The 57,671-nt window shown below is 34.7% G+C and carries 55 protein-coding genes; 29 read left to right on the top strand and 26 right to left on the bottom strand.

What is annotated here, in order from left to right; translation table 11 throughout:
- Positions 1-19: 19 nt before the first annotated feature.
- A complete protein-coding gene (gene rho / locus AO58_RS0113075; RefSeq protein ID WP_024982133.1) occupies positions 20-1,861 on the top strand; it encodes a transcription termination factor Rho in 1,842 nt (613 codons plus the stop codon).
- A gap of 64 nt (positions 1,862-1,925) precedes the next feature.
- Here the strand turns inward: rho and AO58_RS0113070 are convergent, their stop codons facing one another.
- Positions 1,926-2,474, bottom strand: a complete 549-nt coding sequence (locus tag AO58_RS0113070) for a DUF1599 domain-containing protein (protein WP_024982132.1) — start codon at positions 2,472-2,474, stop codon at positions 1,926-1,928.
- Positions 2,475-2,561: 87 nt separating this feature from the next.
- Between AO58_RS0113070 and folP the strand changes: the two genes are divergently transcribed.
- Both folP and AO58_RS0113060 read left to right on the top strand, forming a co-directional pair.
- Entirely contained in the window at positions 2,562-3,389 is an 828-nt protein-coding gene (folP, locus tag AO58_RS0113065) for a dihydropteroate synthase (RefSeq protein WP_024982131.1), read from the top strand.
- A gap of 6 nt (positions 3,390-3,395) precedes the next feature.
- Positions 3,396-4,031: a hypothetical protein gene (locus AO58_RS0113060; RefSeq protein WP_024982130.1), complete on the top strand. Its 636-nt coding sequence runs from the start codon at positions 3,396-3,398 to the stop codon at positions 4,029-4,031.
- A gap of 142 nt (positions 4,032-4,173) precedes the next feature.
- Here the strand turns inward: AO58_RS0113060 and AO58_RS0113055 are convergent, their stop codons facing one another.
- From AO58_RS0113055 to AO58_RS0113035, 5 genes are all read right to left on the bottom strand, one after another.
- Positions 4,174-4,884 (bottom strand): YebC/PmpR family DNA-binding transcriptional regulator, encoded by a 711-nt coding sequence (locus AO58_RS0113055; RefSeq protein ID WP_024982129.1) that lies wholly within the window; start codon positions 4,882-4,884, stop codon positions 4,174-4,176.
- A 94-nt stretch (positions 4,885-4,978) separates the two neighbouring features.
- Complete coding sequence (locus tag AO58_RS0113050; RefSeq protein WP_024982128.1) at positions 4,979-7,006, bottom strand: S41 family peptidase; 2,028 nt, start codon at positions 7,004-7,006, stop codon at positions 4,979-4,981.
- Positions 7,007-7,012: 6 nt separating this feature from the next.
- The gene (gcvT, locus tag AO58_RS0113045) at positions 7,013-8,095 is read right to left on the bottom strand and encodes a glycine cleavage system aminomethyltransferase GcvT (RefSeq protein ID WP_024982127.1); all 1,083 of its coding nucleotides are present in this window, start codon (positions 8,093-8,095) and stop codon (positions 7,013-7,015) included.
- Positions 8,096-8,214: 119 nt separating this feature from the next.
- A complete protein-coding gene (locus AO58_RS0113040) occupies positions 8,215-9,657 on the bottom strand; it encodes a M20/M25/M40 family metallo-hydrolase (RefSeq protein WP_024982126.1) in 1,443 nt (480 codons plus the stop codon).
- 344 nt (positions 9,658-10,001) lie between these two features.
- Positions 10,002-10,889, bottom strand: coding sequence for a YitT family protein (locus AO58_RS0113035; protein ID WP_024982125.1), 888 nt, complete (start codon positions 10,887-10,889; stop codon positions 10,002-10,004).
- 255 nt (positions 10,890-11,144) lie between these two features.
- Here AO58_RS0113035 and AO58_RS0113030 point away from each other — a divergent pair, with 255 nt between their 5' ends.
- Positions 11,145-11,720 (top strand): hypothetical protein, encoded by a 576-nt coding sequence (locus tag AO58_RS0113030; protein ID WP_024982124.1) that lies wholly within the window; start codon positions 11,145-11,147, stop codon positions 11,718-11,720.
- A gap of 59 nt (positions 11,721-11,779) precedes the next feature.
- Positions 11,780-13,588 (top strand): adenylate/guanylate cyclase domain-containing protein, encoded by a 1,809-nt coding sequence (locus AO58_RS0113025; protein WP_139225576.1) that lies wholly within the window; start codon positions 11,780-11,782, stop codon positions 13,586-13,588.
- A gap of 29 nt (positions 13,589-13,617) precedes the next feature.
- On the opposite strand, the gene AO58_RS0113020 is transcribed toward AO58_RS0113025, so the two are convergent.
- Positions 13,618-14,130, bottom strand: coding sequence for a GNAT family N-acetyltransferase (locus AO58_RS0113020; protein WP_024982122.1), 513 nt, complete (start codon positions 14,128-14,130; stop codon positions 13,618-13,620).
- 40 nt (positions 14,131-14,170) lie between these two features.
- Positions 14,171-14,713: a hypothetical protein gene (locus AO58_RS0113015; RefSeq protein WP_024982121.1), complete on the bottom strand. Its 543-nt coding sequence runs from the start codon at positions 14,711-14,713 to the stop codon at positions 14,171-14,173.
- Positions 14,714-14,873: 160 nt separating this feature from the next.
- Between AO58_RS0113015 and AO58_RS0113010 the strand changes: the two genes are divergently transcribed.
- Positions 14,874-18,059, top strand: coding sequence for a glycosyl hydrolase (locus AO58_RS0113010; protein WP_024982120.1), 3,186 nt, complete (start codon positions 14,874-14,876; stop codon positions 18,057-18,059).
- Positions 18,060-18,112: 53 nt separating this feature from the next.
- Here AO58_RS0113010 and AO58_RS0113005 read toward each other — a convergent pair whose 3' ends face one another.
- Positions 18,113-18,583, bottom strand: coding sequence for a hypothetical protein (locus AO58_RS0113005; protein ID WP_035717803.1), 471 nt, complete (start codon positions 18,581-18,583; stop codon positions 18,113-18,115).
- A 436-nt stretch (positions 18,584-19,019) separates the two neighbouring features.
- Here AO58_RS0113005 and AO58_RS0113000 point away from each other — a divergent pair, with 436 nt between their 5' ends.
- From AO58_RS0113000 to AO58_RS0112985, 4 genes are all read left to right on the top strand, one after another.
- Entirely contained in the window at positions 19,020-19,889 is an 870-nt protein-coding gene (locus AO58_RS0113000) for an NAD(P)H-hydrate dehydratase (RefSeq protein WP_024982118.1), read from the top strand.
- 169 nt (positions 19,890-20,058) lie between these two features.
- Complete coding sequence (locus AO58_RS0112995; RefSeq protein WP_024982117.1) at positions 20,059-22,155, top strand: glycoside hydrolase family 97 protein; 2,097 nt, start codon at positions 20,059-20,061, stop codon at positions 22,153-22,155.
- Positions 22,156-22,524: 369 nt separating this feature from the next.
- Positions 22,525-23,895, top strand: a complete 1,371-nt coding sequence (locus AO58_RS17275) for a M20/M25/M40 family metallo-hydrolase (RefSeq protein WP_035717813.1) — start codon at positions 22,525-22,527, stop codon at positions 23,893-23,895.
- 1 nt (position 23,896) lies between these two features.
- A complete protein-coding gene (locus AO58_RS0112985; RefSeq protein WP_024982116.1) occupies positions 23,897-24,244 on the top strand; it encodes a DUF1801 domain-containing protein in 348 nt (115 codons plus the stop codon).
- 222 nt (positions 24,245-24,466) lie between these two features.
- Here the strand turns inward: AO58_RS0112985 and AO58_RS0112980 are convergent, their stop codons facing one another.
- The 3 genes from AO58_RS0112980 to AO58_RS0112970 form a co-directional block, all read right to left on the bottom strand.
- Positions 24,467-25,300 carry a hypothetical protein gene (locus AO58_RS0112980; protein WP_024982115.1) on the bottom strand — a complete coding sequence of 278 codons (834 nt, stop codon included), beginning with the start codon at positions 25,298-25,300 and terminating at the stop codon, positions 24,467-24,469.
- A gap of 21 nt (positions 25,301-25,321) precedes the next feature.
- Complete coding sequence (gene kdsA / locus AO58_RS0112975; protein ID WP_024982114.1) at positions 25,322-26,140, bottom strand: 3-deoxy-8-phosphooctulonate synthase; 819 nt, start codon at positions 26,138-26,140, stop codon at positions 25,322-25,324.
- A 121-nt stretch (positions 26,141-26,261) separates the two neighbouring features.
- The gene (locus AO58_RS0112970; protein WP_024982113.1) at positions 26,262-26,717 is read right to left on the bottom strand and encodes a hypothetical protein; all 456 of its coding nucleotides are present in this window, start codon (positions 26,715-26,717) and stop codon (positions 26,262-26,264) included.
- Between the two features lie 180 nt (positions 26,718-26,897).
- Here AO58_RS0112970 and AO58_RS0112965 point away from each other — a divergent pair, with 180 nt between their 5' ends.
- Both AO58_RS0112965 and AO58_RS0112960 read left to right on the top strand, forming a co-directional pair.
- Entirely contained in the window at positions 26,898-27,458 is a 561-nt protein-coding gene (locus AO58_RS0112965; protein WP_024982112.1) for a YeeE/YedE family protein, read from the top strand.
- Between the two features lie 10 nt (positions 27,459-27,468).
- A complete protein-coding gene (locus AO58_RS0112960) occupies positions 27,469-27,882 on the top strand; it encodes a DUF6691 family protein (RefSeq protein WP_024982111.1) in 414 nt (137 codons plus the stop codon).
- Between the two features lie 45 nt (positions 27,883-27,927).
- Here AO58_RS0112960 and AO58_RS0112955 read toward each other — a convergent pair whose 3' ends face one another.
- From AO58_RS0112955 to AO58_RS0112930, 6 genes are all read right to left on the bottom strand, one after another.
- Positions 27,928-28,608, bottom strand: a complete 681-nt coding sequence (locus tag AO58_RS0112955) for a lysoplasmalogenase (RefSeq protein WP_024982110.1) — start codon at positions 28,606-28,608, stop codon at positions 27,928-27,930.
- Between the two features lie 76 nt (positions 28,609-28,684).
- Positions 28,685-29,950 (bottom strand): sterol desaturase family protein, encoded by a 1,266-nt coding sequence (locus AO58_RS0112950; RefSeq protein WP_024982109.1) that lies wholly within the window; start codon positions 29,948-29,950, stop codon positions 28,685-28,687.
- A 91-nt stretch (positions 29,951-30,041) separates the two neighbouring features.
- Entirely contained in the window at positions 30,042-30,317 is a 276-nt protein-coding gene (locus AO58_RS0112945; protein WP_024982108.1) for an ATP-dependent Clp protease adaptor ClpS, read from the bottom strand.
- Between the two features lie 37 nt (positions 30,318-30,354).
- Positions 30,355-31,188: a 50S ribosomal protein L11 methyltransferase gene (gene prmA, locus AO58_RS0112940; protein WP_024982107.1), complete on the bottom strand. Its 834-nt coding sequence runs from the start codon at positions 31,186-31,188 to the stop codon at positions 30,355-30,357.
- Positions 31,189-31,468: 280 nt separating this feature from the next.
- Complete coding sequence (locus AO58_RS0112935) at positions 31,469-31,672, bottom strand: helix-turn-helix domain-containing protein (protein WP_024982106.1); 204 nt, start codon at positions 31,670-31,672, stop codon at positions 31,469-31,471.
- Between the two features lie 2 nt (positions 31,673-31,674).
- Positions 31,675-32,217 carry a DUF2975 domain-containing protein gene (locus AO58_RS0112930; RefSeq protein WP_024982105.1) on the bottom strand — a complete coding sequence of 181 codons (543 nt, stop codon included), beginning with the start codon at positions 32,215-32,217 and terminating at the stop codon, positions 31,675-31,677.
- Between the two features lie 263 nt (positions 32,218-32,480).
- Between AO58_RS0112930 and nadC the strand changes: the two genes are divergently transcribed.
- From nadC to priA, 4 genes are all read left to right on the top strand, one after another.
- Complete coding sequence (gene nadC / locus AO58_RS0112920) at positions 32,481-33,338, top strand: carboxylating nicotinate-nucleotide diphosphorylase (RefSeq protein WP_024982103.1); 858 nt, start codon at positions 32,481-32,483, stop codon at positions 33,336-33,338.
- 16 nt (positions 33,339-33,354) lie between these two features.
- Positions 33,355-34,302: a YihY/virulence factor BrkB family protein gene (locus tag AO58_RS0112915; RefSeq protein WP_024982102.1), complete on the top strand. Its 948-nt coding sequence runs from the start codon at positions 33,355-33,357 to the stop codon at positions 34,300-34,302.
- A gap of 174 nt (positions 34,303-34,476) precedes the next feature.
- Positions 34,477-34,908 carry a DUF2147 domain-containing protein gene (locus tag AO58_RS0112910; RefSeq protein ID WP_024982101.1) on the top strand — a complete coding sequence of 144 codons (432 nt, stop codon included), beginning with the start codon at positions 34,477-34,479 and terminating at the stop codon, positions 34,906-34,908.
- A gap of 149 nt (positions 34,909-35,057) precedes the next feature.
- Positions 35,058-37,508: a replication restart helicase PriA gene (priA, locus tag AO58_RS0112905; protein WP_024982100.1), complete on the top strand. Its 2,451-nt coding sequence runs from the start codon at positions 35,058-35,060 to the stop codon at positions 37,506-37,508.
- A 9-nt stretch (positions 37,509-37,517) separates the two neighbouring features.
- On the opposite strand, the gene AO58_RS0112900 is transcribed toward priA, so the two are convergent.
- Positions 37,518-38,213 (bottom strand): LytR/AlgR family response regulator transcription factor, encoded by a 696-nt coding sequence (locus tag AO58_RS0112900; protein ID WP_024982099.1) that lies wholly within the window; start codon positions 38,211-38,213, stop codon positions 37,518-37,520.
- A 166-nt stretch (positions 38,214-38,379) separates the two neighbouring features.
- Between AO58_RS0112900 and rpsF the strand changes: the two genes are divergently transcribed.
- The 5 genes from rpsF to ligA all read left to right on the top strand — a co-directional run bounded on the left by rpsF (position 38,380) and on the right by ligA (position 42,181).
- Positions 38,380-38,721: a 30S ribosomal protein S6 gene (gene rpsF / locus AO58_RS0112895; protein ID WP_024982098.1), complete on the top strand. Its 342-nt coding sequence runs from the start codon at positions 38,380-38,382 to the stop codon at positions 38,719-38,721.
- Positions 38,722-38,726: 5 nt separating this feature from the next.
- Complete coding sequence (gene rpsR, locus AO58_RS0112890; RefSeq protein WP_024982097.1) at positions 38,727-39,023, top strand: 30S ribosomal protein S18; 297 nt, start codon at positions 38,727-38,729, stop codon at positions 39,021-39,023.
- A 66-nt stretch (positions 39,024-39,089) separates the two neighbouring features.
- Positions 39,090-39,533 carry a 50S ribosomal protein L9 gene (gene rplI / locus AO58_RS0112885; RefSeq protein ID WP_024982096.1) on the top strand — a complete coding sequence of 148 codons (444 nt, stop codon included), beginning with the start codon at positions 39,090-39,092 and terminating at the stop codon, positions 39,531-39,533.
- Positions 39,534-39,634: 101 nt separating this feature from the next.
- Positions 39,635-40,108 carry a DUF6495 family protein gene (locus tag AO58_RS0112880; protein ID WP_024982095.1) on the top strand — a complete coding sequence of 158 codons (474 nt, stop codon included), beginning with the start codon at positions 39,635-39,637 and terminating at the stop codon, positions 40,106-40,108.
- 72 nt (positions 40,109-40,180) lie between these two features.
- Positions 40,181-42,181, top strand: a complete 2,001-nt coding sequence (ligA, locus tag AO58_RS0112875) for an NAD-dependent DNA ligase LigA (RefSeq protein ID WP_024982094.1) — start codon at positions 40,181-40,183, stop codon at positions 42,179-42,181.
- Positions 42,182-42,216: 35 nt separating this feature from the next.
- Here the strand turns inward: ligA and ypfJ are convergent, their stop codons facing one another.
- The 7 genes from ypfJ to panB form a co-directional block, all read right to left on the bottom strand.
- Positions 42,217-43,080, bottom strand: a complete 864-nt coding sequence (gene ypfJ, locus AO58_RS0112870) for a KPN_02809 family neutral zinc metallopeptidase (protein WP_024982093.1) — start codon at positions 43,078-43,080, stop codon at positions 42,217-42,219.
- Positions 43,081-43,112: 32 nt separating this feature from the next.
- Positions 43,113-47,132: a PAS domain S-box protein gene (locus tag AO58_RS0112865; protein ID WP_139225577.1), complete on the bottom strand. Its 4,020-nt coding sequence runs from the start codon at positions 47,130-47,132 to the stop codon at positions 43,113-43,115.
- Positions 47,133-47,254: 122 nt separating this feature from the next.
- Positions 47,255-48,007, bottom strand: a complete 753-nt coding sequence (locus AO58_RS0112860; protein WP_024982091.1) for a DUF2189 domain-containing protein — start codon at positions 48,005-48,007, stop codon at positions 47,255-47,257.
- Between the two features lie 69 nt (positions 48,008-48,076).
- The gene (locus AO58_RS0112855) at positions 48,077-48,808 is read right to left on the bottom strand and encodes a nitroreductase family protein (RefSeq protein WP_024982090.1); all 732 of its coding nucleotides are present in this window, start codon (positions 48,806-48,808) and stop codon (positions 48,077-48,079) included.
- Complete coding sequence (locus AO58_RS0112850; protein WP_024982089.1) at positions 48,799-50,127, bottom strand: aldehyde dehydrogenase; 1,329 nt, start codon at positions 50,125-50,127, stop codon at positions 48,799-48,801. Before AO58_RS0112850 ends, AO58_RS0112855 begins: the two co-directional genes overlap by 10 nt.
- Before the next feature lie 63 nt (positions 50,128-50,190).
- The gene (locus tag AO58_RS0112845; protein WP_024982088.1) at positions 50,191-50,886 is read right to left on the bottom strand and encodes an RluA family pseudouridine synthase; all 696 of its coding nucleotides are present in this window, start codon (positions 50,884-50,886) and stop codon (positions 50,191-50,193) included.
- Between the two features lie 31 nt (positions 50,887-50,917).
- Positions 50,918-51,736 (bottom strand): 3-methyl-2-oxobutanoate hydroxymethyltransferase, encoded by an 819-nt coding sequence (gene panB / locus AO58_RS0112840; RefSeq protein WP_024982087.1) that lies wholly within the window; start codon positions 51,734-51,736, stop codon positions 50,918-50,920.
- A gap of 296 nt (positions 51,737-52,032) precedes the next feature.
- Between panB and AO58_RS0112835 the strand changes: the two genes are divergently transcribed.
- The 8 genes from AO58_RS0112835 (at position 52,033) to kdpA (ending at position 57,450) form a co-directional block, all read left to right on the top strand.
- Positions 52,033-52,392 carry a hypothetical protein gene (locus tag AO58_RS0112835; RefSeq protein WP_024982086.1) on the top strand — a complete coding sequence of 120 codons (360 nt, stop codon included), beginning with the start codon at positions 52,033-52,035 and terminating at the stop codon, positions 52,390-52,392.
- A 2-nt stretch (positions 52,393-52,394) separates the two neighbouring features.
- Positions 52,395-52,826, top strand: a complete 432-nt coding sequence (locus AO58_RS0112830) for a nuclear transport factor 2 family protein (RefSeq protein ID WP_024982085.1) — start codon at positions 52,395-52,397, stop codon at positions 52,824-52,826.
- Between the two features lie 33 nt (positions 52,827-52,859).
- Positions 52,860-54,203: a sigma-54-dependent transcriptional regulator gene (locus AO58_RS0112825; protein WP_162150406.1), complete on the top strand. Its 1,344-nt coding sequence runs from the start codon at positions 52,860-52,862 to the stop codon at positions 54,201-54,203.
- Between the two features lie 34 nt (positions 54,204-54,237).
- The gene (locus AO58_RS0112820) at positions 54,238-54,765 is read left to right on the top strand and encodes a hypothetical protein (protein WP_024982083.1); all 528 of its coding nucleotides are present in this window, start codon (positions 54,238-54,240) and stop codon (positions 54,763-54,765) included.
- A 2-nt stretch (positions 54,766-54,767) separates the two neighbouring features.
- Positions 54,768-54,932, top strand: a complete 165-nt coding sequence (locus tag AO58_RS18035; RefSeq protein WP_155959423.1) for a hypothetical protein — start codon at positions 54,768-54,770, stop codon at positions 54,930-54,932.
- A gap of 184 nt (positions 54,933-55,116) precedes the next feature.
- Positions 55,117-55,398: a DUF7674 family protein gene (locus AO58_RS0112810; protein WP_024982082.1), complete on the top strand. Its 282-nt coding sequence runs from the start codon at positions 55,117-55,119 to the stop codon at positions 55,396-55,398.
- Between the two features lie 113 nt (positions 55,399-55,511).
- Entirely contained in the window at positions 55,512-55,589 is a 78-nt protein-coding gene (gene kdpF, locus AO58_RS17835) for a K(+)-transporting ATPase subunit F (protein WP_139225580.1), read from the top strand.
- 142 nt (positions 55,590-55,731) lie between these two features.
- Entirely contained in the window at positions 55,732-57,450 is a 1,719-nt protein-coding gene (gene kdpA / locus AO58_RS0112805; protein ID WP_024982081.1) for a potassium-transporting ATPase subunit KdpA, read from the top strand.
- The last annotated feature ends 221 nt before the right edge of the window (positions 57,451-57,671 follow it).

The following is a 57,671-nucleotide window of genomic DNA, read 5'->3' as shown; positions in this document are numbered from 1 at the left end:
ATAATTTAATAAAACTTTCATGTTTGATATTGCTGCATTAAAAGAATTGAAGCTTTCTGAGCTTCAAGAAATTGCTAAAAAAGCAAAAACAATAAAATTTAATGGTGTCAAAAAAGAAACTTTAATAGGTTTGATTTTAGAATATCAAAACGCAGCAGTCGCTACTGTACCTACTAAAGAAACGGTACAAGACAAAGCAGAGATAGAAAAACCTAAGAAAGAAAGAGTACGTATTCTTCCGTCAAAAAAAGAGAAATTAGTTGTCAATAGTAGCGAAGCAACTCTTCAGGAGACAGTAATTGAAGAAAACGTCCTGAATAGAGAGGTTCAAAATCCTTTGCCCGCAGCACCAGAAGCGAAAGTGGATCAACCCAAAGAAGGTAAAGTTCCTGTTGCCAAAACTAACAAAACAGTGAAGTTTAATAAAGCTGCATATGAACAAAAGATGGCGCTTCAGCGTGAAAAAGAGGCAGCTAAATTAGAAAAACCTGCTACAAACGGAGATGCAGATACAATTACTACTAATGCGAAAGAGGTAGTAGCAGTTGACTCAACAGATGCTCCTGAAAAACCGCAGCTGATTAAGAAGATTAATCCAAATCAACTTAAGAAACAAAATCAGAATTCAAATCCAAATGCTAATCAGAATCCCAACGCAAATACTAATCAGAATGGGAATGCAGCAGGAAATCAAAACCCTAATTTTAAAAATAAGAAGAACAATTTTAAAGATGCTGATTTTGAATTTGATGGCATTATAGAAAGTGAAGGTGTATTGGAGATGATGCCTGATGGATATGGCTTTTTGCGTTCCTCGGATTATAATTACTTGGCTTCACCAGATGATATTTATTTGTCTACTTCGCAAATACGCTTATTTGGTTTAAAAACAGGTGATACTGTAAAAGGAGTGGTGCGTCCTCCAAAAGAAGGCGAAAAATATTTTCCTTTAGTACGTGTACTCAAGATAAACGGTCACGATCCACAAGTAGTAAGAGATCGCGTTTCATTTGAACATTTGACTCCTGTTTTTCCTTCTGAAAAATTTAAATTAGCCGAAAAACAATCTACGATTTCTACTCGAATTATGGATTTGTTTTCGCCTATCGGAAAAGGTCAACGTGGTATGGTCGTGGCGCAGCCAAAAACGGGTAAAACCATGTTGTTGAAGGATATCGCCAATGCAATTGCTGCCAATCACCCAGAAGTTTATTTGATTGTTTTATTGATCGATGAGCGTCCGGAAGAAGTTACTGATATGCAACGAAGCGTTAGAGGCGAGGTTATTGCTTCTACTTTTGATAGAGAACCACAAGAGCATGTGAAAATTGCCAACATCGTTTTGGAAAAAGCAAAACGTTTGGTAGAATGTGGGCATGATGTGGTGATTCTTTTGGATTCCATTACACGTTTAGCTAGAGCGTACAATACAGTACAACCCGCGTCAGGAAAAGTGTTAAGTGGAGGGGTTGATGCCAATGCGTTGCAAAAGCCAAAACGTTTCTTTGGTGCTGCAAGAAATGTAGAAAACGGCGGTTCGTTGAGTATTATTGCTACAGCTTTGACCGAAACGGGTTCTAAAATGGATGAAGTTATCTTTGAAGAATTCAAAGGAACTGGAAATATGGAATTACAATTGGATCGAAAAATTGCTAACAAACGAATCTTCCCTGCAATTGATTTGACCTCTTCTAGTACACGTCGTGACGATTTGTTATTGGATCAAAATACCTTACACCGCATGTGGATCATGAGGAAATACCTTTCGGATATGAACCCAATTGAAGCGATGGATTTTATCAATGATCGTTTTAAGAAAACACGAAATAACGAAGAGTTTTTAATATCTATGAATGATTAAAATCTCTGATTCCGATTATACAACAAAAAATCCTCAACTGAGGATTTTTTTGTTTTATATTGATTTACTTTTTGAGATGAAAGCCCATTAAAATTAGAGCAAAAATCGCATAATTGATCATATCTTGGTAATTGGCATCAATGCCTTCAGAGACTAATGTTTTTCCTTTGTTGTCTTCTATTTGTTTTACTCTGAGTAGTTTTTGAAGAATTAAATCGGTAAGTGAACTCACACGCATTTCTCGCCAAGCCTCTCCATAATCATGATTTTTGGCTTCCATCAAGGCTTTGGTAGTGTTGATTTTTTCATCGTACCAATGTATTGCTGTGTTGACATCCAAATCAGGTTGTTCTACTACACCTAATTCTAATTGGATCAATGCCATGATTGAATAATTGATGATCCCGATAAATTCGCCAGTTTCATCTTCGTCTACTTTACGAACTTCATTTTCTTGTAAACTTCGGATGCGTTGTGCTTTGATGAAAATTTGATCGGTTAACGATGGTAATCGCAAAATACGCCATGCACTCCCGTAATCTTTCATTTTATTACTAAATAATTGACGACAAATGGCGATAACCGCATCATATTCCTGTGAAGTATTCTTCATTATTGGTGTATATTTGTATTCTATTGGCTCCAAAAATAAAACAATTTTTTAAACAAATACCAAGTTATTATTAGAATCACAAAAACTATGACAATTAACTGTAATGGACAATTAATCGATTTATCAAGCCCTAAAGTAATGGGGATTTTAAATGTTACTCCTGATTCATTTTTTGATGGTGGGCGTTTTATTAGCGAAAAGTTAGTACTACAGCGTGTTGAAAAAATGCTTGAAGAAGGAGCCACATTTATTGATGTTGGTGGTTATTCTAGTAAACCTGATGCTACATTTGTAACTTCACAGGAAGAAAAAGCTAGAGTACTTCCAATAATTACTGCAATTGTACAACATTTTCCTGAAGCTATAGTGTCAATCGATACCTTTAGAAGTGATGTGGCGCAATTGTGTTTGGATCAAGGGGCGGCTTTAGTGAATGATATTGCTGCAGGAATGTTAGATCCTTTAATGCTTAAAATTGTTGCAAATTACAAAGTACCTTATATCATGATGCATATGAAGGGAACGCCTCAAAATATGACTACTTTAACCACTTACGAGGATGTTACTAAAGAGGTGCTTCACTATTTTTCTGAACGAGTGGCTGTCGCTAGAAGTTTAGGGATTTCGGATATTATTGTGGATCCTGGTTTCGGATTTGCAAAAACTATAGATCATAATTATGAGCTTTTGCGCCATTTGGACTATTTTAGCATGTTGGATTTGCCAATTTTAGCAGGTGTTTCAAGAAAGTCAATGATTTATAAAACTCTTGGTGTTTCTCCTGATGAAGCATTAAATGGTACTACGGTACTCCATACAATCGCTTTGCAAAAAGGAGCGGCTATTCTGAGGGTTCACGATGTTAAAGAGGCGGTTGAAGTGATTAAATTGTGTCAAAAAATAACTATAAAGTAAAAAGGTATGAGGTGTTTTTTATTGTGTTGTATTTGTTGTTTTGTTTTGTCCTGTGAAGGAAAAAAAGAAGTCCAGTTAGTAAAATCTAATGTAACGATCGAAGCTGAAATTGGAGAACACTCTCCCGTTTATATTTTTTTTAAAAAAGATAAAAAGGATACAATTGCTGATTTGAATCGCGCCAATACGATTAGCTCAACCCATTGGGTTTTTACTATTGACAAGCGATTACCTTTGCGTTTAGTGCTACCACAAATAATAAAAATGCAAGCTAAGAAAGAAGGCAGTATGCATAAAAATGAAACATCACAAAACTATTTTTCTTATGCTGATAGCATTCATAAAAACTTAGCGTTTATGCCTTTTTCTACCATTAGTTATAAACTAGAACAACCCAAACAGCAAGGTGTTTTTTTTATAGACAAAAATAATCGAATTGTATTTGATGGTATGGAAGTTAAACGAGAGGAAGTCGAAGATGTTTTACAAGAATTTGTAGCAAACAATCGTCAAAGTATTGTGTTTTGCTTTTCGAAAGATTGCAGTTTTGAGCGCTATATTCAAAATAAAATTTACCTTCGAAATTTGAATGCCTACAAACAGTTTTTTTTAGATAAAGCCAATACAGAGTATATTTATTAATTGAATTATTTATTTTTCTAGCCGAATTAAAGATGTTTGCGTAAGCTAGAATTGATACCTAAAGACAAATAAGCATAAAAAAACTTCGCTCAGCAGAACGAAGTTTTTTTTATTTTCATAAGTTGGTGAGTTGTTTAAATAATTACTCTTCCATAGTGTGATAAACATTCATCACATCGTCATCTTCTTCTAGTTTTTCAATTAGTTTTTCAACATCGGCCATTTCAGCTTCAGATAATTTTTTGGTAATTTGTGGAATTCTTTCGAAACCTGAGGATAAGATTTCCATGTTTCTATTTTCCAATTCTTTCTGAATGGTTCCAAAACTACTAAATGGAGCATAAATCAAAATACCATCTTCGTCTTCAAAAACCTCTTCAGCACCAAAATCAATTAATTCTAATTCTAATTCTTCAGCGTCAATTCCTTCCTTTGGAATTCTGAAGTTACAAGTGTGATCGAACATAAATTCTACAGAACCTTGTGTTCCAAATGTGCCATTGCATTTGTTAAAATAACTTCTAACATTGGCTACCGTTCTATTGTTATTATCTGTAGCTGTTTCAATCAATAGTGCAATACCGTGTGGAGCATAACCTTCAAAAAGCACTTCTTTGTAGTTAGCTGTATCTTTATCGGTTGCTTTTTTAATAGCACGCTCTACATTGTCTTTGGGCATGTTAGCCGCTTTGGCATTTTGAATAACGGCTCTTAAACGAGAATTAGCCTCAGGATTTGGGCCTCCTTCTTTAACAGCCATTACAATATCTTTACCAATTCTGGTAAATGCTTTGGCCATTGCAGACCAACGTTTCATTTTTCTACCTTTTCGGAATTCAAAAGCTCTTCCCATTTCTATACAATTTTTGAAATGCAAAAATACAGTTATTCCTTATTTTACCAAATTGATTTTAGATTCTTTTAGTAGAAGTTTGGCATGGAGTGCCTTATTTTAGATTCAAATAATCGTTGATAATCGCAATGGCTTCATTTAGGTAATGATTGTGTTGTAACGCTTTGATTTGATTTTCGTTATTAGGTCTTTCTGAAAAATAAACATTTAACAGCGATTCATTGAATTTAGAATTTTTGACATTCAAATGGACACTTTCGTCTTTGTATTCGTTTAATTCTTTCCAAAGATTGGTAACGGCTAGCTGATCATTAACGATAGCAACAATTTCCATTGGAATCACTGTTTTTGGATTTTTAACTAAATCATTAATTTTATTGTTAAAGCTAATAATAGTTGAAAAGTAATCACTAGCGTTGGTTCTTTTGACACTGTTTTTTTCTAATTGCGTAATGAGCTTGTTTTTTACATAAGGTGTAAAATTAATCGAATTAGGAAGAATGTCATTTTTGAAGGCATTAGGTTGATCGCTTTCTTTAGAGAATACCGTTTCAAAAAGAACCGGTAGTTTTACATTAGGAATGACACCTATACCTTGATGACTTTTGCCTGTTATTCTATAAAATTTGTTTATGGTTACTTTTACAAAATCTTCTTGTTCATTTTCGAGTGGTAGAATGGTTTGCATGGTAGCTTTACCTTGCGTATTACTACCAATTACCATTGCTCTATTGTAATCTTGCAAAATAGTGGCAAAAAATTCACTTGCAGAGGCACTATTTCCATTGACTAAAATGATAACAGGCCCTTTATATAAATAACCACGATAAGGATCTTGGATAATTTGCTGTTTTTTTGTGTTGTCTACAACAATACTTATTGGCCCATGATGTATGAATAAGCCAGCCATTTTTATAGCTTCTTCCATAGATCCACCACCGTTATCGATAAGATCAATGACTAATCCTTCGATATCGTCGTTTTGTAATTTGACGATTTCAGTGGCAACATCTTCAGCGCAACCACTATTGTTTTTGTTGTCAAAATCAGAATAAAAACTAGGTATTTTGATATAACCAATTTTACGTTTATCTTCAATTACGAAACTATATACTGTGTTTTGTTCGTCCTTAATTACTTGTTTTTCTAGGGTAACCTGAAATGTTTTTTCGCCTTTTCGTTTGATCCAGAGCGTAACTATTTTATTGGAGTCAGAAGCAATTAATGTCCCAATTTCCTCTAAGGAGGCACATGTAACTTTTAATGTTTCTTTTTGATTAGAAATGGCTATAATTTGGTCTCCTTTTTTGAGTAGTCCATTTTTGAAAGCAGGTCCATTGGAATCAATTTCTTCAATAAGAATTTGATTTTTTTCGTTTAAGGTTACTAAAAAGCCAAGCGACAATCGCTCTTTTGATAATGATGCTACAAAGTTAGATTTGTTATTTACATTAAAATAATTGGTATGTGGATCAAAATAGGTGCAAAAAAGACCGTATATTTTTTGATCCATCGTGTTGATATTCTTGAGTTGAGTATTGATTTTGCAATTTTCATTTTCAAGGACCAATTTTTTTTGTGCAAAAATCATCGTTTGAAAATTACTTTGAATAGAATCTAAGTTATCACTATTGTAGGCGATGTCATTAAGTATTTCGTATCGAATTTTTTTTCGCCAAATTTTTTCCATCGTTGACGGGGTCATGTATACAGGAAAGGCTTTTTTATACAAACGAATGGTGTCTTTTATCGAAAAATCAAGAGTATCATTGTCCAATCGTTCTAAAAGAACTAAGTTTCTTTTTAGTGCTTTTTGATATGTTTTTGTAAAAGTTGAGATGAATTGGCACTCGTTCTTTAGCATTAAATTGTCTAACTCAAATCTGTAATTTTGTGCTAAGGAATCATATTCTGATTTAAAAAAAATGTTTCTTGCAGGGTCCAGTTGATTGATTAATTGATCAAAAATAAAAACCGATAGACTATCATCTATCGGTTTAGGTTGCACGTGTTCTTTTTGAACTAACGCATTAATTTTGGAAAGAATTTTACATGAAGTGTCATTACTTTGAGCAAAAATAGGGGCGCTCATTACTAGAAACCCCAGTAAAATTTTTTTCATAATTGATTATTTTTTATAAAAAGGAAGTTTGACCACTTTGGCAGGTACGTCATTCTTTCTAATTCGAATAAAGATATCGCTATCAACAGCGCTATTGTTGGTAGTAACATACCCAAGACCAATTCCTTTGTTCATAGACGGTGACATGGTGCCTGACGTTACAATACCGATCACGGCTCCTGTACCATCAACAATTTCGTAATCGTGTCTCGGTACCGCGCGCTCTTGCATTTCAAAAGCAATTAGTTTTTTGGTTACACCTGATTCTTTTTGTTTTTTTAAATTTTCAGCATTTGTAAAGTCTTTGGTGAATTTGGTAATCCATCCTAAACCAGCTTCTAAAGGTGAAGTAGTGTCGTTGATGTCATTACCGTACAAACAAAATCCTATTTCTAGACGTAAGGTGTCTCTTGCAGCTAATCCGATAGGTTTAATACCATAGGCGGCTCCAGCCTCAAAAACTTGGTTCCAAATCGCTTCAACTTGGTCGTTTTTACAATAAATTTCGAAACCACCTGAACCGGTGTATCCTGTTGCAGAAACAATGACATCAGAAAATCCTGCAAAGTCTGTTACTGCAAAATGATAGTAGTTTATAGAAGATAAATCCATTGAAGCAAGTGTTTGCATGGCTTCAACAGCTTTTGGTCCTTGAATGGCCAATAATGAATAATCATCTGAATGATTTTCCATAACAACGCCTAAATCGTTATGAGAGCTAATCCAATTCCAATCTTTTTCAATATTGGAAGCATTGACTACCAAAAGGTATTTTTCTTCTTCCATTTTGTAAATGATCAAATCATCTACAATTCCTCCCTCATTATTGGGCAGGCAAGAATATTGTGCTCTTCCAATAGTTAAAGTGGAAGCATCGTTTGAAGTCACTTTTTGAATCAAAGTTAAAGCATTAGGACCCGAAAGAAAAAATTCTCCCATGTGAGAAACATCAAAAACGCCTACTGCGTTACGTACGGTTTCATGTTCAATATTCACTCCTTCATAAAGAATGGGCATATTGTATCCTGCAAATGGAAGCATTTTGGCTCCTAAACTCTCGTGTATATGCGTAAGCGCTGTGTTTTTCATTTTTATTTTGGTATAAAATTTAGTGGCGCTAATTTATTCAATTTATTTTGTGTAACAAAGAATACTAACACGATATTCTTTTGCGGTTGTAACGTGTGTTTTTTAACAAAATGATGATTTTATGGAAACTCGTTGAGATTATGAAAAAATCTTATGTAAAACCGAATCATATTATGATAATTTTCTATTTCAATATTTTCATCAAAACCATGTACTTTTTCTAAATCGGCATTGGTAAATCGAAGAGGAATATATCTTAAAATGTTTTTACAAGTACGGTTAAAATGTCTTGAATCAGTAGATCCAATAACTAAAATTGGCGCTACAATTGCTTCTGGAAACAACTCTAAACTAGTTTTTGAAAGGGCTTTATATCCTATAGATTTTTTTTTGGCAATTGGCGAAGCATTATAAGTATTGCCTTTTAAAGCTACCTTAACTTTTGGATTTTTAATAACTCTGTTTAAATAAGGAACGATATCTTGCACAGAATCACCTGGGATTAATCTAAAATTAATTGTTGCTGAGGCTTTGTGTGGCAATACATTTTCGGATTGTCCTGAAGTGAAAATGGTCGTTGCAGCCGTTGTCCTTATAAAAGCATTAGTTGAATATTTTTTAGACAACTCTTTTTTTATTAATCCACTAAATAGCCAACTGTTTTTAAATACAATTCTTTGTGTAAAACTCATTTCTGAGGCTATTTCGTCAAATAATTTTTTTGCTAAACCATGGTAATGCGCCTTGAAAGGTTTGTTTTCAATATTGGCAACCGCTTGACTCAATATTCCGATAGCGGTATGTTTTGAAGGCATAGAGGAATGTCCACTTTCTTGATCTACTGTTATTTCTGCCGTTGCATATCCCTTTTCGGCTATGCCAATAAATGATATTGGCTTGCTGATCTCAGGAATAATATCCAAACCAACTCCAGGGCCTTCATCTAAAATTAATTCAAATTCAATTTTGTTTTTAATAAAATATTCAGCAATCTCTTTAGCGCCATTTCCGTCAGCTTCTTCATCATCACCAAAAGCAAAGTAGGTTGTTCGTAAGGGTTGGTATTTGTTTTTTAAGGCGTATTCGGTTGCCTCGAATATTGCAATTAATGAAGATTTGTCATCAAGTGTTCCGCGCCCATAAATGTAACCATCTTTAATTTTGCCCCCAAATGGTGGAAACTGCCATTTACTATTTTGCTGTTTGGCAGGTACCACATCTTGATGAGCCATAAATAAATTTGGCATTAGCTTCGTATTGCTTCCTTCCCATTTTAATAAAATAGAATTGGAATTAACTGGTATTTCTTTTAAACTGGCAAAAACTAAGGGATAACTAGTTTTTAAAAAAGCTTTAAACTTTTTAAATTCTTTGGCATAAAAAAAAAGAGAATCTGGTTTTGAAAGGGTTTCAAATTGAATAGCCTTCACTAAATGTTGTGTGGCTGAATCGCTTATCACTATGTTTTCGTAGGGTAGCGTTTTTTTTTTCTTCTTTCTTAGAAATTGAGCTTGTACAGAAAAAGTGAATAATAAGAGAAAGAAATAGTAAAAGAATTTCATTTTTTTCTAGATTTTAGGTAAAGAAAAGTTGCCAATGTAAAAAGCTAATATAGTTAATAAAATGTTAAACAGGTTATTGTGAGTAGCCTTTTTTTTGACAGCTAATAGTTTGTAGATTCTTAAAAACTAAAACTGTATGATAAAACATCAAAACATCTTGTTTGGATAAATTGTTGGTAATAATCGTCTTTTGTCTTGAGGATTTAATACGAAATATTTTGGCACTTGTAATAGTCTCAACAAGTAATGAGTTGGCAGGTCCAGTAAAAAAAATCAATTAATTGACTTTAATTTGGTTAAAAAAATAAAATAGAACTTGTTTTTGGCAACCCATTTTATGAGAATTAGTGGCTTCTTCTCAGACGAAGAATGCCTCCACTTGCTTCTTTGATGAATTGAATGTAGGTAAAAGCATGTGGATCGACCAGTTTTATTTCGTCTTTGATGCGGAGTAATTCTAATCGGGTGACTATTGTTACAATGATATCGCAGGGTGTTTTTACATGAAAACTTTCAGGAAGATAACCTCTTTCTCCTTTGATTACGGTTATGCCTTTTCCTAATTTTTGAACTACTAATTGTTTCATTTCTTCGCTTTTTGCTGAAATAATGTGCAAAGCTGTATATTGTTCCACTCCATGGGAAATATAATCTAATGCTTTTACGGCCGAAAAATAGGTCACTATTGAATAAAGTGCCGTTGAAATGCCAAAAGACCAAGCTGCGGCTAAAAAAAGTAGCGTATTCAAGGCAAAAATAACTTCCGAAACATTCAAACCAATTTTTCGTGTAGTTAATAAGGCTACGATTTCAATACCATCTGCAACTGATCCACTTCGAATGCACAAGCCCATACCAACCCCAATTAGACATCCCCCAAATAAAGCAATCAGTAATTTGTCAGAAGTTACAGCTTCAATATGAAAAAAAGTATAGCCAACAGCGATTAAAATAAAAGTAATTAAGCTTTGAATGGCAAAAGTCAATCCCAACAATTTATGCCCCAAAAAGATAAAAGGAATATTAAAAACTAAAACTAAAATACTAAAGGGCCAATGTGTAATTTCATGAATTAAGATAGAAATTCCAATAACACCGCCATCCAAAAAACGATTAGGAATCATAAACCCTTTTAAGGCTAATAGAATAAAGGCAACTCCTATGAGATTAAGCACAATGTTCTTGGGTTGAAAAATTTCTTTCCAGTCTATCGTATTGGGTTTTTGTTTCATTTTTGGTTGCTTTGATCTATAAAATTAGTTATAATCTTTTAAATAGCTCATATTCAATTATTTATTTTTTTTTATTTGGAGAAAAAATTTAAATTTTTACGCCAAATAACTTTTTTTAAATACATATAAAAACCTATTTATTAAAACTGTATCTTTGATTAACTCCTGTTTATATGCTTGTAAATCAATTATTTGTGTTGTGTAATGTGTCGTTCTGTGAAAAACTTATAATAAAATTTTAAAAATCAATGCATCATGGGTAAAAGAGTTAAAATTCAGCTGAATGTAGAAGCTAGCCGATTGTTTCAAATGTCCCATCCTACTCAGGATGATATACATGAACGTTGTTATTTATCAGATGATAACGATGGGCTCTCAGAGACTGGAAAAATTCAAGATTTTTTATCTAACATATACTTGAGTCAAGAAGTAGAGTGGGAAGGTGTAACCAATGATAAGTGGTATTCTATAGCTATAGATAAGATTGTCTATGATTTAGATGCTACGAATGATGATTTTGAAATGTGTTTTGGTAATGACGATTCCGATGATTTAATGTTAATTGGAAAAGGAGGTACATCGGGCAATGTAGTGGCAACGGTAAAAGATCGTGAAAGTTTAATAGGAAAGCAAAACGTCTACAAGATCCATTTTTCGATACATTACAAAGAAGCATCTAAATCGTATATCATTGATCCGAAAGTCGAAATTAATCCTAATGCTGCCAGCGTTATGCCGAAGTTGGACATTAATCCCAGTCTAAACGTTATGCCTAAATTGGATATCAATCCTAGTTCTGGAGTAACTCCGAAATTAGATATCAACCCCTAATTTTTAAACAAACTTTTGTATTGAATACTTTATCCAATATTTTTATTAAATGTTGCGTGATGTGCTTCGTTATGCTTCTTGCAGTAGGCACTAAGCTACAGGCGCAAGACCAAAAAGTAGCAGACAGTCTGGCTATTATTTACAAAAAAGGAGGTAATACGACAGCTGTTCAACTAGAATTACTTCGTAATTTAGCATTCAATGAACTTAACGATTTGTCATTAGCAATTAGATATACTAATGAATTAATTGTGTTATCAAGAAAGTCAAAGAATGACCTGTATTTGTTTAGAGGTTATTATCTTAGGGGTAACAAACTCAAGTTGAAAGGAAACCTTCAAGAAGCGTTGAGCGATTTTTTGTTGGCAATAAAAATTGCTCAAAATTCAAAAAATTTAGTTGGAGAAGGCGTAACTTATATGGCAATGGCTAATGTTTTTTCGGTAATGAAAGACACGAAAAAGGCCTATTCATATTATGAAAAAGCAATAGCAATTTTACGAAAATCAAATGAACCATTGAAGTTAGCGTCAGCGCTATCCAATCTTGGGGATGAATATTTAAAAAACAATCAATTAGCACAAGCTTTAGAGTATTTTTCTGAGTCAGGTACGTATTTTGAAAAATCGGGATATACCAGTGGTATTGCTTATACTTTGGGTAATATGGGTGTGATCTATTTCAAACAAGGAAAAAATAAAGAAGCTGAGAGCAATTTAAATCAAGCCATACAATCCTTAGAATCTATCGAAGATTTTTATGGGATTTCTGAATATTTGATCCATTTGTCTGATATTTATAGTAAGCAGAATAATTGGAGTAAAGCCCTTAGTGCAGCTAAACGAAGTTATCAATTGGCTGTTAAAAACGGTTATAAAGACCAAATTAGCACTTCGAGTTTACAATTGTCCAAAATCTATGAATCTACACACAAAAGCAACCTATCTTTATCGTATTTTAAAAAATATGTAGCCTATAAAGATAGTGTTAGCAATGTGAAAATGGTACAAGAGTTAGCCGATTTAAGAACCAATTTTGAGGTTTCAAAAAAACAAGCGGAAGTAAACATACTGGAGAAAGAATCAGAAATTCAGAAACTATTGGCTAAGAAGCAGCAAAATGTGATCTATGCTACAGTTGTTGTAATTATTTTAATTAGTCTTTTAGTAGTGGGTTTATTTAGGAGGTATCAATTCATCAAAAAAACCAATGCTATTATCGAATCAGAAAAAAATAGATCTAATGCATTATTATTGAATATTTTGCCTGAAGAAACAGCGGCAGAATTGAAACAATCTGGAAGTGTGAGGGCTAAAAAATTTGATTCAGTGTCAGTTCTATTTACAGATTTTGTTGGATTTACGGCATATGCTGAAAATTTATCTCCAGAAAAATTAGTAGAAAGTGTTGATTATTACTTCTCAAAATTTGATGCCATTATTGAAAAATACGATTTAGAAAAGATTAAAACGATTGGCGACGCCTATATGTGTGCAGGTGGCTTGCCTTTTGAAACTAACGATCATGCTTACAAAATGATACTAGCTGCTCAGGAGATTATTAACTGTGTAGCCTTGGCCAAAACCGAAAGAGACGTGTTCCATGTTCGTTTTGATATTCGGATTGGAATCAGCACCGGGCCAGTTGTAGCAGGTGTAGTTGGAACAAAGAAATTTGCCTATGATATTTGGGGAGATACCGTAAATACGGCTTCTAGAATGGAATCCAACTCCGAAACTGGTAAAATCAATATTTCAGAAGCGACTTTTGAGTTGGTCAAAGATCGTTTCTCATGTGAATATCGTGGCAATATCGAGGTAAAAAACAGAGGTAGAATGAATATGTATTTTATAAAACAGACCATATAAATTCTCTTAGTTTTAAATAATAAATTGGTTTAGTGCGCAATCTTCTTTTCTAAGATTATAAAATCTAAAGATTTTGCTGTTAGTGCTTTATCTTTATTGCTAAATGGAAAGGGCTCTGTTTTACCAGTGTCCTTATAACCATTTCGAATGTACCAAGCTAAAAGCTCTTTTCGAAGGCCGATAACAGTCATTTGAATAGTGTTCAAATGTAAATGTTTTGCTTTTTCCTCCGCGGCTTTCAATAATTGTTTTCCCAATCCACCGTTTTGAAGTTCGGGTGAAACGGTCAGCATCCCTAAATACAGTACCTCTTTTTTAGCAATAAGCAAAACGTTTCCAATTATTCTTTGATTGCGTGTAAATTTGAGCATGTAATGATCAGGCGACGTAATGATTGTGTGCAATTCCGCTTCGGAAGTTCTGCTGCCATCTAATAAATCTGCTTCTGTGGTCCAACCTTTCTTTGAACTTTCTCCACGGTAAGCGGAGTTAATTAGTGCAGATAATTCAATAGCGTCTGCCGTTGTAGCGGGAGTAATCATAACTGATAAAGTTTATTTTTTTAAATGAGATTCTGCAGGACTACTCTTTTGGTAATGGAGCACCAACAGCAATGTCGCATCGATGTTTGGCTTGACCGTGAGGTGGATTCATACCTTCTGGAGTAGGTGTTCCTTCGGTTGGTGCAGCTAGTAAAGAGGGTACTGCAGTAGTTGTATTGGTTGAGGTTGGAGTACTAACTACAGTAGTATTAGGTGTGGTGACATTTTTTGGTTTTGGAGAATTTAAAGGTGCTCCAACAGGAATATCACAACGGTGCTTCGGTTGACCATGCGGAGGATTCATCCCTGCTGGTGTAACAGTGGTAGTTGTAGTAGCATTTGGATTTTTAACAACGGTATATTTGTATTGATACATCACACTTTCTTTTTGGTCTGACTTTTCCACATATGCAGATGTATTAGCAGGATTGGTGGGTGTAGAAGGAGCAGTTGTTGTAGCCATTTGAGTAAAAGGAACAACATTGCTTCGTTGATCTGTTACAGTATTTTCTTCTTCTTTTTTACAAGAAAAAAGAACTAAGCTCGTCAATAATGTAAGGTAAAAATAAAAAGCAGTTTTCATGATTCGATCCGTTTAGAAAATTCAAATATATGATTTTTAGTTATGGATTATAGTGCTCCCTTTTAATATTATTGTTTAGAAAAAATGTTTTTTTTACCGTATAAAGTAGACTACTACAGAAACATTACATATTTTTGAACCAAAGCTATAACCTTATATTATGACCAAAAAACTGTTTTTAGTACTACTATTGGCTTCCATTAGTAGTACGTTGTTCGCTCAGAAGAATATCTCTTCTAAGCCAGCAGATTTAAATGCACAACTTAAAGTGTCCAAATGGCGATCTATAGGTCCTTTTAGGGGCGGACGATCGGTAACCGCTACAGGAGTAACATCCGATCCATTAACGTATTACATGGGGACGACTGGCGGTGGTTTGTGGAAAACACAAGACATGGGAGTGAGTTGGCATCCAATTTCGGACGGTTTTTTTAAAACGAGCTCTGTTGGTGCTATTACAGTTGCGGAAAGTGATCCTAATGTGATTTATGTTGGAATGGGAGAACATGCAGTTCGTGGGGTAATGACGCATCATGGCGATGGTATCTATAAAAGTACCGATGCCGGTAGAACTTGGAAACATCTTGGACTAGAGACTACTCAACATATTTCTCGCATTTGTATAGATCCTAAAAATTCAGATATTGTTTATGTTGCGGCTCAAGGAGCGCTTTACAGCAAGTCGCAAGATAGAGGGATATACAAAACTACCAATGGAGGTCTAACATGGGAAAAAATATTATACAAAAATGACCAAACTGGTGCTGTCGAATTATCGATGGATGCTACAAATTCTAGAATTTTATATGCGGCGATGTGGGAACATGGTCGCAAGCCTTGGCAAGTCACCAGTGGTGGAGCAGGTAGTGGTTTGTACAAGTCAGTGGACAGTGGTGTTACTTGGACTCCTATGCAAGAAGGTCTTCCTAAGGAAATGGGAAAAATGGCTATTGCCGTATCTCCCACTAATCCAGATAAAGTATATGCTTTGATCGAAAGTGATTGGGAAAAAGAAGCCGGTGGCTTGTATATGTCTAATGATGCTGGAAAATCTTGGTCACAAGTCACAACGGACCATCGACTTATTCAACGTTCTTGGTATTACATTGAATTGTTCATTGACCCTAATCATGAAGATACTATTTATGTAATGAGCGCCCCAGCTATGCGTTCGACTGATGGAGGTAAAACTTGGGAAAACATTTCGAAAACACATGGCGATTACCATAATTTATGGATCAATCCCAAGAATTCGAACAATATGATTATTGCCGATGATGGCGGAGCAGCCATAACTTTTAATAAAGGAAAATCATGGAGTAGCCAAGATATTTATGCTACAGGGCAGTTTTATCGTATTGCGGTCGACAACCAGTTTCCGTATAATATTTATGCAGGGCAACAAGATAATACTTCTGTAAAAATTGCGAGCCGAAATTTTAGCGGATACGGTATTTCTGAAAAAGATTGGAGCGTTTCGGCAGGAGGAGAAAGTGCCTTTTTAGCATTTGATCCTGCTAATCCTAGATTTGTTTTTGGTGGAAGTTATCAAGGAACCATCGAAGTATTAGATACTCAAACCAAAACTAGTACGAATGTTATGGCAGCCCCAATTTTATATCTTGGTCGCGATGCCAAAGATATGAAATACCGTTTCAATTGGAATGCGCCAATTATACGCAGTAAACACGAACCAGACACCTATTTTCATGGGTCACAATTGGTCTTACGTACTGATAACATGGGACAAAGTTGGATAGAAACCTCTCCTGATTTGACTCGAAATGATAAAAGCAAGCAAGGCAAACCGGGTGTGCCATTTACCAATGAGGCAGTAGGAGCCGAGAATTATGGGACATTGGCTTATATCGAAGAATCATCCCTCGAAAAAGGTGTGATGTATACTGGTAGTGACGATGGTTTGGTGCATTTGACTAAAGATGGTGGAAAAACATGGAAAAATGTTACTCCAGCCAATTTGGCGGAGTGCTTGATCAATGCCATTGAGGTATCTCCTTTTGATAAAGCTACAGCTTATATTGCTACTACGCGTTATAAATTTAATGACCATACACCGGGATTATATAAGACTACAGATTACGGAAAAACTTGGAAAAAAATCAACAATGGTATTCCTGCCAATGCCTTTACAAGAGTGATCCGAGAAGATGATACGGTGAAAAACTTGTTATATGCTGGGACAGAATTAGGGGTGTTTGTCTCTTTTGATGGCGGTAATAATTGGCAATCGTTTCAAGTGAACTTGCCTTTGACTCCTATAACTGATTTAAAAGTACATCAAAACAATTTGATCGCGGCAACCTCAGGTCGTGGTTTCTGGATCCTAGATGATTTGAATTTGATTCGTGAATTGGCTAAGGAGTCTAAAGATAGCAAGTCGATTACCGAAACAATTAAATTATTTGCTCCTAATCCAACATTCATTACTACAAGCGGGAGCGAATTGGATGTAACAGATGCTGAATTTAAGGGAATGGGAGTTTCAAAAGGCGTTAATCCTGCTTCGGGAGTTGTTGTGCATTATCAATTGCCGGAACTAAAAGAAAGTGAGGTGGTTACGCTACAAATAAAGGATAATGCTGGTACAATAGTAAGAACATACAGTTCTAAAGTCAATCCTGAACTTAAAAGCTATGATGGTGGTCCAAGTGCTGCCGTATTACTGAGTAAAAACAAGGGATTGAACCGTATCGTTTGGGATATGCGTCATACTTCTTTATTAGGTATTCCTAATGTTTATATTGAAGGAAGTTACGACGGACATAAAGTAGCGCCTGGAACCTACACTATTACCCTTAAAGTGGCTAATCAAGAAAAAAGTGCGCAAGCTACTGTTTTACCTAATCCCTTATTCGACACAAAAGAGAGCGATTACACGGCTTATCATACGTTAAAGATGGATCTAGAACAGCGTTTTAACGAAATGCAAAGCATGATTAATGGTATGTATATAAAACAACAACAAATCAGTACACTGATTGCACAATTGATGAACAGTCCACAGCAAATTACCGTTTTGGCGGAAGCACAAAAGTTAGTACAGAAAATGAAAACTTGGGACGAGTCAATGGTGCAACGCAAATCAAAAGCGTATGACGATGTAGAAAATTTTCCAAATAAATTCAATGCCGATTATTTGTATTTGATCAATCAATCCGAAAGTACCTTGCCTAAAATTACTCAGCCTGTAAGGGATTTAAAGTTGGAGTATGATAACAAATGGATAAAAATGCAAGCCGAAGGCTTTCAAATTTTGAATCAAGACATTCCAGCTTTGAATAAAAAATTATGGGAAGCAGGAGTAGGGGGTATTTGGATCAAATAAACCAGAATACTTTATCAAAAAAGGCAGTGAAATGGAGTATTCACTGCCTTCTTTTATTGTTTAATTTCTTTTTTAATTATGGCTATTTGACCAAGGTGATAATGACAATGTTCTATTAATCCATGGAAGTTGCGGTAGTAGTTGCCATACTTTGCTTCCACAAAATCGTCAAAAAGGTAGCTATCGGGCAATTTTTCAATTAAGGAGGCAATAAGCTCCGCTTCGTCCCATGATTTTTGTTTTAACTGCTCCCAATCGGCTTCACAAGTAAGCACTGGGCTTTCAAAACTAAATTTATCCTTAATATCCAACGTTCCACCTTGCAAAACTGGTATCAATCCATTAATATAGTAATTGCAATGAAACAAAAGTTTGGCAATGCTATTACCTTTTTTAATAGCTAAATTAGCCTCTTGCCATGTAACATTCGAAACCTGATCTTTAAAATTCGATGTGGTCCAGTTGCCTCCAAAGTAAGCTTGCTTTAAGTGCAGAGCGATTTGCGTGGTAATTTGATGACTCATTGATTTCTGTGTTTTTTAATAAATAGCAGTATTTGGTTTGATTTAGTAAGCTCTTTGTTGAAGTCTGGATGCTACGAATCTTGCTATTCGCTGTATCTTTTGCTTCGTCCCGATAGTTGCTGCCATAGCAAATAATTGCAGTTACAAATGAGCTAAGTGAACTAACAAAACTTGTCATTTCGCTAAATGGTAACAAATACCTTTCTCGTAAAAATACAAATAATTAGAAAGTAACTGCATCTTCGTACTTTTATATATTTTTTTAAATCTGTCTGGATTACTGTAATTTGTGTTTTACTTTTTTTATCGAGGTAGAATCTCAATTCATGAGTACTGGTGTAAATTATGTTCACTTTTTTTAGCATTATATTGCTTTAAATCCTGTTTAATAGTAATCTGCTGTGTCATTTTTGTACCTTTAAGTAAAATTTAAGCTATGCGGTTACCCATTTATATTGATCAATTTGAAGCTAGAAAGCGATATAAAGACATTTTGCATGACACCCACAAAGGACTGCAAGGACATGCTTTATTGATTGGTGGAAGTTATGGGAAAATTGGAGCCATTACCTTAGCTTCTCGTGCAGCTTTACGTACCGGTTGTGGTTTGGTAACGGCATTTGTTCCCAAATGTGGCTACGAAATAATCCAAATTTCAAACCCCGAAGTGATGGTACTAACGGATGTAAACAAAAAATATCTTTCTGATATGCATTATGATTTCCAACCCAATGCCATCGCCATCGGTCCTGGTTTGGGACAAGCACTAGAAACGCAAAAAGCATTTTATGACTTTCTTGTTAAGCAAAAAAGCCCTTTGGTCGTCGATGCAGATGCGATCAATATTTTGGCACAAAATCCCGAATGGTTAACGTTACTTCCTCGACAATCCATCCTAACTCCTCATCCTAAAGAATTAGAACGATTGATTGGAAGCTGGTGTAATCAGGAAGAAAAGGTAACTAAAGCGAGAGCATTTGCACAACGTTATCAGATTATTTTAGTACTAAAAGGTGGACCAACACAAGTTGTATTTGGGCAAGAATTTTATGAAAACACCACAGGCAATCAAGCTTTAGCAACAGCAGGAAGTGGTGATGTGCTTACGGGTATCATAGCCAGTTTGCTAGCACAATCCTACTCACCAATAGATGCAGCTATTTTGGGCGTTTTTATCCATGGTTTGACTGCGGATTTAGCCGTACCCAAAACGGGTTATGAGTCTTTCATCGCCTCTACCATTATCAAATATCTTGGAAAGGCTTTTTTGTTTATAGCAAATGAAACAGGCATTCCTAAAACGTGAACAATTAGCCTTTTATTCTGTGTTTTTGTTTGTACTTTCTTCCTCTCATCCAAACGTGAAAAATATGTTATAATTAGAACGAATTCTCCAACTACAACCTTGTAGCGAAGAGTTTAGTTTTGTAGCACCATTTTTTTACTTAATTTTAAAGTTATCTAAATTAAATACCATGAAAAAAATAGTATTCTTACTTTGTTTGGGTTGGATAAGTACAATTACTGCACAATCTGTAAAATCACCTACTGGAACTTTGACGCTTTCATTTCAACTTACGCCCGATGGCCAACCGACCTATGCGGTGAGCTACAAAAATAAACCCGTTGTAGTACAAAGTGCTTTAGGAATAAGTCTTAAAGAGAAACAAGGTTTGGTCAATCATTTTGAAATTATTGATACAAAAACTAATTCGGTCAACGAAACTTGGAAACCGGTATTAGGTGAACAAGCCCAAATCGTGAATCACTACAATGAATTGATCGTTTCTTTACTAAATAAAGATTCAAAGGTAAAACTCAATTTGGTCTTTAGAGCCTTTGACGAAGGGGTGGCGTTTCGCTATGATTTCCCAAAACAAGAAAACCTAAACTATTTTATCATTTCAGACGAGAAAACGGAATTCAATTTAACCGAAAATAATAAGGTTTTTTGGTTGCCAGGGGATTTTGATAGCAATGAATACGTGTACAACGAAACGAAATTCTCCGAAATTGACAACGAAAAATTGAACATGAACAACGGAATTGGCGTGAAATCGATTCCTGGAAAATACACGGTGCAAACGCCTTTGCAAATGAAATCGCCTTCAGGGCTGTATCTCAATATTTTTGAGGCAGCAGTGGTGAATTATCCCGTGATGCATTTGGATGCCAATGTGCAAAAGTTCACGCTAAAAGCCAATTTGGTACCCAACGCCATTGGCGACAAAGCTTATTTACAAGCGCCTTGCGTTTCGCCTTGGCGTACGATTATGGTCAGCGATGACGCTAGAAAAATTGTGAGTTCCAAATTGATTTTGAACCTAAACGAACCCTCTAAAATCGAAGATACTTCTTGGATAAAACCAATGAAATATGTGGGGATTTGGTGGGAAATGCACGTGGGGAAATCGACTTGGGATTACGCGGGTTCTCAAAATGCGCAAAATGCTGCGGGCAATCCAATTCCAACAGGCAAACACGGCGCAACTACCGAAAATACCAAACGCTATATTGATTTTGCTGCCAAGCACGGTTTTGATGGCGTATTGGTCGAAGGTTGGAACGTAGGTTGGGAAGACTGGGTAGGCAACTGGAAAGAAGATGTTTTTGATTTTACGACACCTTATCCTGACTTTAATTTGGCAGAAGTTTCAGCCTACGCCAAAGCAAAAAACGTAAAAATGATCATGCATCACGAGACTTCGGGTTCTGTGGGCAACTACGAACGCCACTTGGACCGCGCATTGGATTTGATGAAGAAATTCGACTATCCTGCGGCCAAAACAGGCTATGTGGGCAAAATCATTCCGCGTGGTGAATTCCACGACGGACAAGCAATGGTGAATCACTTTAATTTTGTGGCGCGTCGCTTTGCCGATAACAAGTTGATGGTCAACTCACACGAATGTTCGCACCCAACAGGCTACAGCCGTACTTATCCCAACTACATCGCGGCCGAATCGGCTCGTGGGAACGAATTCAACGCTTGGAGCAACGGAAATCCGCCAGCACACGAAACCATTTTGCCTTTCACGCGTCAGTTGGGCGGCCCTATGGATTACACCCCAGGGATTTTTGAAATCAAAATGAGCTACTACGATAAAAACAAAACCGAGCAAGTGCACACCACTTTGGCGAAGCAATTGGCCTTGTACGTAACGATGTATTCTCCCTTGCAAATGGCGGCCGACTTGATTGAAAACTACGAGAAATATCCCGATGCTTTTCAGTTCATCAAAGACGTGGCGATGGATTGGGACGAGAGTTTGTATCTAGAAGCAGAACCCGGCGATTATCTTACCGTGGCCAGAAAAACCAAAGGCAAAGACACTTGGTTCCTAGGCGCCATCACCGATGAAAATGCCCGAACCACCGAAATCAAATTGGATTTCCTAACCAAAGGCAAAAAATACAAAGTCATCATCTATGAAGACGCCAAAAATGCACATTGGGAGAAAAACCCAATCGCTTACACCATCAAAACACAAGTGGTAACATCGGCTAGCAAGCTCAAACTGCAATTAGCCGCTGGGGGAGGAACCGCCATTAGTTTCGAACCACTGCCTTAATTTTTAGGAGCAGACGCAGGCGGAGCACCACACACGTCGTCCCGCTCTCCGCTCTATCTTTTTCACAAAAAAACCTAGTAGTAACCCACTACTAGGTTTTTTTGTAAAAAAGGATGCCGCTGCGATCGGGGCTAGGGGACACGACTCTTTTTCATAAGAAGTTTTGAAAAAAACCGATAACCGATATCCCACAACAACTTTAAACATCTAAGCAACTTTAAACAACCTTAAACCTTAAACAATTTTATAAATTCATAAACCCTGAACCAAAAACAATTAACCAATTAAACTTTAAACAACCTACCTAATATTTCATAAACTTTCCCGAAATTGCCACCAACTATAATGTTCCAAGACCAACCTAAAACTATGAAGAAAACTTTTTTTACAGCCCTATTGCTAAGCCTTGGCGGAGTCGTTTTTTCGCAATCATCAGAGGAGTTTCAACTCAAAGCCATTTACCAATCCGCATTGACCAAAGGGCAAGGCTACCAATGGCTGGACTATCTTTCTAACCAAATCGGACACCGCTTATCAGGCTCTGACAATGCCGAGAAAGCAGTACAATACACCAAAGCACAATTAGAAGCCTTAGGGTTAGATAGAGTGTTTTTGCAGGAAGTAATGGTGCCAAAGTGGGTGCGTGGTGCAAAAGAAACCGCTTATATCAAAGATGGCAAAAACAAAATTGAAGTGCCTATTTGTGCTTTGGGCAGTTCGGTAGCCACGCCTAAAAAGGGCTTACTAGCTCCCGTAATCGAAGTGCATAGTATCAAAGAACTAGAATCCTTGGGAACGGCTTTAAAAGGAAAAATTGTTTTTTACAACCGCCCGATGGAGGCAGAATATATCGAAACCTTTAATGCTTATGGACATTGTGTAGATCAGCGTTCGTCTGGCGCTAGAGAAGCGGCAAAATATGGTGCTGTGGGAACGATTGTGCGTTCTATGAATTTACGTTTAGATGATTTTCCTCATACTGGTAACCAAAGTTATGGCGACTTACCGCAAGCGCAATGGATTCCTACAGCAGCCATCAGTACCAATGGTGCGGAGTTGTTAAGCAAGAAGTTAAAAGAAAACCCACAACTGCAATTTTATTTTAAGCAATCCTGTGAACAAATGGCCGATGTGTTGTCTTATAATGTGGTGGGCGAACTCAAAGGAAGCGAAACCCCCGAAAACATCATGGTAGTGGGCGGTCATTTGGATTCTTGGGATTTGGCCGATGGTTCGCACGATGATGGAGCAGGAGTGGTGCAAAGTATGGAAGCCTTACGCATTTTGAAGCAGCTGAATTATAAACCTAAAAATACGATTCGTGTAGTGTTGTTCATGAATGAAGAAAATGGCAATCGCGGAGGGAAAAAATATGCAGAATTGGCACAAACCAATAAAGAAAATCACGTTTTTGCACTCGAAAGTGATTCGGGAGGGTTTTCGCCAAGAGGTTTCTCATTCGAATGCAATGACGAGGAGTTTGCTAAATTTAGCAGTTGGAAAGGGTTATTTGAACCTTATTTGATTCATAGTTTTGTAAAAGGACATGGCGGAACTGATATTGGCCCATTGTCATCCAAACATATCGTCAAAGCAGGACTCAAACCCGATTCTCAACGCTATTTTGATTACCATCACGCGGCAAACGATACCTTTGATGCTGTCAACAAAAGAGAATTGGAATTGGGAGCAGCTACTATGGCTTCTTTGTTATTTTTGATGGATCAAAAAGGATTATAAGATGAAACCCGCCGAAGCCTATATTTTTAATCAGCCGCACTTGTACCAGAGTATTATGTTGCATTTACTTCAGGTGATTCAGCAACAACTGCCCGAAAGTGAAGTGTTGTTCAAATGGGGCATTCCTTATGTGTATTATAAAAAGAACCCCTTTTGCTATCTCGCTCCCAATCACAAGAAAGGATTTGTCGATTTGGGTTTTGCCAAAGGTTTTCAATTGCAACAAAATCAATCCCATTTGATTGGGGAGAAGCGAAATACGGTAAAATCGCTGCGTTATTTTAACCTAGAAAATATAGACCACGACATTTTACTAGCTGTAATTACCGAAGCAATGACATTGTACTAAAAAAAAATCTCCTTTTATGGAGGAATGGGCTTTAGCCCATTCATTAAAATGAGTTATATAAAGGGCTTTAGCCAAAATCAATTATAATTTTGAATAAATTGATTGTATTGTAATCATTTAATAAATATCATTCTATTGAAGTGATAGTATTCTAACTTAGGTCTGTGTAAAAAAAAAAATCTCCTTTTCGGGAGATTTTTTTTATGATTTTTTGGTAAAAATTTAGATTCTAAATTTTCCTCCTACAGCAAGGATTCTCTGAAAAAAGAAGAAATCTTGCGAGGCTCTATCCTCAGGATTAATGGTGGTACGAATATCGTTCATATTGATATAACCGCCTTTTAATTCTCCTTGGACATAGAAATATTTAAAAAAAGTAATATTTAAACCTGCTTTTATAGAAGTTCCAAATCCTGCTAAATGAAATTCATCATAACGTTCTTTGCCTAGTAATTGTGTGTTTGTTTTTGGATACAATACCCCAAAACCAATGCCTTCTGTCAAGTTAATTTGAATTTTATCGGTATTTCCAATTTTGAATAACTTAGAAATATCATCATGACGAGAAACTTCGGTATTGATATAATTCAGACCATCAGTATGTTCAAATGTTAAAAATGATTCATCTGAAAAATCAACAGGAGTGTTATTATATATGTCATTGTGAATAGGTCCGTTTATTTGCCCTGTTACATTAGCCGTCTGATTTTGAGTCATAACATATTTCATATGATCCACCCCAATAGCCACACTGTAATGATCTGAGAAAAAATAACCCAAACGCAAATTCGTTTGTGGAATCGTCATTTTGGTAGGGTTAATGTAATCGATATGCCAACCTTTGGGTTTGTCATGAGCTCGCATATCCGCTACCGTAAAACGATAATCTTTACCAGTAAAGGTAACATCCGATTTGCTGTAGGATTCTCTGTTTCCTCCCCACGAAATAAAGAACTTTCCTTTATTGTGAGCAGTGTATCTTTCTGTAGTGTTTTCTTGTGCAAAGGCAATAGTTGTCGTTAAAAAAAGAACGAAATAATAATACGATGTTTTCAAGGGGCTATTAAATAAAAAAAATTAAAATTGATTGATGGTTTGTCTGATAGCTACCAGTTTGGTCATTAAGGCTTCAAAATAATCTAAATGCAACATGTTAGCTCCATCACTTTTAGCGTTAGCTGGATCAAAATGAGTTTCAATAAAGATGCCATCTACACCTACAGCAATTCCAGCTTTGGCAACAGTTTCGATCATGTCTGGTCGACCTCCAGTTACACCAGCGGTTTGGTTAGGTTGTTGCAAAGAATGCGTAACATCCAAAACCGTTGTAGCATACTGCTGCATTGTTGGAATACCTCTATAATCTACAATCATGTCTTGATACCCAAACATAGTTCCGCGGTCTGTAACCATTACATTTTCGTTTTGGCAATCCAATACTTTCTGTACGGCATGCTTCATACTCTCTGGACTCATGAATTGCCCTTTTTTCAAGTTGACTACTTTTCCAGTTTTGGCAGCAGCCACAACCAAGTCCGTTTGTCTAACTAAAAAAGCAGGAATTTGCAACACGTCTACATAAGCAGCAGCCATAGCCGCATCCTCATTGGTGTGAATATCAGTTACAGTTGGAACACCAAAAGTTTCAGATACTTTTTGAAGAATTTTCAAAGCTTTTTCGTCTCCAATTCCAGAAAAACTATCAATTCTAGAACGGTTGGCTTTTTTGAAAGAACCTTTAAATACGTATGGGATTTGTAATTTGTCAGTGATACCAACTAAGCGTTCTGCTATACGCAAAGCCATTTCTTCTCCTTCAATGGCACAAGGACCAGCTAGTACAAAGAAGTTACCACTTTCAGTATGTTTAATTTGAGGAATATGATGTATGTTCATGTTATATTTTTTTTGCAAAGGTAAATAGGTTTTGCGATTTTAGATAATTTTTAAGAAAATAGTTTTTTGGACTTCATTATTCAAAATGAATCTGAAATCAAGTTTTTTTTGGACTAAACTATTAATTAGTTGTTTTTAGTCTGAATCCCATTGGAACCAATAAATGACCTTTCTCGTATATGTTCATATAAAGAAGGATAGGTTTTTTTTGGCCTTCCCATTTAATTTCATAAACATCTAAAAATCCGGCACCCATCTCTGAATTTTTCGAAGGAAACGGACAACAGCTTTCTAGTTTTTTATACATTATTGCCTCTCCTTTAGGCCCAGCTAAAGCGTCTAAATAGCGTTTTTGATTGATGGTGTCATTTTTAGTACCGTGATAATAAATGTTAATGGGGAAATTTTTGTCATATCCGTACTTTTTATCCTTACTAAATGCTGTTATGATAAATGTATTGTTTTTAGAAAGTTTCAGAGCCGGTGCATTATTATCTACATTCTCAAGAGTTGATTTGGTACTAAGGCATGATGTAAAGAGTAAAATACTGATCAGCAACCCGAAGATTTTTTTCATAGCGATGAATTTTATTTTGAAATAGTTTGACGTAAATTTCAAAAGAGTTTTTGAAGCAAATATAAAACTTTGATGAAGATATAATCAAAATTAGTATTGATGTTTTTTAATCCATTATAGTATATCGCAAGGTTTAGCGCAAAAAGCGTCTTATCTTTGCAGAAATTTAAAATAGAACTTATGGATTTTTTGTTTCAAACATGGCCTTGGTATTTTTCAGGTTTTGTTATTGGCATGGTTATGCTTACTTTGATTTTTCTGGGAAAAACGTTCGGGATGTCTTCTAATCTTCGTTCCTTGTGTACTTTGGCCGGAGCCGGGAAAAAAGTGCCCTTCTTTGATTTTGATTGGAAATCAACACGGTGGAATTTAGTTGTAGTTCTTGGAACTATGCTTGGGGGTTTTGTGGCTGTACATTATATGAGCGCTCCGACAAACGTAGCTATTAATCCTCAAACCATTGAGCAATTGGCAACATTAGGAATCGATGCTCCTGAGGGAAAATTAGTGCCTGATGCTCTTTTTGGTCCGTCTGTTTTTGAATCTCCTAAGGGATTAGCTATTTTGCTTTTAGGAGGGGTTTTAATCGGTTTTGGTTCTCGATTTGCTGGAGGTTGCACCTCAGGACACGCCATTACAGGATTGAGTACTTTGCAATTGCCTTCGCTCAAAGCAGTAATTGGTTTCTTTATTGGAGGACTTATTATGGCGCATTTACTATTGCCTTTACTTTTAAAATAATTACGTTATGATCAAAGCTTTAAAATATTTATTTGTTGGTTTTTTGTTTGGAATTGTATTAACCAAATCTGAGGCTGTTTCGTGGTACCGCATTTACGAAATGTTTCACTTTCAATCCTTTCATATGTATGGCATAATTGGCGTTGCTGTTACTACTGGATTGATAGGGATGCAATTGGTAAAACGCTTTAATGTGAAAAATATTGACGGCACTATTATGAGTGTTCCAGATAAAGAAAATGGGAATACCCGTTATTGGGTTGGTGGAATTTTGTTTGGATTAGGATGGGCATTAGTAGGCTGTTGTCCAGGACCTATTTTTATTTTGTTGGGTGCTGGTTTTTTACCTGTAAGTGTAGTGCTGATTGGAGCTTTGTTGGGAACTTATTTATACGGGGTATTTAAAGATAAATTACCTCATTAATTTATAAAATCGTTTTTATAATTTTTAAAAAGTAGTCTTTTCTGATTAGGAAAGACTACTTTTTTTATTCAATCGAAGTATGCCTGAAACAATAAGGTACTGTGCCAAGATGTAAGTGCTCATAATCCAAAAACCAGATTGAGCTATGGGGTGGTAGAATTTATTAATAGCCAAAATGCTGTCCGAAAGCACAAAGAAAATAGCACCTGCTAGGATTGAAAAAGCTGCTGGTTTTTCCCAAGTCAAACTTCCTTTACAAGCAACAAAGAGCATTGTAGTAATAACAGCTGCGTATACCATCACAGGAATTTGCAAAGGGCCTAATTTCGGAAACAATAGACCAACCATTCCAAAAAAGTAACCAAGAATCAGGATAGTTCCTAAGTACAAAGCAACGGAATTACCTTTCATTGCTGTTTTGGGTTGTCTACTAAAAAGGACAATGTATAGGATATGAGAAAGTAAAAACGAAACCAATCCTAAAATGAAATAAATTTCGGCTTTGTCAGCAAACATTAAAATGATATCTCCTATCCAAGAAAACAACAAAGCGCTAAGCAATAATTTTTTGCCTTGAAAATCAGCAGAAATCAGAACAGTTACTAGCAAAAAGGGCAATAAAAAGGGTTTCAAATACCAGTTAATTGTATCTGATCCAATAAAAGGTAATAATAAGTATAGTATGCTAAAAATAAGGTAACTGTTGAGGATGGTGTTCGCTTTCATAAGACACAAGAAGTAATTAGCAGTCTATACGACTACGGAATGGAAATTAAATTAGTTTAGAATAAGTTTGAGGCAACTAGGCGAGTGCTATTTTTTCTTTTTCAAAATCAATAGCCACAAAGTAAATGCTCATAGCAAGTGAAATCGAAAAATACCCAATTAAAATATAGGTGCTCACGGGTAGTAAATTGGTTAAACCAAACCAATCGCCATAAAAATAGAGAAGGCCCATAGCAAAAAGGAATCGGAAAGCCTCCCAAAAGACAGCCGTTTTTCGGGCATCCATCAATTCTGTGTAACTGTATACGGTTACAAAGATAAAGGCACCATATACAAATACGTGCGGTAAGCCAATCGTACCTATAGAATCATACATATAGGTAATTAAAAGCAAAGTAACCAAGGCTTGAAAAATAGACCAATACATTAGTTTTTTAGAATGCTGTGTGCCATACTTTTCAAAATGATACACATCGCTAATTTTAGTAACGGGATATTTTTCTTCAAAATTTTCGGGACGCCAACCTGTTGGTTTGAACCAAATGGTGAGTTTGTCTTTCCAGTTTTCAGCACGCCACGCATCCGAAATCAACAATCCTAAATGCTGAAAATTAATTCTAATGGGGTTCCAAGTTTGTGCTGGTCGGGTAATCCCAAAAACAGGAGGCACTGCATCCAATTCTTCTTGAAAGGTACCAAAGAGTTTGTCCCAAAAAATGAAGATTTGGGAATGATTCTTGTCGATATATTCTGGATTGATGGCGTGATGCACACGATGATGAGAAGGTGTAACCAAGATTTTTTCTAGAAAGCCCATTTTTTTGATGTGTTTGGTGTGGTACCAAAACTGCAAGAACAGATGAATGGGTAAGGTAATGGCAATTACGACTGAGGGAACTCCTAAAACTGCGGCAGGAATCAACAAAAACGTAAAGAGATTGACAAAACTTGAAATGGTTTGGCGCAGGGCACAAGCCAAATTGAATTCCTCACTACTGTGATGAATAGCGTGTTTGTTCCATAAAAAATTAATTTGATGCGCCCATCGGTGCGACCAATACCCATAAAAATCAATGCAAATGAAAGCAATGATATACGCCCAAACACTAGCTTCTAAATGAAATAAGGCAATATGAGCTTCAAGCCATTCATAGGTAAGTATAGAGATACTAATCCCCAAAACATCTTTGACCGAATTCGTCATTCCAGAACTGACACTCGAAACCGTATCCATATAAGGAGCAGTGTCTTCGCCTTTAAAATGACCGTAAATTTTTTCAATCGCAATGAGTAGTAAAAACATGGGCATTACAAATACCAATATTTTGCCGTATTCTTCCATAAAGTACTTTTTTTTTACCAAATATATAAAAAAGAAAAAGCAGAACTACCAATTGTATTGATAATTCTGCTTTTTTATGAAAGTTTTTTTCTTAGACTATTTCTGCGTTCAAACCCGCTGCCAAAAGTTTAGTGCATTGCGGTTTCAATTTGTCATAAGGGCCTGTTTTTACAGTACATTTTCCGTTATAGTGAATGATTAACGAACATTGTTCTGCTTGTTCAGGGGTGTGGTCGCAAACTCGAATTAAAGTCTCAATTACGTGATCAAAGGTGTTTACATCGTCATTGTATACTATAATTTCATTGTTGAGTCCCATCAATTCCTTGATATTGACTTTTTCTCTTACTTTTTCTTTAGTACTCATAATGCTGTGTTTTGATACTATAAATGGTGTATGATGGTTACTTACTATACTTTAGAGAAACCCAGTTGTTTCGTTGAAGTTTTTTTACAAAAGTTAATCCTTTTTCAGTGCAAGAAGCGTCTATGAATGGAATATCTTCTTCATAAAAGCCACTGAACAAAATAATTCCATTTGCATTCAAACTGTCTACATAACTTTGCATGTCGTTTAACAAAATGTTTCTGTTGATGTTGGCAATAATCAAATCGTATTTTTTGCCAGCAAGTAAAGCAGCGTCTCCTTCGTAAACGCTAATGTGTTTACAATTATTACGCTCTGCATTTTCAATAGAATTCAAATAGCACCAATTGTCGATATCAATGGCGTCAATAGGTTGGGCTCCTTTCATCTCGGCTAAAATGGCCAAGATTGCTGTTCCGCATCCCATATCGAGTGTTTTTAAACCCGCAACATCCATATCGAGTAGGTGCTGAATCATCATATGTGTGGTTTCGTGATGCCCTGTGCCAAAGCTCATTTTGGGCTCGATGAGAATATCAAATTCGGCATTGGTTTTTGGGTGAAAAGGGGCGCGAACATGACATTTTCCATCAACATCAATGGGGTCAAAGTTTTTTTCCCACTCTTCATTCCAGTTGATTTGTTCGATTTCTTCGAAGGTATAGCTAATCTTGAATTCCTCGGATTGTAGAATAAAAATACCATCTAATATGTTCTCGTCCCAAAGGTCTTTTTGAACGAAGGCATCAATTCCTTTTTCGGTTTCTGTAAAGCTTTCGAATGCTTTTTCGCCTAACTCGGCAATTAGAATTTCTGAACCTAGTTCTTTGGGTTCAATACTAAAATGGTATCCTATGTAACTATTTGACATCTTTCAATTTTTTTGCAAAGGTACTATTTCTCTATTCATGCGGTGTTAAAAATTTAAAAAAGCAGGGTAGCTTCTTTTAAAATTTCTGCCACAAATAACACTAATGAACACTAATTTATAGTATAAGTTTTTAAAAGGACAAATAGACGTTTTACTATTCACATAGCTATTCTATGTGTGAAATAGTGCTGTTTCTATTGGTTTCTTTACTTATTTAGTGTTTGTCTATGATTCTTCTATGTGGTTAATTTTTTTAATTTATTTGTGTTTTTCAACTGATTTATTCTTTATATTCAAGTAAATCGCCTGGCTCGCAATCTAAGGCTTTGCAGAGGGCTTCGAGGGTGCTGAAACGAATGGCTTTTGCTTTGCCTGTTTTTAAAATCGAAAGATTGGAGAGCGTTAAATCTACTTTTTCGGAAAGCTCGTTGAGGGACATTTTTCTTTTGGCCATCATTACATCTAGGTTGACTACTATAGGCATAATTATATGGTTAATTCGTTATCGGACTGGATTTCGATACCTCTTTTGAAGATTTTTGCTATCAGAAATAAGATGATGCCCATAAAAAACCAAACATCGCCTCCGCCTACTGCGAATGTACTCAAGTCAGGAAGGCTTATGGGTTTTTCTTGCAACCACTTCAAGTAGTTGAGACCGTAATAAGAGAAAAAGGCGATTACCACACTTAAACCGCTTAAGGTTAAGAGAAAATGATACATTTTTGTACTAAAGGGCTGGTAAAGGTTCAGGTTTTTATCGTGCAATAGTTTTACGATAACAAAAAAGAGTACGGCTTTTAAGGTGGTAACGATACTTAAAAGCAGCATTACTACTCCATAATGTCCAGGGTCAAATTGATAGAGTGCTTTTAGACTCAAAAAATTGGCGTTGTATGAATTGATGGTGAAGGTGTAAATGCCATTAAAAATGTACATTCCCGACTCAATGCAAATGCCAACAAAAAGAAAAAGGGCTACATAAAATAGAATTTTGAGTAACTGTTCGGTGCTAATTCTGATTTCCATAACGGTTTGTTTTTTTGGTTTATTGATTCAAAAATAATAAAAATTTATTGATAAACAATAAAAATTTATTATTTTAATTTGATTGAATAAAAACCTTAATTCAGAAGATTGTGAAAATGAAGGATTTGAAAAAAGTTGGAGTCCTAATGAAAACCCTTGTTTTTGCTGGTTTTTTTTCGAGGAATTTTGATAGTTTATTTTGGTTTTTAGACTAGCTTTTGCCATCGTTTTTGATTAATTTAGCACCACAAAAAAATAAGAGAATGATTTCAGAAGCACAGTTTCAACAAGAGTTACAATTGTTTATTGCCAATGGTATTCGTGAAGATGTTGGCCCAGGGGATTACAGTTCCTTGGCTTGTATTCCAGCATCGGCCACAGGGAAAGCAAAATTACTAGTAAAAGAAGATGGGATAATCGCGGGTGTAGCATTGGCTGAAATGATTTTTCATTTTGTTGACCCTTCCTTGCAAATAGAAACCTTTATACAAGACGGAACACCTGTGCGCTATGGTGATGTGGTTTTTCACGTATCGGGTAGTTCACAATCGATATTAAAATCAGAACGTTTGGTGTTGAATACTATGCAACGTATGTCAGCCATTGCGACGAAAACCAACAGTTATGTTCGTTTATTAGCAGGTACAAAAACTCAAATATTAGATACTCGTAAAACAACACCAGGATTTCGTGCTGCCGAAAAATGGGCAGTAACCATTGGGGGAGGAGTGAACCATCGATTTGCTTTATATGATATGATTATGCTCAAAGACAATCATATCGATTTTGCCGGAGGTATCACAAAAGCCATTGATAAGACAAAAGTGTATTTAAAGGAAAATAACTTAGATTTAAAAATTATTGTAGAAGCCAGAGATTTAGCCGAAATTGAAGAAATTTTAAAGTCTGACGGTATTTATAGAATCTTGATTGATAACTTTAATTATGAAGATACTCGTAAAGCAGTGGCAATGATTAACGGCAAATGTCAGTCTGAATCTTCAGGAAATATCAACGAAACAACCATTAGCGAATATGCGGCCTGTGGAGTAGATTTTATTTCCTCTGGAGCGTTGACGCACTCCGTGTACAATATGGATTTGAGTTTAAAAGCCATTTGATAGTAATCCAAACCTAATGATTTCAACTAAGAAGATTCCTTTAGAAATTCTGATTAAGAATAAAGTAAAACAAAATGTCCTTGTAAAAAAGCTGATATTTTTCTTGAAAAATCAAAAATTACTTTGGTTGGAAGAGGTGTCACTGTATGATTTTTTGCATTCCTATATTGTTGGGCTTTTGAATGGAAAACTTAATATACGTGCGGGTGCTATTGCCTTTAGTTTTTTCATGGCGCTCTTTCCATTTGCTCTTTTTATTTTGAACTTGATTCCGTTTATTCCAATTGAAGGTTTTCAAGAGGATTTTTTGCGCTTTGTAGAGCAAAGTGTACCACCTAATACTTATGATGCTATTGCAGGAATTATTAATGATATCTTAAATAACAGTCATTCAGGCTTATTGTCAACAGGTTTTTTGTTGTCGATATTTTTAATGGCAAATGGTTTAAGTGCTATTTTGGGCGGGTTTGAGGAATCTAAACATGTTACTGAAAAAAGGGGAGTGTTTGACCAATATGTAGTAGCGCTGGGAATGTCGCTTTTTCTTTCTTTTTTGTTACTCTTTACTGTTGCAATTATAGTAGTTTTTGAGGTGTTTATTCAACAGACTAAAATTCAAGATGTTTTAAGTGATAATATACCGTTGATTCAAATGGGACGTTACATCTTTTTATCATTAATGATTTTATTTACTACATGTATATTATTGCGATTTGGAATAAAACAACGACATAAGCCTAAGTTTATTTCGATTGGCGCTGTTTTTACTACTATTCTTATCATAATTTCTTCATATGGTTTTGGAATTTGGGTGGTAAAATTCTCTAAATACAATGAATTGTACGGATCTATTGGGACATTGCTTATTATGATGTTTTATATTTGGATCAATTGCATGTTGCTTTTGCTTGGTTTTGAGCTCAATGCCATTATTCAGTCCCATAGAAAACAAATTAATTCATAAAAAACGTTATAGTTGCATAATAAATATCGCAAACTATGTTATTTTTGAGTGCTATTTAAAAGCTATATACTTTTTATTATTCAGTTTTTTGGTTTAAAAGAAAAACTGAAATGAAATAAAAATTTTCATAAAATAAGAAAGTTATAGAGCGATTATAAATCAAATATGAAAAAAATGAAAAAAAGTATTCTTTTAGCCATCAGTATTGGTTTTAGTTTTGTTAGTGCTGTACAAAGTCAATCTGTTGTAGGGAAATGGAAAACTATTGATGACGAAACGGGTAAGCCAAAATCTATTGTTGAGGTTTACGAAAAGTCAGGCAAGATTTATGGTAAAATTGTGGATATTCTTGACCCACAAAAAAAAGACAAGCTATGTACAGAGTGTACAGGTGATGAAAAAAACAAACCTGTTTTAGGAATGGTTATTGTCAAAGGGCTTCAAAAAGACGCTGATGAATTCAACGGAGGTAGTATTACTGACCCAGTAACAGGAAAGAAATACAAATGTTTTATTACTTTAGAAGGAAAAGATAAATTAAAAGTAAGAGGTTATATTGGTTTTTCTTTAATCGGAAGAACACAATACTGGCATAGAGTAAAATAGTTTTTACAATTACAATAATGCCCTTGTAGCTACAATTTCAGATTCTGCTTTGAAATTGTAGTTACAAGGGTAATTTTTTTATTATTTTTGATGCCTAGCCCAATACAGTAACCATTCAAAAATTGTCGCTTGACAAAACCAAGTATCCCATGTTTTTTGTTGAAGTAATTTTGCCATTAGCCTTAGCTAAAACCTTTACCTATCAAGTCTCGGAAACCGAATACCATTTCATAAAAAAAGGAATGCGATTGGCGGTGCCTTTTGGTAAAAGTAAAATCTACACGGCTATTGCTATCGAGTTACATCGCAATGAGCCTATCTTATATCAGGCCAAAGAAATTCATCAAATTTTAGATCATAAGCCAGTGGTGACTGCCATTCAAATTGAGCATTGGCTTTGGATAGCTAATTATTATATGTGCAGTATTGGAGAAGTATACAAAAACGCCATGCCGAGTGCTATGCTCTTAGAAAGTGAGACGGTTGTTACGGCTAAGTTAGATTCCAATATCGAAGAAGGGCAACTTTCGGATGAAGAGTATTTAGTATATCAAGCCTTGCGGCAACAAAGTACCTTAAAAATCAATGATATTGTTTCTATTTTGAATAAAAAGAACATTCTGCCTGTTATTCAAAAAATGATCGATAAAAATATGCTTGTACTTGAAGAAGAATTTTCAGAAAGTTACAAGCCCAAATTAGTTCGTTATGTTCGATTGCATTCGAAATACAATATTGAAGGAGGTTTGGAGCATTTATTGGGATTGCTTAAGAATGCTAGTAAGCAAAAAGAAATTGTGCTACATTATTTTCAATTGAATGCTAAAGAGAAAAAACCAATAGCCATAAAGCAATTGTGCGAATCGGCTAAGGTGACCACAGCTACTGTGAAAGCTTTGATCGACAAAGAAATATTTGAAGAATATTTGGTACAGCAGGATCGTTTGGTATATAAAGCAGGATTAAACCTTGAAAATTGGAATTTAAGCGATACACAACTGGCTGCTTTCGAAGCGATTCAAAATCAATTCCTGCAAAAAGAAGTTTGTTTGCTTCATGGTGTTACAGCGAGTGGTAAAACTGAAATTTACATCAAATGGATCGAAACTATTTTAGAACAAAATAAGCAAGTATTGTTTTTGTTACCAGAAATTGCTTTAACCACGCAATTGGTGACACGTTTGCGTTTGTATTTTGGTGATAAAATAGCAGTTTTCCATTCCAAATTCAATAATAACGAACGCATTGAAGTTTGGCAAAATGTATTGCAACAGTCTACAAATGCACAAATAATAATTGGAGCGCGTTCGGCACTTTTTTTGCCATTTCAAGACTTAGGGGCTATTATAATCGACGAAGAACACGAACAAACCTTTAAACAGGCTGATCCGGCTCCGCGTTTTCATGCACGTGATGCTGCAATTGTATTAGCTAATTACCATAAATGCAAAGTTCTTTTGGGATCGGCTACGCCTAGTATAGAAACGTATTATAATACTCAAATCGCTAAATATGGCCTTGTTACGCTAAAGGAGCGTTTTGGTAAAGTGCCAATGCCAATTATTGAATTGGTGGATTTGAAGGATAGTTACTTCCGTAAACGCATGAAGGGGCATTTTAGTGATACTTTAATCAAAGAAATTAGTTTGGCTTTGTCACTGGGAGAACAAGTGATTCTATTTCAGAATCGACGTGGTTTTGCGCCTGTAATTGAGTGTCTTACCTGTGGCCATATTCCACAATGCCCGCAATGCGATGTGAGTCTAACGTTTCATAAATTTAAAAATCAATTACGTTGTCATTACTGTGGATATGCGATGGGCAAGCCTACCAATTGTTATTCCTGTTCGAGTATCGATTTAACTTCCAAAGGATTTGGTACAGAGCAGATTGAATTGGAATTGATAGAACTGTTTCCAGAGGCTAAAATCGGTCGAATGGATCAGGATACTACGCGAGGAAAATATGGATTTGAAAAAATAATTGATAGTTTCAAAAATCATGAAATAGAAATATTAGTGGGTACTCAAATGTTGGCCAAAGGTCTTGATTTTGAAAAAGTGAGTTTGGTTGGTATTATGAACGCTGATACCATGTTGTATCATCCTGATTTTAGAGCCTTTGAGAGAAGTTTTCAAATGATGACACAAGTTGCAGGACGTTCAGGGCGTTCGGATAAGCAAGGAAAAGTAATCATACAAACTTATAATCCTTTGCATAACACGATTCAGCAAGTGACTCAAAATGATTTTGAAGCTATGTACAAAGAGCAATTGTATGATAGACAAATCTATAAATACCCTCCTTATTATAGATTGATAAAGATTACTTTAAAACATCGTGATTTTGATAAACTTAAAGAAGGTGCAATGTGGTTGTATCAAGTGACGAGTCAGACGTTGGATATTCCAGTTTTAGGACCAGAAGAGCCAGCTATTAACAGGATAAGAAATGAGTATATCCGAACAATAATGATTAAAATACCATTGAATAAGTCCATTGGTACTACAAAAAAGACACTCTCAAAAATTTTAAATAGCTTCGAAGCAGTAGCGCAATATAGAGCTATTCGTGTTGTGGTCAATGTTGATTTTTATTAAAGAGTACTTTTAGCTCATAGATAGAGCTTTAATTAAATCTTCTTTTTTATTTCTGCTCAATGGAATTTTAGTTACACCGATCTCAGCAAATTTGCTATTGAATCGATCAATTTTATCAATATTTACAATAAAAGACTTGTGTACGCGAACAAATTTATTTTTACTTAAATCATTTTCAAACGATTTCATAGTTGAAAGTACCAAGTTGCTTTCTTCCTCAGTTACAACTTTGACATAATCTCCGTAGGCTTCAATCCATTTAATTTTAGAAACAAAAATCTTTAATTTTTTAAGGTTGCTTTTTATGAAAATATGTTCACCTTCTTCTTCCTTATTTTCTGTTTTTAACAAGTGCATATCAATAGCTCTTTTTACCGAAGCATTAAAACGTTCTAGAGCTATAGGTTTCTGTAAATAGTCGGTAGCATCATAATCAAAAGCTTTCATGGCATATTCAGCCTTTGAAGTGATGAATATAATTTGAGGTTTTGTTTTTAATCCGTCTAAAAAATCAAAACCTGAAATCACAGGCATTTCAATATCCAAAAAAATTAAATCTACGGAATGAATGGACATGCAATTTTTGGCTTCAATCGCATTTGAGAAATCACCAATTAGATGTAGGTGTTGGTGGTTATTCACAAGTTTGGAAATGATCATTCTTTGTATGGAACTATCATCTACTACGACACAATTTAGTTTCATATTGTAAAAGTTTATGATTTGGTTAGGTAAATATATTTTTTTTAACTATCAAAAACAAATTTTAAAGCGTGTATTTTGCTTTTTATCGATTATTTCAATTTTAGGCTTGTAGGTTAAAATAAAAAGATTACTTTTGCGCCCAATTTAACATATAAATATATTATTTATGAATCATTATGAAACTGTTTTCATTTTAAATCCCGTTTTATCTGAGGTTCAGGTAAAGGAAACAGTAAGCAAATTTGAAGAATTTCTTACTAGTAGAGGAGCTGAAATGGTATCGAAAGAAGATTGGGGTCTTAAAAAAATGGCTTACGAAATTCAAAACAAAAAAAGTGGTTTTTACCATTTGTTCGAGTACAAAGTAGCTGGTGAAGTTCTTTTGCCATTTGAAACTGAGTTTAGACGTGACGAACGTGTAATGCGTTTTTTAACTGTAACTTTAGACAAACACGCTATCTCTTGGGCTGAAAGAAGAAGAGCAAAACTTAAATCTACTAAAGCTTAATCATCATGGCAACATTACAACAATCTGCTTCAGGAAAAAAAGACGGAGATATCAGATATCTTACACCTTTAAACATCGAAATCAACAAAACTAAAAAGTATTGTCGTTTCAAAAAATCAGGTATCAAATATATTGACTATAAAGATGCTGATTTCTTATTGAAATTTGTAAACGAGCAAGGTAAAATTTTACCTCGTCGTTTAACTGGTACTTCATTGAAATACCAAAGAAAAGTTTCTGTGGCTGTAAAAAGAGCACGTCACTTAGCTTTAATGCCATACGTGGCCGATTTACTAAAATAATATAAATAATTAGTTGTTGGTTTTCGTTCAAATGAAACCTAACTTCTGCAATTTAAGGACAACAACATGGAACTTATTTTAAGACAAGACGTTCAAAATTTAGGATTTAAAGACGATATCGTAAACGTTAAAAATGGATACGGTCGTAATTACCTAATTCCTCAAGGATTTGCTCATTTGGCAACTTCTTCTGCGAAAAAAGTATTAGCTGAAAACCTAAAACAAAGAGCGCACAAAGAAGCTAAAATTGTGGCTGATGCAAAAGCAACTGCTGAAGCATTAAAAGCATTAGAAATTAAAATTGCTGCAAAAGCTGGTGGTGAAAAATTATTCGGATCTATTACAAACATTGATATTGCTGCTGCTTTAGCTGCTGCAGGTCAAGAGATTGATCGTAAATTTATTACTAGTGGTATTGTAAAACGTACTGGTAAATATTTTGCTACTGTTCGTTTACACAGAGACGTAATTGTTGAAGTAGCATACGAAATTGTTGCTGAGAAAGCATAATTTTAATCTCCAAAATACTTTAAATCCCGATACGTTGAAGCAACGAAATCGGGATTTTTTTTATCCAAAAACTACAGACTTTTTTGTTTAAATTTTATAAAATGAAATATACAAGACTTACAAAGGAACAATTGGAAGAATTGCATCAAGAATTTACCACTTTTTTGGCAACTCAATCTATTGATAAAGCGGAATGGGATACCATTAAAAAAGAAAAACCAGAAGTTGCTGAACAAGAATTAGACGTTTTCTCTGATTTAATTTGGGAAGGTGTACTAACTAAAGCGGAATTTTTGGAACATTTTTCAAAAAATCATATTTTTCTATTTCAATGCTTTGATACGGAAGTAAAATCGATTGTTTTGAAAGCTCTAGTGCCTGAAGTTGACTTTTTGACCAAAGAAGGGGTACAATGGCTTTCTGATAACATGTTCACTGAAACCATCGAAATGAAAGTAGGCAAAAAAGTATTTACCGAGGAACGAAATTATTCCTTGTTTCAATTGATTCAACAAGGGGCTTTTCTTAGTGATGGTCAATTGTTTAATCAAATTAATACAATTATAGAATCGTAAAACTATTTTATAAAGTATAAATTGGCTATTTTAGTACCTTATTTGAACAACTAAAATAGCCATTTTTATTTCATGAATATTCAAGATACGATTCAGCAGTTACGCTCCGAATTAGACCAACACAATTATAACTATTACGTGTTGGATCAACCTCAAATTTCGGATTTCGAATTTGACCAAAAGTTAAAAGCACTTCATGAGTTAGAACTAGCACATCCAGAATTTTTTGATCCCAATTCTCCAACACAAAGAGTAGGAGGTGCTATTACTAAAAACTTCCAAACGGTGGTTCACGATTATCGTATGTATTCTTTAGATAATTCTTATTCTAAAGAAGATTTACTGGATTGGGAAACTCGAATTCAGAAAGTTTTAGGCAATGTGCCTATTGACTATAGCTGTGAATTAAAATATGATGGCGCTTCCATCAGTATCACTTATGAAAATGGGAAGTTATCTAAAGCTGTTACTCGTGGAGATGGTTTTCAGGGAGACGATGTTACCAATAATATTAAAACGATTAAGTCAATTCCATTGCAATTAAAAGGGAATTATCCAGAATATTTTGCTATTCGTGGAGAAATTATTTTGCCTTTTGCTGGTTTTGAAAAAATGAACCAAGAATTGATTGAAATAGGAGAAACTCCGTTCGCAAATCCCAGAAACACAGCTTCAGGTAGCTTGAAATTACAGGATAGTGCAGAGGTTGCCAAAAGACCATTAGATTGTTTGTTGTACTCGTTAGTTGGCAATAATTTTCCTTTTCAATCACAATTTGAAGGTCTCCAAACAGCTAGAGACTGGGGCTTCAAAGCACCAAAAGAGGCGAAATTAGCCAAAAATTTAGCAGAAGTTTTTGAGTTTATCTCGTATTGGGATGTGCATCGCCATCAACTTCCTTATGAAACGGATGGAGTGGTTATAAAAGTTAACAACTTGCAGTACCAAGAAGAATTGGGATACACTGCTAAATCACCTCGTTGGGCAATTGCCTATAAATTTAAATCCGAACAGGTATCAACTATATTAGAATCTATATCGTATCAGGTGGGTCGAACGGGAGCGATAACGCCAGTAGCCAATCTAATGGCGGTACAATTAGCGGGAACTGTTGTTAAAAGAGCTTCGCTACACAATGCCGATCAAATTGAAAAATTAGATATTCGTGTTGGTGATACGGTTTTTGTAGAAAAAGGAGGTGAAATTATCCCTAAAATCATTGCCGTAGATTTAGAGAAGCGTCCTGAAAAGTCTGAAGTTACCTGCTATATAACAGCTTGTCCAGAGTGTCAAACGTCCTTGGTGCGTTCAGAAGGTGAAGCCAATCATTATTGCCCTAATTTCTATGGCTGTCCACCTCAAATTATAGGAAGAATACAGCATTTTATTTCAAGAAAAGCTATGGATATCGAAGGACTTGGTGGTGAAACGGTAGCTTTGTTGTTTAAAAATGGATTAGTCCACAATTATGCAGACTTGTATGATTTAACGATTGAACAAATTTTGCCTTTAGAAAGAATGGCACAAAAGTCGGCTGAAAACTTAGTTAATGGCGTGGCTAAATCGAAAGAAATCCCTTTTGAAAGCGTTTTGTTTGCATTAGGTATTCGCTTTGTTGGTGAAACTGTAGCTAAAAAATTAGCCAAACATTACAAAACAATAACTGCTTTAGAGCAAGCGAGTCTTGAGGATTTAATTTTGGTGGATGAAATTGGAGAACGTATTGCCAAAAGTGTTATTGATTTTTTTGGTAATGATGAAAACATTGCGATTATTGAACGATTACGAACTAAAGGTGTCCAATTGGAGATTGTTGAAAAGGTGAATCCTAATGCTACCACAAAATTTTCAGGAAAAACCTTTGTTGTTTCTGGCGTTTTTGAACAATTTTCTAGAGATGATCTCAAAAAAGCAATCGAAGATAATGGCGGTAAAGTAGGAAGCTCCATTTCATCTAAAACAGATTATATTGTGGCAGGAGACAATATGGGACCTGCAAAACTAGAAAAAGCCACAAAATTAGGTATTACTATTCTTTCTGAAATGGCATTTATTACTTTGCTTCAGTCATAAAACCTATTATAAAGAAAGTGAGTAGATCACTTTCTTTATAATGCGGTATTGAACGTATTACCTTGTTTGATGTCACCTGATTGTAATCCTTTTTGAAACCAATACATACGCTGTTCGGAGGTGCCATGCGTAAAAGAATCAGGTATTACTTGTCCTTGCATTTTCCTCTGAATAGCGTCATCACCAACGGCTTGTGCGGCGCTGAGTGCTTCTTCTATGTCACCCGGTTCTAAGAATTTCCTTTGCTTTTCGTTATAGTGCGTCCATAGTCCTGCATAAAAATCAGCTTGAAGCTCCAATGCTACCGAAAGTTTGTTTGCCTCTTTTTCACTTTTTCCTTGTTGCAGTTGTCGCATTTTTGAAGAGGTTCCTAACAAAGTTTGAATGTGATGTCCGTATTCATGGGCAATCACATAGGCCACTGCAAAATCGCCTCCTTGTGCACCGAATTTAGTTCGCAATTCTTCAAAAAAGGACATATCCATATAGATTACTTTATCTCCTGGACAGTAAAAGGGACCAGAGGCTGAACTGGCTCCTCCACATGCTGTGGATACTTGGCCAGAGAAAAGTACTAATTTTGCAGGTTCGAATTGGAGATTGTTTTCTTGAAAAATTTTTTGCCATGTATCTTCATTGTCTACCAATATAGCATTTACAAATCTGCCTTCTTCAACTTCGCTTGGCGTTAAATCTCTTTGTTCTGTGGGTGCGGTTTGTGATTGGTTGTTGAATTGTTCTAAAACAGGCGTTATCATTTGTGCATTTTCGCCACCAAAAATATTCAAGAGTAGAATAATTATCCCTATAATTCCACCACCAACAATTGTTTTTCCTCCCGAAGACATCCCTCTTCGGTCTTCCATGTTATCACTTTGTCTTCGTCCTTGCCATTTCATAATTAGTAAAATTATTAGTTATTTAAATAAAACTAGTTGTTTTTATTGAGCCATTTTAAAACAACCTCTTCAATGACACCTTTAATTATTGGTTTTGGAATATAGTCATCCATACCCACTTTTAAACATTTTCTTCGTTCTTCTTTCTCGGTACCAGCAGTAATGGCGATTATTGGAAGGTATTTTTCGTTCAAAATTTTTCGTATAGCTTTTGTGGTGTCGTATCCATTCATTATAGGCATTTGAATATCCATGAATATAAGATTTGGCTGTTTGTTCTCCAATTGTTCTATAGCTTGTTTGCCATGTAAACATTCTATAATTTCTACTTCTACAAATAGATTTTTGAGTATAGTTTTTAGTAACAACATGTTGATTTTGTTGTCTTCAACTATCATTATTTTAAGATTTGGTATAGCATGTTTTTTACTGATTGCGCCAGAAAAGTTACTAATTTTTGAGTCTGTTTTAGGTTCTGCAATTTCGATTTCATTCGAGGTTTCAAGGTCGATATCAAAATAAAAGGTGCTACCCACATTTATTTTACTTTCTACATTAAGCTTACTATTCATAAGTCCTAGTAATTGGTTTGAAATCGTTAAGCCAAGTCCTGTACCTCCAAATTTTTTCGATGTAGAATTGTCTTCTTGTGAAAAAGCACTAAATATTTTCTTTTTATTTTTTTCCAATATCCCAATTCCTGTGTCTATTATTGAAAAACGGAGCGTATGATTTGTTGTATTTATCTCTTTTTGGACTGATACGCTAAGTGTAATACTTCCTTTTTCTGTGAATTTTACTGCATTACCCAATAGATTAATTAAAATTTGTTTTAAACGAACAGAATCGATCCAAACAAATTTTGGAACTTCAGGAGCAATTTTTAAATATAATTCCAGTTTTTTTTGGTTGGATTCAAAGAATATTAGGTCAATTGTTTGGTTTAGTATTTCGGTTAATTCTTGTTTTTCAATAAAGAGTTCCAATTTGCCAGCTTCAATCTTTGAAAAGTCCAAAATATCGTTGATAATATCCAACAGTGAAAGTGCTGATTGATTGATCGTAGTCATGTATTTTTCTTGCGTACGATTCAAATGGGTTTTAATCAACAAATCGGAAAACCCAATGATACCATTCAAAGGGGTTCGTATTTCGTGGCTCATGTTGGCTAAGAAATCTGATTTTGCTTTATTGGCTGCTTCGGCTAATTGTTTTTCCTTTATTATTACTTCATTTTCTATTTTTTCACTAATGTCAAATAATATTCCTCCGATATATTCGATTTTGTTATCTTTTCTTATAGCATCACTAAATTCTTCAATCCATACATAATTGCCTTTTTTTGTTTGGATTCTGTATCGGTCATGATAAGGCTTCCCATTGTTAAAGTTTTTGTTTTTATGTTCAAGTATTAGCTGCTTATCTTCAGGATGTAACAAGGTAATTAATGAAATTTTTTGTTCTAAAAAATCAGATTTAGAATAGCCAGTTATTTTTTCTATAGTATCATTCATGTAAACTTTTGTAGCTAATTCATCATACTTGGATAAGTAAACGGCACCAGGGATATTGTTAGCAATAAGTTTGAATTTTTCTTCACTTTTTAAAATCAATTTTTCGTTTCTGTCTCTTTCCAATGCGTATGAAATATTACTAGCCAAAGTTTTTAATATAAAAATTTCTTCTTTGGTCCAATTTCTTTCCATACTGCAGTCATCCATGCCGATGAAGCCAATAAAATTATCCTTGAATAAAAGCGGAACAATTAAAATAGATTTAATTTCATTTGCAATTAAAAGCTTTTTAAAAAAGGAATCTTTTAATTTACTAATAGTGCTTTTAAATGTTTTTTTCTTTTTGGCTTTAACTATTATTTCTATCAAATTTTCCTCAGTCAGTTGTTTAGTTTTCGTTATTTGTAATGGAATTCCTTTTCTAGCCCATTTAAATTTTTGAGAAAACAATTGTGTATCCATTTCTTTTTTATAATAAAATAAATGATCTACTTGGGTTGCATTACCCATAATTTCAAAAGTATCGGTAAACATTTCATCCAAACTTTTGCTTAACAAGAATTTTTCAGTACAAAGTGACATTTCTGCGAGTAAATCACTCTTCTTTTGCAGTTTTTTTTCGGCTTCGAATTGTTTATGAGTAGCTATTGCTATAGAAAGGATATCGGCTATTGTTCTTGAAAATGTCAAATCTTCTTGATCCCAATTACGTTTTTCTGCTGTAGTTTCGAAAGAGAGTACACCTAATAATTCACCATTTAAGAAAATAGGAGTATCTATTATTGATTTTATAGCATTGGTAAGATAATAAGAATCATAAAATTCTAAATTATCGGTTTTTTGGTTCGTGTCATTTTTATAAAGTTGCAGTCCTTGTTTAATTTTTTTAATATGAATAGGATAGTTCACTTTTTTTAAAATAATTTTTTTTCCAAAAGTTTTAGTATTCAAAAAGAATATAGACTCACAAACAATTGTTTTTTCACGATATTTCCAATAACTAACTCTATCACATTGAGATATAGTAGCGGCTGTGGCTAGAATATGTTGTATAGCATTTTCTATTTTATCGAAATCTCTAAAATTAACAGTAAATAAATTTTTAATGGTTTCATTGTAAAGTGTTATTTTTTGTTGTCGTTCGGTATTTTTTAGTTCATTTAACTTGATGTTTGTAATATCTCTTCCTATCCCGGAATAGCCGATAATTTTTTCATTATCATCTTTTTGGATGATGATTTTTAACGAAATCCAAATACTATCATTGAATTTTGTTTTAATTGGAAATTCAATCACAGAAATTTTTTTCTTCTTAACAAAGAGATTCATTATTTCCTCATGATAATCCTCTCTGATGATTGAAATATAATTTTTTCCTAAAAGTATATTTTCTTCATATTGAAGTGTTTTTATGGAAAAGTCATTAATAAAAGTAAATGTGCCATGGATATCGACTTCAAAAATTAAATCGTTAGCATTAAGGATAATATTTTTGTATTGGTCATGTAAGCGTTTTTGTTCAGTTATATCTTGACCTATACCAATGATTATGTTGTTATTAATTTTTTTATCGGTCCACTGAATGTATTTATAGCTACCATCTTTGCACTTTAGCTTTCTGGTATAAATTTGACCATCTAGAAATTCATTATGATATGTAAGTCCAACAAATTCTGGATCTTCGGTGAGTTTCCAAAACTCAAAACCCATAACCTCCTTAGGTGAATAGCCCAAAATTGAAGCGATGGTGTCACTACAATAAATGATTTCACCGTGGTAATTGCACGCCACAGTTAGTGAATTCCCATTATTGACTATTTCTTTGATGAAATTATTTTCTTTTGTTTGTGACTTATCTATTTTTTTTCGAAAATAATTTATGATTGTAATGATGAAAGTACAACTCAATAAGTAAGCTCCTAAATGACTAGGAATCCAATATAAAAGTGTAAGAAGACTTATCAGCAAAAGTACTGAACCAATGAAATACCAATATAATTTAGTGTTTTTTAAAACATCAAAGGATAAAAATAGAAGAATGGAAAAGGCAACCTTCGGAATAAAATCATTGTCATGAGAGAATACATTTATTAAAACAACTCCGAAATAGAAAATAAATGTGAATGAAAAGACTTTTTTCATATTGTTTTTAACGAAACTTAATTTTGTACAAAAAAAGTAGGTTAATAACATTACAAATGCAACTAAAGTATTTTGAACCAATAAACTTTTGGGTCTGATTTTGAAAATATCAAAAAGTAATTCTAATAAAATTATTAATGCACCAAAGAGTAAGATATAAAAGTGAAATTCTTTTTGGCTGGTAACTTCGCCTTGATGAATAGCGTCAGTTTTTAATTTTTTAAAAGTAGAGTAAATAGGAAAACTTAATGCGATTAAAATAAAAAATACAGTCAATTGAATCAACTGTTGATTTTCGGATGCAAGAATATTTTTGAATTCAATGGACCATAAAAAAAAGCTCCCTTGTGTAAGCATGAGATTTTGCATTAATGAATATAACGTTATTGTATTCAATGCGATCCTTTTGTTTTTGGTTTTACAAGACTTGTTTAATCTATAGAATAGTTTTAAAACACTAAATTATACTTACTAAAATACTTAAAAAAAACGCAATACAAATATTTTTGTGTTAAAAATCATGAAGTAATATCGTTGGTAACTTGCTTAAATATCGCATATACCATGGATATAAAAAAGGGATAGGTGAATATTATTCCAATGCAAAAAGCAAAAAAACCTAACAAAACACCAATAAGGGATAAAAACACCAATAAAAAAATAACCATTGGTTGTTTTAGTACAATGGCAATACTTGTTTTTACAGCATTAAAAACCGTAGAGTCCTCAAATATTAGAAGAGGTATGGTAAAAAGCGTAATGAAGTTGATCATCAAAACTATAAGTATGCCTACAAAAGAAAGACCCAATTCGTCTGCAATTAAGGTAGTTCCATTTGTTGCTAATCCAATGATAGTTGTGGCTGTAAAAATGGTAAAAAAATACTTTGGCTTGTAATATGAAAATAGGTCAGAAACACCAAACGTAAGATCTTTTTCAGCAGCATCGGCCATTTTATAAAAACTGGCCATAAATGGACTGAGTAAACTTCCTAAAACAATTGAAAATCCAATATAATACCATACATATGGTTCAATAGTCATTAATTTTTGAAACTGCATCATGGATTTTTCATTGATATTTTCTTGTCCAATTAGGTTAGCAGAAATTCCAGACACAACAATTACCAGTATGAAAAAAAACACAAACAAAGCTAAACCTGCATATAGTGCAATTTTTTTATAATTGGCAAAAGCTTGATTGAGTACAGTTTCAAAATGAATTTCAGTAGTGTATTGTTTGTTCTCTTTAGGTCTTGTTTCAAAATTCATAGCAATATTGTTGGTTCTTTTTTATACTTTATTTGATCTAATTTATTGAGGTATATTTTACTAGAAAATTTAAATTTTAAAATATACTTCAGTAAAAGGCACCCTAAAACGTTCACCGTATATTCCGTTTTCATCACGAATGCCGCATCCTATAATCATATTGATTTCACTGCTGTTGGGTAAACCAATAATTTGTTTTACTCTTAAGGAATCAAATCCTTCCATAGGACAAGTATCATAATTTATGGCAGCCATACTAATCATGAAATTTTCAGCGGCTAGCGCAGCACTTTTATGGGCTACAATTCGCATATCGCTTAATCTTGCTTGACGGTAAATGGGTTTGAAAATACCAATTACTTGGAAAATCACAAATTTTAAAGCACCCAAAATACCAAAAAAATCTGTGTAGATGGAGGGAATAATTTTTTTATAATAATTCAAAGCGAATTGCTCTCTACTACTATATTCTGACTCTTTTTTATCACCATACTGAGATTTTAAAAACAAAAGGTTCGCTCTTTGTCGTTCCTTCCATAAATCTTTTCGAGCTACTACAACCACCAATTGCTGTGCTGTTTTAGCAGCATTTTGATCAAAACTGGCAGTAGCAATTTGTGCTATTACCTTTGGATCTATTATGTGATAAAATTCCCAAAGTTGCATGTTGCTACTGGTTGGTGCTAAGTAAGCTAAGGCGATACATTGTTTGACTTTTTCTTCGCTGATAGGTTCTTTTTTAAAAACGCGAACGGATCTTCTGTAATGTATGGCTTCACTAACTGTTTTTTCTAAATCCATTGCAGTAATTTTTTTATCGTATTTAATTTTCCTTTGTACGGAGCATAGCGAAAGGGAAGGTCAAGCCAATTGGCTTTTTTTACAACTCCTTTTTTATGTGAAAAAGTATCAAAACTCAATTTGCCATGGTAAGCGCCAATGCCACTATGTCCTACACCACCAAACGGTAGTCTTTGGTTAGAAAAGTGAATCACAGTGTCGTTGATGCAGCCACCTCCAAAAGAATACTTTTTCATGATTTCTTTTCCAAATCTATGATCTTCTGTAAATACATAGAGCGCCAACGGTTTTTCATATCGTGCAATTATGGCTTCGATTTCATTGGGATCGTCATAGGTTAACATGGGAAGTAAAGGCCCAAAAATCTCGTCTTGCATCACTAAACTTTCTAATGAAGTTTCTTCAATAAGAGTAGGAGCAATGTAGCAATCTTCAATGTCTGTTTCGCCACCAAGGAGCACTTTCTTCGGATCGATCATGTTGACCAATCTAAGCCAATTTTTTTCATTAACAATACGTGCCAAATCGGGCGAAGTTTTGGGATGATCTCCGAAGGCTTTTTGGAGTTCAACTTTTAGATATTCAACAAAATGACTTTTCATGTCTTTTTGAATCAAAATATAATCAGGGGCAATACAAGTTTGTCCAGCATTGATGAATTTTCCCCAAACAATCCTTTTTGCGGCCAATTTTAAGTTAGCGGTTTCGTCAATAATACAAGGATTTTTTCCGCCTAATTCTAAAGTTACAGGAGTTAAATGTATTGAGGCAGCTTTGGCTACAATTTTTCCAACAGCCACACTTCCAGTAAAAAAAATATAATCCCAACGTTCAGCCAAAAGTTTTTGAGCCATATCAATACCGCCATTTTCTACTTTTACATGAGCCACATGAAAAACTCTTTCAATAATTTTTTCAATAATTTTGGCTGTGTTTGGGGTTAATTCAGAGGGTTTGATGACCACCTGATTACCAGCAGCCACTGCCGAAATCAAAGGGCAGAGCGCCAATTGAAAGGGATAGTTCCATGGAGCAATAATCAACACTTTGCCATAGGGTTCCCTTAAAATATAATCTGTAGAAGGGAAGTTAAGAAGAGAGGGCCATACATATTCTGGTTTGGCCCACTTAGATATGTTTTTTATTGTGTGTTTTAATTCGGAAATAACATAGCTTGTTTCAGTAATAACAGCTTCGAAGGCTGGTTTTTTGAAATCATCATATAATGCTTGTATAATTTCGTCCTCAAGTAATACAATAGTATTCAGTAATTTGACTAAAGTTTCCTTTCTAAATGATAAACTGGTTTTGTAATCCATTGTTAGAGCGATCGGGTTAGATAGTGCAAGTTAATTTTTAATACTGTAAAAAAGAATTATTTTTTAGGATACTACAGCTTTCCAAATGACCTCATTAGGCACTGGAGCCGTAATAATAATAGATTCTTTGGAAACGGGGTGAGTAAAACTCAGTTTTCTGGCATGCAAATGAATGCCACCGTCCGGATTGCTTCTATCAAAACCGTATTTTAAATCACCTTTAATCGGACAACCTATAGCCGCTAATTGGGCTCGAATTTGATGATGTCTTCCAGTGTGTAGATTGATTTCTAAGGCAAAATAATTTTGGAGTTCTTTGATTACGGTATAATCCAAACTGGCTAATTTACTATCTGGAACTTCTTTTTTATGAGCTTTCGAAGTGTTGTTTTTTTCGTTCCTTTTGATATAATGCACTAGTTGACCCTGAGTGTTTTCAGGTTGGTTTTTGACTACTGCCCAATAGGTTTTACGTGTTTCCCGATTACTAAACAATTCATTCATTCGGGTTAAGGCTTTGCTGGTTTTGGCAAAAACTACAATACCCGTAGTGGGTCGATCGAGCCGATGAACAATGCCCAGAAAGACTTCTCCGGGCTTGTTGTATTTATCTTTGAGGTATTCTTTGACTACTTCAGCAAGCGGTTTGTCGCCTGTTTTGTCGCCTTGAACTAAATCGCCCACTCGTTTATTGACTACAATCAAATGATTGTCTTCGTGAAGCACCTCGAGGTTGGATTTGTTTGAAACTGTTTTCATTATCAATGCGTTACCTTTGAATGTATTGTGCTTAATATTGCTCATTGGCATTCGGGAAATCCTGTGACTTCACATCGGCTACATAATTGCCAATTGCCGCAGTCATTTGCTCATACAAATTCAAATAACGACGTAAAAAACGCGGGCTGAATTCATTGTTCATTCCTAACATATCATGAATCACTAATACTTGTCCGTCAACGCCACCACCAGCACCAATTCCGATAACAGGAATAGAAATACTTTTGGCTACTTTTTCGGCTAAGTGCGCTGGTATTTTTTCGAGTACCAAAGCAAAACAACCTAAATTCTCCAGCATTTGAGCATCTTCTAATAATTTTTCGGCTTCAGCATCTTCCTTAGCTCTTACCGTATACGTTCCAAATTTATAGATGGATTGTGGCGTAAGTCCTAAATGCCCCATTACTGGAATACCTGCATTCAATATCTTTTTTATGGATTCTTTGATTTCCTTTCCCCCTTCTAATTTTACAGCGTGGCCACCACTTTCTTTCATGATCCTAATAGATGAACGTAAGGCCTCTTTGGGATCAGATTGATAGCTTCCAAATGGCAAATCAACCACAATTAATGCTCTGTCTACCGCTCTAACTACTGATGAAGCGTGGTAAATCATTTGATCTAAAGTAATTGGTAAAGTAGTTTCGTGACCTGCCATGACGTTCGAAGCAGAATCACCTACAAGAATAACATCAATTCCAGCTGTGTCTACAATTTTGGCCATTGTAAAATCATAAGCGGTTAGCATGGAAATTTTTTCTCCATTGGCTTTCATCTCAATTAGAGATTTTGTAGTAATTTTTTTGTAATCTTTTTTGGCTACTGACATACCGTTTTTGTTTAATTTAAGGTTGCAAAAGTACTAAATTGTAAAGGTTTAGCAGTACGATATTGTTTTTATATTTTTTCTTGTAACGTTCTGTATTTTTTGATTACTAACTAATTGATTAAAAAGCAATTGCATTTAAAATTTTACTGTTATGGGACAAGATAAAAAATGGATAAAAAATGAGGAACTAATAGTACTCTTTTGAAGTTGCCGGTAAAGTCATTGGAAATCTTACTATTAGCTATGCTAATTTTGATAGAAAAGCTTTTTTCGAAATCGAAGGTAAAAAATATACCTTGGAATATAACGGCTTTTGGAGCTCGTCGATTACTGTAAAAGATGAAAACGAGGCGGTAGTTTTGCGTTCGTACACGGAAAAGTGGTATGCCAATTCTTCAATTTTGGAATACAAAGGACAAAAATTTCGTTTGAAAATAAGAAACAATCCTTTAGCAGAACATGTTTTTTTTGATAAAAATCAGAACGAACTCTTGGCTTATGGTCTTAAGGTTGAAAATTACCAATGCAAAGTCGCCATTCATTCTAATGGGAGCATAGATTATCTATTCGATTTTTTACTTTGGTATTCATTTTTGCCTATTGCCCAAGAGAATATGGGAGATTCTTTTGTTTTTAAAACCTTATTAATGACTTAATTATGCAAAAAAATATTCTAGGAATGTTGGTGTTGTTCGGAATGACTACCCAAGCTCAAAATCAGGAAGTGCAACAAACGATTGAGACTTTTTTTAAGGGTTTTCATTCTAGAGATTCTATTGCAATTCAAAAAGTGTGTTCCGATACAATGGGCTTGCAATCTATTACAGAGAATGCGAAAGGCAGCCAATTTTCTACAGACACGGCATCAAAATTTTATAAATCCATTGCTTCAATCCCTGCGACAATGCAGTTTGAAGAGCGCTTGTTAGGTCATACGATTCATATTGATGGTACTATGGCTATCGATTGGACACCTTATGAGTTTTACGTCAATGGGAAAAAAAGCCATTCGGGTGTCAATGTTTTTACGTTATATAAAGACAATGGACAATGGAAAATTGTATCCATTATCGATACAAGACGAAAGTAAATACAGTAATTTTGCTTTTTTAATTCACTGCCTATTTTGAAAAAAATTCTAATTATAGACGACGAAGAAAAACTACGTGGTTTACTCGCTCGCATCATAAAAGCTGAAAATTTTGACGTTCTAGAAGCTGGAGATTTAAAATCTGGCTTGAAAAAAGTAGAGCAAAATGCAATCGATGTGGTGTTGTGCGATGTCAAATTACCCGATGGGAGCGGAGTCGATTTTGTGCCTCAATTAAAAAAAGCAGACCCGTTAGTTGAAGTTATTTTGCTAACCGCTTATGGCAATATTGCCGATGGCGTACAAGCGATGAAAAACGGTGCTTTTGATTATATTGTCAAAGGCGATGATAATGACAAAATTATTCCGCTATTGTACAAAGCGCTAGAAAAAGTGGAACTACAGAAAAAGGTGCAACAATTGGAACAGCGCATTGGTGCACAATTTTCTTTTGAATCGATTATTGGAAAATCCAAAGCTTTGGAACAAGTTATCGATTTGACCAAGAAAGTAGCTCAAACCGATTCTACCGTTTTGTTAACTGGTGAAACGGGAACAGGGAAAGAAGTTTTTGCGCAAGCCATTCACGAAAATAGCAAGCGTGTAGGTAAATCCTTTGTAGCTTTGAATTGCAGTACTTTTGGTAAAGAAATTTTAGAAAGTGAGTTGTTCGGCCACAAACAAGGTGCTTTTACTGGTGCACTAAAAGACAAAAAGGGATTTATTGAAGAAGCCAATGGTGGAACGCTATTTTTAGACGAAATTGGCGAAATGCCGCTAGAATTGCAAGCCAAATTATTACGGGTTTTAGAAACCAATGAATACATTCCTTTGGGAGACACTACTCCAAGAAAATCGAATTTCAGGCTGATTGCGGCGACTAATCGCGATTTGAAACAAGAAAGTGAAGCGCATCATTTTCGCTCCGATTTGTATTTTCGATTGAATATTTTTGAAATTCACCTTCCGCCTTTGCGAGAGAGAGTAAAAGATATTGCCGTTTTAACCTCCTTTTTTGTGGCACAGTTTGCTGAAAAAACCAACAAGAAAAAGTTACATATTGGTACCGATTTTATCCAAAAATTAGAGGAATACCAATGGCCTGGAAATATACGCGAATTGAAAAACGTGATTGAGCGTTCGGTGATTTTGGTCAATGACGATACCTTAACGCAAGACGTTTTACCTTATGAGATTCAGCACCAGCAAGAACATTCTAATAAAAGTACTTCGGCTTTGGCGATGCAAACCATCGAAAAAGGGCATATTCAAAAAGTATTAGCTTACACCAAAGGTAACAAAGCAGAGGCAGCAAGATTACTCGAAATTGGAATTGCTACGCTCTACCGTAAATTGGATGAATACAATATTCACTAGGTTTATTTTGAATTTAATTTTGTAAATTGGCTTTATGTTTGAAGCAGATAAGAAACCGCTTGATTTTGTTATCGATAAGTTGACAAACTCGATTGAGAATACAATAACAGCCGAAGTTTTCGACACCTTAATTGTTAAATTGTCCATTAAAGATTTGAAAGATATTAGAAAATCTATATGGAGATTTGATTGGACAAAAGAATTAAAGGATAAATCTAAGGAAGTTTATAAGTTAGTTACTGTAAATAATCCAACTATTATTCAAGGATTATTGAGTATAGAAGATAAACAAGATCATATTTTTATGCATTTAATTGAAAGTTCAAAATTCAATACTGGTAAAAATAAGATGTATTTTGGAGTACCTGGTAATTTAGTTGCCTTTGCTTGTAAAGTTTCTTTTGAAAAAGAATATGAAGGTTTTGTCGCTTTTGATGCTAAAACTACTTTGATTAAACATTATCAAGAAACTCTGTTTGCGACTCATTTTAGAGGTTTAAGAATGTATATTGAAACTAAAGCAGCCATGAAATTAGTTAATCATTATTTTAAAAATTACTAAAGATGAATATAATTAAAGAACCTAAAGAAATTGATTTTTCTATAAAATCAGAGCCTTGGAGTGAGGAAGAGCTTATTGAGTTCAGAAAAATAATGAATATCGAAAAGCAAAAAAATGTAAAATTAAAATCAGTAAAGAAGAAAACGAATAAGGAGTTATCAAAATAATTCCATGTAAAATATTAAATAAAAACTTATCGTTTTGAGAAAAGCTTATCATTTTGATAGGCTTTTTTTATGCCCTATTCCAAGGGATTTTTTGCAATCCTTTTGTTAACAATGTTTTAGAGTGTTTGGTGTTTTTTCGGAACAACTTTTGGCATAAGCACAGCACAACATAAAAATCATTGTTATGAAAAATCAGATTACCAATGTATACAAACAAGCCGAACGTTTCGCAGCGATTACCAAAACGGCTATCATTTTAGGAAATATTACTAGGGCTAAAAAATGCCTTTCTGTGGCAGAATCTCTTTTTGTTTCAGGAACGAAAGAAACCCAAAATGCCATTACAAATGTCTATGTATTTTCTATTTCTCAGTTTATGGAACTGCGTCATTGCAGTATATCAAACTTTTTCCCACCATTGTTAAAAGCGGAATACGTTAAACAAATCAATACTTCAGGAGTTTAAATCTAATCTAAATTTTAATAAAATGATAACCACTATTCTTTTACTCGCTTTAGGCGCTTTGCTCTTTGCGATTTGTTTTAAATCCGTCGAATTTTTTGAAAAAATCTAAAATTATGTCAGCACTATTTATTGTCGCACTTGCCGTATTCGGTTATTTGGTTTATGTACTAATTAAACCCGAAAAATTTTAATAGGTGAAATGTAATTAGTGAGAAGTGAAAAGTTGAAAGAATATCTTGGCACCAAAACCTAAATTTCAGTTCACATCTCACATCTCACATTTCACATTTCACATTTCACATTTCACGTCTCACAATTAACAAATCACATAATATGAACACAGAATTTTTTGGCGTCATCAGTATTTTTATCCTCTCTATCGTTTTGGCTATTCCTGTTGGAAGGTATATAGCCAAAGTGTATTTGGGAGATAAAACCCTACTTGATGCCATTTTTAATCCCATTGAAAACTTTATTTTCAAAATCAGTGGCATCAATGCTACAGAGGAAATGAACTGGAAGCAACATTTAAAAGCGCTTTTGAGCTTGAATATGGTTTGGTTTTTCCTTTGTTTTTTTGTGCTACTCTTCCAAGGTAGTTTGCCATTAAATCCAGATGGAAACCCATCTATGTCGCCCGATTTGGCCTTTAATACCGCCATTTCATTTGTAGTGAATTGTAATCTGCAACACTATTCTGGTGAGACAGGGCTTTCTTATTTGGGGCAATTATTTTTAATGTTCTTACAATTTGTTTCTGCAGGTACAGGAATGGCTGCTGCGGCTATGGTTTTTGTAGCTATGAGAGAGAAAAGCACAGATAAACTTGGGAACTTTTACAATTTTTTCATCAAAAGTTGTACTCGAGTTTTATTGCCTCTAGCTGCTATTGTAGCTATTGTTCTTGCCTTTAGCGGAACACCAATGACATTTGAAGGAAAAGATAAAATAATGACTTTGCAAGGAGATACTGTTGAAGTTTCTCGTGGTCCAGCCGCTGCATTTATTGGTATCAAACATATTGGTACAAATGGTGGTGGTTTTTTTGGAGCGAATTCGGCTCATCCATTAGAAAATCCTACGTATTTAACCAATGCGGTTGAATTGTGGGCGCAGTTAATTATCCCATTTGCAATGATTTTTGCTCTAGGTTTTTTCCTAAATAAAAGAAAATTCTCTTATATCGTTTTTGGAGTGATGACAGTAGGTTTCTTACTACTCGTTATTCCAACAATGATAAGCGAGATTAATGGAAATCCAGCTATTGAAAAGATGGGAATTGCCCAAGCTACAGGCGCTATGGAAGGTAAGGAAGTACGTTTTGGGACTGTCATTACTAGTTTTTGGGAAATTGCTACGACCGTAATTTCTACAGGTTCTGTTAACGGAATGCACGACAGTACAATGCCTGCTTCTGGAGCTATGCAATTATTGGCTATGATGGTCAATGCTTTTTATGGCGGTTGTGGAGTAGGATGGTTGAATTTTTACATCTTTATAATTTTGGCGGTATTCATTTCTGGATTAATGGTAGGTCGAACTCCTGAATTCTTAGGAAAGAAAATCGAAGCAAGAGAGGTAAAAATCGCAGCTTTTATTGCGATACTTCATCCTTTATTAATCTTAGCAGGCACGGCTTTGGCTACTTATTTTGCAGCGAATGATACCGCAATGGGCTATTGGTTTAGTGGAAATGCTACAGGCTGGTTGAATAATCCTGGTCATCACGGATTTTCTGAAATGTTATACGAATACACTTCGAGTGCGGCCAATAATGGTTCTGGTTTTGAAGGGTTAGGAGATAACAATCCGTTTTGGAATATTTCTACAGGAATAGTGTTGTTGTTAAGTCGTTTCCTTCCTATAATTGGACCTTTGGCTATTGCAGGATTATTGGCTAATAAAAAATACATTCCAGAAAGCGCGGGAACTTTAAAAACTGATACTACCATTTTTGGTGTGATGATTTTTGCCGTAATCGCGATTATTGCAGCCTTATCTTTCTTCCCAGCATTGGCTTTAGGACCATTGGCAGAATATTTTTCTATGTAAAAAGTAAATAGTGAGAGGTGAAAAGTGAAAAGTGATTTGTATAAGTTAAAACATAGCTATCCGAAAGTCTAAAATAAAAAATGCCTGAGAATCCCGTATTTTTGATTTTGCGAAACAAATAATACTTTATGGGACTCTTCAGGCGAAACAAAAATATCAAAAAACCAGTTATTCGACAAATTATTGACCTTGTTCCTCGATGGATGCTTGAATCTTGTGCT

Source organism: Flavobacterium succinicans LMG 10402 (assembly GCF_000611675.1).
GTDB lineage: Bacteria > Bacteroidota > Bacteroidia > Flavobacteriales > Flavobacteriaceae > Flavobacterium > Flavobacterium succinicans.
The sequence above is the reverse complement of the archived record's forward strand: the minus strand, read 5'-3'. Positions and strand labels throughout refer to the sequence as shown.

Coding starts and splice junctions, on each gene's coding strand:
- kdsA (WP_024982114.1), bottom strand. CDS start 26,140: ATGAACATACATCATATTCCTCAAATTAAACATACTGAAAGTGGTAAC.
- AO58_RS0113025 (WP_139225576.1), top strand. CDS start 11,780: ATGTGCTTCGTTATGCTTCTTGCAGTAGGCACTAAGCTACAGGCGCAA.
- rpsF (WP_024982098.1), top strand. CDS start 38,380: ATGAATCATTATGAAACTGTTTTCATTTTAAATCCCGTTTTATCTGAG.
- AO58_RS0112880 (WP_024982095.1), top strand. CDS start 39,635: ATGAAATATACAAGACTTACAAAGGAACAATTGGAAGAATTGCATCAA.
- AO58_RS0113020 (WP_024982122.1), bottom strand. CDS start 14,130: ATGATTACTCCCGCTACAACGGCAGACGCTATTGAATTATCTGCACTA.
- AO58_RS0112830 (WP_024982085.1), top strand. CDS start 52,395: ATGCAAAAAAATATTCTAGGAATGTTGGTGTTGTTCGGAATGACTACC.
- AO58_RS0112910 (WP_024982101.1), top strand. CDS start 34,477: ATGAAAAAAAGTATTCTTTTAGCCATCAGTATTGGTTTTAGTTTTGTT.
- AO58_RS0113005 (WP_035717803.1), bottom strand. CDS start 18,583: ATGAGTCATCAAATTACCACGCAAATCGCTCTGCACTTAAAGCAAGCT.
- AO58_RS0112950 (WP_024982109.1), bottom strand. CDS start 29,950: ATGGAAGAATACGGCAAAATATTGGTATTTGTAATGCCCATGTTTTTA.
- AO58_RS0112935 (WP_024982106.1), bottom strand. CDS start 31,672: ATGCCTATAGTAGTCAACCTAGATGTAATGATGGCCAAAAGAAAAATG.
- AO58_RS0112985 (WP_024982116.1), top strand. CDS start 23,897: ATGAAACCCGCCGAAGCCTATATTTTTAATCAGCCGCACTTGTACCAG.
- rplI (WP_024982096.1), top strand. CDS start 39,090: ATGGAACTTATTTTAAGACAAGACGTTCAAAATTTAGGATTTAAAGAC.
- AO58_RS0113015 (WP_024982121.1), bottom strand. CDS start 14,713: ATGAAAACTGCTTTTTATTTTTACCTTACATTATTGACGAGCTTAGTT.
- AO58_RS0113050 (WP_024982128.1), bottom strand. CDS start 7,006: ATGAAAAAAATTTTACTGGGGTTTCTAGTAATGAGCGCCCCTATTTTT.
- AO58_RS0113060 (WP_024982130.1), top strand. CDS start 3,396: ATGAGGTGTTTTTTATTGTGTTGTATTTGTTGTTTTGTTTTGTCCTGT.
- AO58_RS0112860 (WP_024982091.1), bottom strand. CDS start 48,007: ATGAATTTTGAAACAAGACCTAAAGAGAACAAACAATACACTACTGAA.
- AO58_RS0112915 (WP_024982102.1), top strand. CDS start 33,355: ATGATTTCAACTAAGAAGATTCCTTTAGAAATTCTGATTAAGAATAAA.
- AO58_RS17275 (WP_035717813.1), top strand. CDS start 22,525: ATGAAGAAAACTTTTTTTACAGCCCTATTGCTAAGCCTTGGCGGAGTC.
- nadC (WP_024982103.1), top strand. CDS start 32,481: ATGATTTCAGAAGCACAGTTTCAACAAGAGTTACAATTGTTTATTGCC.
- kdpA (WP_024982081.1), top strand. CDS start 55,732: ATGAACACAGAATTTTTTGGCGTCATCAGTATTTTTATCCTCTCTATC.
- AO58_RS0113055 (WP_024982129.1), bottom strand. CDS start 4,884: ATGGGAAGAGCTTTTGAATTCCGAAAAGGTAGAAAAATGAAACGTTGG.
- AO58_RS0113035 (WP_024982125.1), bottom strand. CDS start 10,889: ATGAAACAAAAACCCAATACGATAGACTGGAAAGAAATTTTTCAACCC.
- AO58_RS0112810 (WP_024982082.1), top strand. CDS start 55,117: ATGAAAAATCAGATTACCAATGTATACAAACAAGCCGAACGTTTCGCA.
- priA (WP_024982100.1), top strand. CDS start 35,058: ATGTTTTTTGTTGAAGTAATTTTGCCATTAGCCTTAGCTAAAACCTTT.
- panB (WP_024982087.1), bottom strand. CDS start 51,736: ATGTCAGTAGCCAAAAAAGATTACAAAAAAATTACTACAAAATCTCTA.
- AO58_RS0112900 (WP_024982099.1), bottom strand. CDS start 38,213: ATGAAACTAAATTGTGTCGTAGTAGATGATAGTTCCATACAAAGAATG.
- ligA (WP_024982094.1), top strand. CDS start 40,181: ATGAATATTCAAGATACGATTCAGCAGTTACGCTCCGAATTAGACCAA.
- AO58_RS0112855 (WP_024982090.1), bottom strand. CDS start 48,808: ATGGATTTAGAAAAAACAGTTAGTGAAGCCATACATTACAGAAGATCC.
- AO58_RS0113030 (WP_024982124.1), top strand. CDS start 11,145: ATGGGTAAAAGAGTTAAAATTCAGCTGAATGTAGAAGCTAGCCGATTG.
- AO58_RS0113070 (WP_024982132.1), bottom strand. CDS start 2,474: ATGAAGAATACTTCACAGGAATATGATGCGGTTATCGCCATTTGTCGT.
- AO58_RS0112965 (WP_024982112.1), top strand. CDS start 26,898: ATGGATTTTTTGTTTCAAACATGGCCTTGGTATTTTTCAGGTTTTGTT.
- AO58_RS0112995 (WP_024982117.1), top strand. CDS start 20,059: ATGAAAAAAATAGTATTCTTACTTTGTTTGGGTTGGATAAGTACAATT.
- gcvT (WP_024982127.1), bottom strand. CDS start 8,095: ATGAAAAACACAGCGCTTACGCATATACACGAGAGTTTAGGAGCCAAA.
- AO58_RS0113010 (WP_024982120.1), top strand. CDS start 14,874: ATGACCAAAAAACTGTTTTTAGTACTACTATTGGCTTCCATTAGTAGT.
- folP (WP_024982131.1), top strand. CDS start 2,562: ATGACAATTAACTGTAATGGACAATTAATCGATTTATCAAGCCCTAAA.
- AO58_RS0113040 (WP_024982126.1), bottom strand. CDS start 9,657: ATGAAATTCTTTTACTATTTCTTTCTCTTATTATTCACTTTTTCTGTA.
- ypfJ (WP_024982093.1), bottom strand. CDS start 43,080: ATGAAATGGCAAGGACGAAGACAAAGTGATAACATGGAAGACCGAAGA.
- kdpF (WP_139225580.1), top strand. CDS start 55,512: ATGTCAGCACTATTTATTGTCGCACTTGCCGTATTCGGTTATTTGGTT.
- AO58_RS0112945 (WP_024982108.1), bottom strand. CDS start 30,317: ATGAGTACTAAAGAAAAAGTAAGAGAAAAAGTCAATATCAAGGAATTG.
- AO58_RS0112845 (WP_024982088.1), bottom strand. CDS start 50,886: ATGAAAACAGTTTCAAACAAATCCAACCTCGAGGTGCTTCACGAAGAC.
- rpsR (WP_024982097.1), top strand. CDS start 38,727: ATGGCAACATTACAACAATCTGCTTCAGGAAAAAAAGACGGAGATATC.
- AO58_RS18035 (WP_155959423.1), top strand. CDS start 54,768: ATGAATATAATTAAAGAACCTAAAGAAATTGATTTTTCTATAAAATCA.
- AO58_RS0112930 (WP_024982105.1), bottom strand. CDS start 32,217: ATGGAAATCAGAATTAGCACCGAACAGTTACTCAAAATTCTATTTTAT.
- AO58_RS0113000 (WP_024982118.1), top strand. CDS start 19,020: ATGCGGTTACCCATTTATATTGATCAATTTGAAGCTAGAAAGCGATAT.
- AO58_RS0112850 (WP_024982089.1), bottom strand. CDS start 50,127: ATGGATTACAAAACCAGTTTATCATTTAGAAAGGAAACTTTAGTCAAA.
- prmA (WP_024982107.1), bottom strand. CDS start 31,188: ATGTCAAATAGTTACATAGGATACCATTTTAGTATTGAACCCAAAGAA.
- AO58_RS0112820 (WP_024982083.1), top strand. CDS start 54,238: ATGTTTGAAGCAGATAAGAAACCGCTTGATTTTGTTATCGATAAGTTG.
- rho (WP_024982133.1), top strand. CDS start 20: ATGTTTGATATTGCTGCATTAAAAGAATTGAAGCTTTCTGAGCTTCAA.
- AO58_RS0112955 (WP_024982110.1), bottom strand. CDS start 28,608: ATGAAAGCGAACACCATCCTCAACAGTTACCTTATTTTTAGCATACTA.
- AO58_RS0112970 (WP_024982113.1), bottom strand. CDS start 26,717: ATGAAAAAAATCTTCGGGTTGCTGATCAGTATTTTACTCTTTACATCA.